At 42.4% G+C, this 57,671-nt stretch carries 43 protein-coding genes (1 of these 43 running past the window's edge); 29 read left to right on the forward strand and 14 right to left on the reverse strand.

The features are described from left to right. The 4 genes from B2727_RS16600 to B2727_RS16615 form a co-directional block, all read right to left on the reverse strand. Positions 1-127, reverse strand: a 127-nt coding sequence (locus B2727_RS16600; RefSeq protein ID WP_291349578.1) for a CoA-transferase, incomplete at its 3' end; no start/stop codon positions are given. A gap of 119 nt (positions 128-246) precedes the next feature. Continuing rightward, positions 247-1,167 (reverse strand): catechol 1,2-dioxygenase, encoded by a 921-nt coding sequence (gene catA, locus B2727_RS16605; RefSeq protein WP_033133181.1) that lies wholly within the window; start codon positions 1,165-1,167, stop codon positions 247-249. Positions 1,168-1,286: 119 nt separating this feature from the next. Beyond that, positions 1,287-1,577, reverse strand: a complete 291-nt coding sequence (catC, locus tag B2727_RS16610) for a muconolactone Delta-isomerase (protein ID WP_005190515.1) — start codon at positions 1,575-1,577, stop codon at positions 1,287-1,289. Positions 1,578-1,591: 14 nt separating this feature from the next. Beyond that, the gene (locus tag B2727_RS16615; protein ID WP_033133180.1) at positions 1,592-2,701 is read right to left on the reverse strand and encodes a muconate/chloromuconate family cycloisomerase; all 1,110 of its coding nucleotides are present in this window, start codon (positions 2,699-2,701) and stop codon (positions 1,592-1,594) included. A 104-nt stretch (positions 2,702-2,805) separates the two neighbouring features. Between B2727_RS16615 and catM the strand changes: the two genes are divergently transcribed. From catM to B2727_RS16645, 6 genes are all read left to right on the forward strand, one after another. Next, on the forward strand, positions 2,806-3,723 hold the full coding sequence (catM, locus tag B2727_RS16620; protein ID WP_004654826.1) for a cis,cis-muconate-binding transcription regulator CatM: 918 nt from the start codon (positions 2,806-2,808) through the stop codon (positions 3,721-3,723). Between the two features lie 290 nt (positions 3,724-4,013). Continuing rightward, the gene (locus B2727_RS16625; RefSeq protein ID WP_033133179.1) at positions 4,014-5,279 is read left to right on the forward strand and encodes an OprD family outer membrane porin; all 1,266 of its coding nucleotides are present in this window, start codon (positions 4,014-4,016) and stop codon (positions 5,277-5,279) included. A 320-nt stretch (positions 5,280-5,599) separates the two neighbouring features. Further along, on the forward strand, positions 5,600-8,434 hold the full coding sequence (locus B2727_RS16630; protein WP_033133178.1) for a TonB-dependent receptor domain-containing protein: 2,835 nt from the start codon (positions 5,600-5,602) through the stop codon (positions 8,432-8,434). A 60-nt stretch (positions 8,435-8,494) separates the two neighbouring features. Then, complete coding sequence (locus B2727_RS16635; RefSeq protein ID WP_033133177.1) at positions 8,495-8,842, forward strand: DUF3649 domain-containing protein; 348 nt, start codon at positions 8,495-8,497, stop codon at positions 8,840-8,842. 4 nt (positions 8,843-8,846) lie between these two features. After that, complete coding sequence (locus B2727_RS16640) at positions 8,847-10,544, forward strand: PepSY-associated TM helix domain-containing protein (RefSeq protein WP_033133176.1); 1,698 nt, start codon at positions 8,847-8,849, stop codon at positions 10,542-10,544. Further along, a complete protein-coding gene (locus tag B2727_RS16645; protein ID WP_033133175.1) occupies positions 10,544-10,879 on the forward strand; it encodes a DUF3325 domain-containing protein in 336 nt (111 codons plus the stop codon). The genes B2727_RS16640 and B2727_RS16645 overlap by 1 nt, the downstream gene beginning before the upstream one ends. Before the next feature lie 85 nt (positions 10,880-10,964). On the opposite strand, the gene B2727_RS16650 is transcribed toward B2727_RS16645, so the two are convergent. The 3 genes from B2727_RS16650 to B2727_RS16660 all read right to left on the reverse strand — a co-directional run bounded on the left by B2727_RS16650 (position 10,965) and on the right by B2727_RS16660 (position 15,051). Beyond that, a complete protein-coding gene (locus B2727_RS16650) occupies positions 10,965-13,490 on the reverse strand; it encodes a TonB-dependent siderophore receptor (protein WP_033133174.1) in 2,526 nt (841 codons plus the stop codon). Between the two features lie 66 nt (positions 13,491-13,556). Next, complete coding sequence (locus B2727_RS16655; protein ID WP_033133173.1) at positions 13,557-14,513, reverse strand: FecR family protein; 957 nt, start codon at positions 14,511-14,513, stop codon at positions 13,557-13,559. A 22-nt stretch (positions 14,514-14,535) separates the two neighbouring features. Then, entirely contained in the window at positions 14,536-15,051 is a 516-nt protein-coding gene (locus B2727_RS16660) for a sigma-70 family RNA polymerase sigma factor (RefSeq protein WP_033133172.1), read from the reverse strand. A 234-nt stretch (positions 15,052-15,285) separates the two neighbouring features. Here B2727_RS16660 and B2727_RS16665 point away from each other — a divergent pair, with 234 nt between their 5' ends. From B2727_RS16665 to B2727_RS16690, 6 genes are all read left to right on the forward strand, one after another. After that, the gene (locus B2727_RS16665; protein ID WP_033133171.1) at positions 15,286-16,497 is read left to right on the forward strand and encodes an efflux RND transporter periplasmic adaptor subunit; all 1,212 of its coding nucleotides are present in this window, start codon (positions 15,286-15,288) and stop codon (positions 16,495-16,497) included. Between the two features lie 4 nt (positions 16,498-16,501). After that, positions 16,502-19,591: a multidrug efflux RND transporter permease subunit gene (locus tag B2727_RS16670; protein ID WP_033133170.1), complete on the forward strand. Its 3,090-nt coding sequence runs from the start codon at positions 16,502-16,504 to the stop codon at positions 19,589-19,591. Beyond that, on the forward strand, positions 19,588-22,695 hold the full coding sequence (locus B2727_RS16675) for an efflux RND transporter permease subunit (protein WP_033133169.1): 3,108 nt from the start codon (positions 19,588-19,590) through the stop codon (positions 22,693-22,695). The genes B2727_RS16670 and B2727_RS16675 overlap by 4 nt, the downstream gene beginning before the upstream one ends. Positions 22,696-22,704: 9 nt before the next feature. Beyond that, positions 22,705-24,111 (forward strand): efflux transporter outer membrane subunit, encoded by a 1,407-nt coding sequence (locus tag B2727_RS16680; RefSeq protein WP_033133168.1) that lies wholly within the window; start codon positions 22,705-22,707, stop codon positions 24,109-24,111. A gap of 394 nt (positions 24,112-24,505) precedes the next feature. Then, on the forward strand, positions 24,506-26,971 hold the full coding sequence (locus tag B2727_RS16685) for an acyl-CoA dehydrogenase (protein ID WP_033133167.1): 2,466 nt from the start codon (positions 24,506-24,508) through the stop codon (positions 26,969-26,971). A gap of 215 nt (positions 26,972-27,186) precedes the next feature. Continuing rightward, a complete protein-coding gene (locus B2727_RS16690) occupies positions 27,187-27,297 on the forward strand; it encodes a hypothetical protein (protein WP_085942822.1) in 111 nt (36 codons plus the stop codon). Positions 27,298-27,382: 85 nt separating this feature from the next. On the opposite strand, the gene B2727_RS16695 is transcribed toward B2727_RS16690, so the two are convergent. Further along, positions 27,383-28,078 carry an alpha/beta hydrolase gene (locus tag B2727_RS16695; RefSeq protein WP_005205159.1) on the reverse strand — a complete coding sequence of 232 codons (696 nt, stop codon included), beginning with the start codon at positions 28,076-28,078 and terminating at the stop codon, positions 27,383-27,385. Positions 28,079-28,280: 202 nt separating this feature from the next. Between B2727_RS16695 and B2727_RS16700 the strand changes: the two genes are divergently transcribed. Next, complete coding sequence (locus B2727_RS16700) at positions 28,281-29,174, forward strand: helix-turn-helix transcriptional regulator (RefSeq protein ID WP_033133165.1); 894 nt, start codon at positions 28,281-28,283, stop codon at positions 29,172-29,174. An 82-nt stretch (positions 29,175-29,256) separates the two neighbouring features. Here the strand turns inward: B2727_RS16700 and B2727_RS16705 are convergent, their stop codons facing one another. Then, positions 29,257-29,940 carry a membrane protein gene (locus B2727_RS16705; RefSeq protein ID WP_033133164.1) on the reverse strand — a complete coding sequence of 228 codons (684 nt, stop codon included), beginning with the start codon at positions 29,938-29,940 and terminating at the stop codon, positions 29,257-29,259. Positions 29,941-29,966: 26 nt separating this feature from the next. Next, positions 29,967-32,138, reverse strand: a complete 2,172-nt coding sequence (locus B2727_RS16710; protein WP_033133163.1) for a TonB-dependent siderophore receptor — start codon at positions 32,136-32,138, stop codon at positions 29,967-29,969. Positions 32,139-32,577: 439 nt separating this feature from the next. On the opposite strand from B2727_RS16710, the gene B2727_RS16715 reads away from it, so the two are divergent. Together B2727_RS16715 and B2727_RS16720 are read left to right on the forward strand one after the other, a co-directional pair. Beyond that, positions 32,578-33,654, forward strand: coding sequence for an amidohydrolase family protein (locus B2727_RS16715; RefSeq protein WP_033133162.1), 1,077 nt, complete (start codon positions 32,578-32,580; stop codon positions 33,652-33,654). 1 nt (position 33,655) lies between these two features. Continuing rightward, positions 33,656-34,498 carry an SDR family NAD(P)-dependent oxidoreductase gene (locus B2727_RS16720; RefSeq protein ID WP_033133161.1) on the forward strand — a complete coding sequence of 281 codons (843 nt, stop codon included), beginning with the start codon at positions 33,656-33,658 and terminating at the stop codon, positions 34,496-34,498. A 210-nt stretch (positions 34,499-34,708) separates the two neighbouring features. Here B2727_RS16720 and trbK read toward each other — a convergent pair whose 3' ends face one another. Then, entirely contained in the window at positions 34,709-34,906 is a 198-nt protein-coding gene (trbK, locus tag B2727_RS16725; RefSeq protein WP_005205150.1) for an entry exclusion lipoprotein TrbK, read from the reverse strand. Positions 34,907-35,549: 643 nt separating this feature from the next. On the opposite strand from trbK, the gene B2727_RS16730 reads away from it, so the two are divergent. Next, positions 35,550-37,250: an NAD-dependent malic enzyme gene (locus tag B2727_RS16730; protein WP_033133160.1), complete on the forward strand. Its 1,701-nt coding sequence runs from the start codon at positions 35,550-35,552 to the stop codon at positions 37,248-37,250. Positions 37,251-37,292: 42 nt separating this feature from the next. Here the strand turns inward: B2727_RS16730 and B2727_RS16735 are convergent, their stop codons facing one another. Further along, the gene (locus B2727_RS16735; RefSeq protein WP_004654809.1) at positions 37,293-37,715 is read right to left on the reverse strand and encodes an Lrp/AsnC family transcriptional regulator; all 423 of its coding nucleotides are present in this window, start codon (positions 37,713-37,715) and stop codon (positions 37,293-37,295) included. Positions 37,716-37,940: 225 nt separating this feature from the next. On the opposite strand from B2727_RS16735, the gene B2727_RS16740 reads away from it, so the two are divergent. From B2727_RS16740 to posA, 12 genes are all read left to right on the forward strand, one after another. After that, positions 37,941-39,215, forward strand: a complete 1,275-nt coding sequence (locus B2727_RS16740; RefSeq protein WP_026057557.1) for a Glu/Leu/Phe/Val family dehydrogenase — start codon at positions 37,941-37,943, stop codon at positions 39,213-39,215. A gap of 78 nt (positions 39,216-39,293) precedes the next feature. Continuing rightward, entirely contained in the window at positions 39,294-40,499 is a 1,206-nt protein-coding gene (locus B2727_RS16745) for an aspartate aminotransferase family protein (protein WP_005205143.1), read from the forward strand. Between the two features lie 21 nt (positions 40,500-40,520). Then, the gene (gene astA, locus B2727_RS16750; RefSeq protein WP_033133159.1) at positions 40,521-41,564 is read left to right on the forward strand and encodes an arginine N-succinyltransferase; all 1,044 of its coding nucleotides are present in this window, start codon (positions 40,521-40,523) and stop codon (positions 41,562-41,564) included. Next, on the forward strand, positions 41,564-43,033 hold the full coding sequence (gene astD, locus B2727_RS16755) for a succinylglutamate-semialdehyde dehydrogenase (protein WP_033133158.1): 1,470 nt from the start codon (positions 41,564-41,566) through the stop codon (positions 43,031-43,033). Before astA ends, astD begins: the two co-directional genes overlap by 1 nt. A 32-nt stretch (positions 43,034-43,065) precedes the next feature. Beyond that, on the forward strand, positions 43,066-44,406 hold the full coding sequence (astB, locus tag B2727_RS16760; RefSeq protein ID WP_033133157.1) for an N-succinylarginine dihydrolase: 1,341 nt from the start codon (positions 43,066-43,068) through the stop codon (positions 44,404-44,406). 33 nt (positions 44,407-44,439) lie between these two features. Further along, entirely contained in the window at positions 44,440-45,414 is a 975-nt protein-coding gene (astE, locus tag B2727_RS16765) for a succinylglutamate desuccinylase (protein WP_033133156.1), read from the forward strand. Positions 45,415-45,586: 172 nt separating this feature from the next. Continuing rightward, complete coding sequence (locus B2727_RS16770) at positions 45,587-47,077, forward strand: amino acid permease (RefSeq protein WP_005205135.1); 1,491 nt, start codon at positions 45,587-45,589, stop codon at positions 47,075-47,077. A gap of 315 nt (positions 47,078-47,392) precedes the next feature. After that, entirely contained in the window at positions 47,393-48,043 is a 651-nt protein-coding gene (locus tag B2727_RS16775; protein ID WP_033133155.1) for a paraquat-inducible protein A, read from the forward strand. Then, positions 48,040-48,819: a paraquat-inducible protein A gene (locus B2727_RS16780; protein WP_033133154.1), complete on the forward strand. Its 780-nt coding sequence runs from the start codon at positions 48,040-48,042 to the stop codon at positions 48,817-48,819. Before B2727_RS16775 ends, B2727_RS16780 begins: the two co-directional genes overlap by 4 nt. A gap of 39 nt (positions 48,820-48,858) precedes the next feature. Then, positions 48,859-50,517: an intermembrane transport protein PqiB gene (locus B2727_RS16785; protein WP_164467921.1), complete on the forward strand. Its 1,659-nt coding sequence runs from the start codon at positions 48,859-48,861 to the stop codon at positions 50,515-50,517. Next, positions 50,514-51,215: a PqiC family protein gene (locus B2727_RS16790; RefSeq protein ID WP_033133153.1), complete on the forward strand. Its 702-nt coding sequence runs from the start codon at positions 50,514-50,516 to the stop codon at positions 51,213-51,215. Before B2727_RS16785 ends, B2727_RS16790 begins: the two co-directional genes overlap by 4 nt. Before the next feature lie 162 nt (positions 51,216-51,377). Further along, entirely contained in the window at positions 51,378-55,376 is a 3,999-nt protein-coding gene (gene posA / locus B2727_RS16795) for a delta-poly-L-ornithine synthetase PosA (protein ID WP_033133152.1), read from the forward strand. Between the two features lie 88 nt (positions 55,377-55,464). Here posA and B2727_RS16800 read toward each other — a convergent pair whose 3' ends face one another. Next, positions 55,465-56,229, reverse strand: a complete 765-nt coding sequence (locus tag B2727_RS16800) for a membrane protein (RefSeq protein WP_033133151.1) — start codon at positions 56,227-56,229, stop codon at positions 55,465-55,467. Between the two features lie 159 nt (positions 56,230-56,388). On the opposite strand from B2727_RS16800, the gene B2727_RS16805 reads away from it, so the two are divergent. Further along, a complete protein-coding gene (locus B2727_RS16805; RefSeq protein ID WP_005205123.1) occupies positions 56,389-56,949 on the forward strand; it encodes an undecaprenyl-diphosphatase in 561 nt (186 codons plus the stop codon). A gap of 121 nt (positions 56,950-57,070) precedes the next feature. Here the strand turns inward: B2727_RS16805 and B2727_RS16810 are convergent, their stop codons facing one another. Then, positions 57,071-57,671 carry the 3' portion of a M15 family metallopeptidase gene (locus B2727_RS16810; protein WP_162180569.1) on the reverse strand. The gene runs 368 nt beyond the window's last position, so 601 of the gene's 969 nt are visible here — the last part of the coding sequence; its start codon lies off the right edge, out of view — the gene reads right to left on this strand; it ends in the stop codon at positions 57,071-57,073.

Genomic DNA, 57,671 nt, shown 5'->3' on the forward strand with positions numbered 1-57,671 from the left:
GTTCGATCAATCCATCAATCAGTTCAGCGGGTTGTCCTGCGGTGCCAAAACCACCAATCATGATGGTTGCGCCATCCTTGATCTGTGACAGTGCCTCAGTCAATGTGAGCGTACTTTTATCAATCATAAGGCCAACCTTTTATTCATGTTTTCAAATTTCTATACATACGAATTGCTGTATAAACGGGTATGCATAGAAATTTAAAAACTGTGAGCTAAGGTCTAGCTCACAGTAAATTTGTGGTGTTAAGCACCGACACGACGACGGTCGACTTCAGTGCTTGGTGCACCTGTTTTTTCTGCAACCAATTCAACATTAAAGGTAATGTATTTGAATGGCTTATTCACCCCACGACGAGCAAGTTCAGCTTCATCCGTCACATCAACAGCAGTAGCGACCAAGCCTTCACGTGTTGCAAATGCAAAGTCATCCCACAGATATTGATCGCCTTCGATATTGAACTGCGTGGTTAATTTGCGATAGCCTGGCGCAGAAACAAAATAATGTACATGAGAAGGGCGGTTACCGTGACGGCCGAGCAAGTTCAGCACTGCTTGAGTAGTCCCTTCAGGTGGGCAGCCATAACCCACAGGCATAGTGGTCTGCGCCACATAGTGACCATCAGCATCCGATAAAATGGTACGGCGTAAGTTAAAGTCAGATTGTGACTTATCAAAGAATGAATAGTTACCGAGGCTGTTGGCATGCCAAACTTCGACTTTAGCACCTTCGATAATATTACCTTCAGGATCAGTGACTGTACCTTCAATGAATAAGGTATCGACTTTGTCTGATTCAGAACCGTCATCCATACGGGCAAAACCAACAGATTCAGGCGCGCCAGCCACATACAATGGACCTTCGATGGTACGTGGAGTTCCACCTGTAATGCCTGCTTTGGCATCTGCTTCATCAGCACGTAAATCTAGATAATGCTCAAGACCTAAACCTGCCGCCAATAAGCCAAGTTCATTGGCTTGGCCTGCATCGGTAAAGTATTCTAGACCTTTCCATAGCTCACTTTGTGAGATGTCCAAATCTTCAATCGCCTGAAAAAGATCACCGAGCAGACGAACCACGATTTGTTGTACACGTGGATTGACTTTACCTGTCGCAGTATCCACATTCATTTTTTTAACCAGTGCATCGATTTCTTGACGGTTCATACATATTCTCCTGAAGTATGATAGTTTTTGGTGGCTCGCGGACTTGCTGTTTTGCTGCTTGCTTGGCTTGCCACATTCCTTGTTCAAATTCTGTTGCGATCCTGATGCCACGATGGGCTTTAGCTATCGTCTTCGCGGATGGCTGATGGGTGACGATTCATCGCCATCACTTCAATATTCATGTAGGGATACAATGGCAGCCCCTGTAAAATATTGTGCAGCTCTTCATTGCTTTCCACATCAAAGATACTGATATTTGAGTATTGTCCGGTAATGCGCCAGATATGACGCCATTTACCTTGACGCTGTAAATCTTGTGAATAGGCCTTTTCAACAGCTTTAATTTGATTGGCTTGTTCAACTGGCATATCGAGCGGGATATTTACATCCATTCGTACATGAAAAAGCATCGCAACTCCTTAAATTATTGACGACGTAAGTTGTCGATTTTGTCTTCGTCCAGTTCAATACCGAGACCAGGGCCAGTTGGAATTTTGAGTTCAAAATTGCCATATTGAAGCGGTGTTTTTAAAATTTCTTCCGTGAGTAACAGTGGACCAAACAGTTCCGTACCAGCGGCTAAATTGCTAAAAGTAGAGAAGGCATGTGCGGAAGCAATGGTGCCAACTGGACCTTCCAACATGGTACCACCGTAAAGATCGATCCCTGCCAGATTGGCAATTTTCCCGACTTCACAGGCTTCAATCAGACCACCTGATTGGGCAATTTTTACTGCAAACACTGAGGCGGCATTGCTTTTTGCCAGTTGATAAGCACTTTGCGGACCGGTTAAAGATTCATCTGCCATAATGGCAATATCGAATTTACGGGTCAAACGTTGCATAGCATCAATATTATGAATCGCACACGGTTGCTCAATCAGATCAACACCGCCATCCTGCAGCATTTGAATCCCTTTAATCGCATTCAACTCAGACCATGCACGGTTGACATCGACACGGATCGAAACTTCTGCACCCAATGCTTGTTTAATTGCCAGTACATGTTCAACATCCTGTTCAACTGGGCGCGAACCGATCTTGAGCTTGAATACATTGTGACGTTTTAACGCAACCATTTTTTCTGCTTCAGCAATGTCCTTTTCAGTATTGCCTGAGGCTAAAACCCAAAGTACAGGAACGCTATCACGTAGGCGCCCACCTAACATTTCACTGAGTGGTAGACCTAAACGTTGTGCCTGAATATCCAGTAGCGCCGTTTGAATAGCACATTTAGCAAAGCGGTTCCCATTGATACTGTGTTGAATGGCCTGTAATGTCTGAGCCACATTAAAACTGTCCAAAGTTTTTAACAATGGCGAAAAGTAATGCTCAATATTGGTTTTGACACTTTCAGGACTTTCATCTCCATAACCCAAGCCACCAATAGTCGTTGCTTCACCCCAACCAATCAAACCATCTGCTGTTGTCACTTTAATGAGGACTAAGGTTTGGGTTTGCATGGTTGCAACCGCCATCTTATGTGGGCGGATGGTTGGAATCTCGACAAGTAGGGTTTCTATGGATTTATACATCTTTGGTATTTCTTTCGTCCTAAGCTATTTACATACCCTAAATTAATGTAATATCTATAACTAGGCTGAATTTGGTATTTTTAGATACTTAAAAGGTATATTAAATGGAATTAAGACATCTTCGTTATTTCGTGACGGTGGTCGAGGAACAGAGCATTACCAAAGCCGCAGAAAAGTTATGCATTGCGCAACCACCATTAAGCCGTCAGATCCAAAAGCTGGAAGAGGAACTCGGTATCCTGTTATTTGAACGTGGTTCTCGACCTGTGAAAACCACAGAAGCGGGACAGTTCTTTTATCAGCATGCGGTGCAGATTTTGACCCATACTGCTCAAGCGGCTTCCATGGCAAAACGTATTAGCACGGTAAATAAGATTGTGCGTATTGGCTATGTCAGCTCATTACTTTATGCGTTATTACCGCAAGTGATTTATTTATTCCGTCAAAATCATCCTGATATTCAGGTGGAGTTGATTGAACATGGTACCAAGGATCAGATTGAAGCATTAAAGCTGGGTAAAATTGACTTAGGTTTTGGACGTTTAAGAATTAGTGATCCTGCAATTAAACGGATTTTATTGCGCAAAGAAAAACTTAAATTAGCCATTCATAAAAACCATCATTTAACCCGCTTTATCGATCAGGGGATTTATCTGTCCCAGATTATTGATGAACCTATTTTTTCTTATCCCGCGACCCAAAAACCGAATTTTTCCACCTTGATTCAATCGATTTTTACCGACTTGGGTTTGGTACCTAAAGATATGGTCGAGGTACGTGAAATTCATATGGCGCTTGGTTTGGTGTCATCAGGTGAGGGGATTTGCCTGATTCCAGAAAGTGCCAGTGACATTGGTATGAAGAATCTGGTGTATATCCCAATCTTAGATTTAGAAGCTTATACACCGATTTCATTGGCAGTGCGCAATATGGATCAGAGTCCGTATCTACCGCAGATTTTAGAATGCATTAAGCAAGTATTTGAAGAAGAAGGCATTCCGATCCAACTAGAGGGTGATTAAGCAGCTCTAGGCACCAAGTTTATTTATCAGCGGTCATCATGATCGCTTTTTTAATTGTGGTGAAAATGATCTAAAACTAGACTTAAAAGGTATAACTATATACTTCATTATCTATGGAAAATTACATTAATAATTCAAATAATAGAGTGTGTCCAATATTTGCTCAAATATATCTTTCTGAATTTATGTCAGTTTTAAAGGTATCGGCAAGTATGGTCTCAGTTGTGAGGACGGTCTTAACTCTCAGCGTGAATGAATAAGAATTTCAAATACTCAGGAAAGGATTTCCCATGTTAAAACCAGATACGCTGTATAAAGCACAGCGCGTAGCACTGTATACACTCTTTGGCTGTCTAAATATCAATGTGGCTTATGCAGATTTTTTTGAAGACAGTGAAAAAAGCATTTACCTGCGTAATTTTTATTTAGAACGGGATTTTGAAAATACCAATAAAGATTTGGGTAGTTGGTCTCAGGCGATGACAGGACGTTTTGAATCTGGTTATACCGATACACCAATCCAAGTCGGTTTGGATTTGGGGTTTCAATATGCATTGCGTTTAACAGATCGCTACGATGAACGTCTGGATACCGTATTTAAATACGATCAGCACGAAGGTCGGCAGGAGCGTGATTATTTAAAATTAGGCGCGACTTTAAAATTTAAATATCTCAATACTGAACTGAAAGTCGGTGAGCTTTTCCCCAAAACACCGGTACTGTTTATTGATGATTCTCGGCAATTGGTCACCACTTATGCGGGTGCAATGCTAGAAAGTAAAGATATCAAAAACTTAAAAGTCTCGGCAGGGCGTTTTACCCATGTGAATGCTCGAGATGATGATGAATATCGAAAATTTACCTTAGGCAACTCGACAGACCCAAACAAAAGAAGTGATGGGCTGAATTTTCTGGGTCTCGATTATAATTTTACCCCTCAGTTGACGGGTTCTTATTGGTTTGGGCAGCTCGAAGATATTTATCAACAACAATATTTGAGTGCGGCTTTTACGGAAACGGTCAACAAGAGCAAGCTTAAAGTGGACGCCCGCTATTTTAACTATAAAGAAGATGGGGATGCCTATTTTGGCGATATTGATGTCCAGTCAATCGGTCTGCAAGCCAGTGTGCAAAATGGACCACATACCATTTTGACAGGTCTGCAAAAGCATATGGGTGAGGACAATATTCCCTTGTTGAATGGTTATGTACCACAAGCTTATTTACAGAGTTGGTCTGCAATTGCTTTCTACAAAGCCAAAGAGTTCACTTGGCATGTTTTATATAGTTATGACTTTAAAGAACAAGGTATCCCTGGGCTAAAACTGACATTACGCTATTTAAATGGTAGTGAAATCTATCGTGAAGGGTTTAAGGATAATAAAGAAACCGAGAAAAATGTGATCGTCAATTACACCGTACCTGAAGGTAAACTAAAAGGCTTGGGCTTTGAATGGCGACATATCCGAGCTGATATTAAATATGGTGCAGGCAATAACCCCGGCACAGATTTTGTCGAAAATCGAATTATGACGACGTATACACATAAGTTTTAATTGTAGATTCAATACAAGAATTGAACAGCCCATCTCATTCAAATTCGTGAATAAGATGGGCTTATTTTTTTAATCATAATCACAAAAACCTGCAAACACTTAGCTCCACATTTTTCTAAAATTGGACGTTCTATTCGTTATTAAGACTGATTGATCACCTTACCTGATCTCATAAGCTTTTGTTGTTATTGATCACTTTAAAATATGGAGGAATATGGGGCGCTAATGTTATTATTGATAATAATTATCATTATTATTGTCATTTTTGTTTGTTTTGTGTATTATTCACGAAATTTTTAATAATGAATTAAGGTTCTTACGTGTTAGAACAAAATAACTCTCTCAAATCATCTCAATTTATTAGAACAACACTCTGCACTTCAGTTTTATTGGTGTTGTCATCTCCACACGTATTTGCACAGGATGGCGCAGATAAAGCCTCGACGCTGCCGACCATTGCGGTAACTGCAAGCAAGACCGATGTTGCCTATAAATCGGGCAATATGGATATTCCGCGAAGCGAAGACGATGTCCAAGCCTATACTATGATCGAGCGGGAAGAGATTGAGCGCTCAGGTACTACCACAGTCACCGAGTTGTTGTCTAAAGTATTGCCAATGGCAACCTCAACCAACAATTCCAGTTATTTCTCAGGCACATCAAGTCAAATTAATTTACGTGGACTTGGTGCCAGTCAAACTCTAGTGTTGATTAATGGCCGCCGTAGCGCAGGAACAGGCAGTCGTGGTACTTCTGAATCCACCGATCAACCCAATTTAAATAATATTCCTTTGGCTGCAATTGAACGGATTGAAGTATTACCGACATCAGCTGCTGCGATTTATGGCAGTGGGGCGATTGGTGGTGTCATCAATGTAATTTTGCGTAAAGACTATGTTGGCACCGAAGTGAATCTGCGCTATAGCGATACCGTGGATAATCAACAACCCGCCAAATCTTTTAATTTGGTTTCAGGTTTTTCTCTGGAAGATGGCCGTACCCATGTGATGTTGACGGCTTCCAAAAAAGATCAAGATAGTTTGTTAGCGAGCGAACGTGACTGGAAAAGTAAATCACGCCAAAATATTTTAAAAAATAATCCAAATAGTCTTATTGGGGACAAGGTCAACCCGCCTGCAGGCAATTTAACTAATATTCGTAGTAAAGATGGTTCTGAATTAGTGCCAGGATGGGGCTCATCTATGGCACATCTTCCAAAAGGTTGGAATGGCGATCTGAGCAAACTGGGTCAAGGCTATGCATTGGGTTTGTCAGATGGGGTGAGTGGCTGGTCAGGTAAAGAGGGATTACTTTACGATACCAAGACCGAAGCCTTTGGTCTTTCTTTAAATCGTGATTTTACTGATCGTCTGAATGTATTTCTTGAGGCGGGCTATGAAAAAGAAGAGGGTTGGTCATTTAATACATCACCGCACGGTTATAACGTGGTAACAGTGAGCAAAGATAGTCCGCATAATCCTTTTGGCAAGGATATTCTGGTGAATTATCCAATGCGTTTGGATAGCCTAGGTGGCTTTGCCAAGGACACCTTTGAAACCACCCAGAAGAAAGTTGCGACGGGCTTTACCTTTGACCTGACACCAGAATGGATACTCTCGGCAGATTATGCATGGAGTAAATCGGATATTCGTCAACGTTATACACGTCAAGGCAGCAAAAATCCGAAAGCCAGTGCATGGAACAAAGATACCACTAATAATGCAATTGATTTTTTGCAAGATTTCACCACTACACCAACCGACCTAATTTCAAAATACTGGAACTATCCAAAAAATAATACACAGCAGACCTTAAATGATTTCTCAATTCGAGCCACAGGTCCAATTGCAAAATGGTATGCAGGCGATATTCGATTGGCAACGGGGATTGAGCATCGCCGTTATGAAAGTGAAGGCTTTGCGGATCATCAACATGTCGACAATCCTTGGGTGAAGCCGACTGAACGTAAGAGCAATGCATCCAGTGTTTACACGGAATTTAACATTCCCCTGATTTCCCCTGAGCTGAATTTGCCTTTCGCCAAATTACTGGATGTGCAATTGGCTGCACGTTATGAGGATTTCAATGTCCAAGCCAAGATACCGCAATATGACAGTAAAATTGATCCTGCTACGGGCTACCGTTCCAAGTTCTTAAATTATAGCGATTCGGGTAAATCAAAATTTGATGCGATCACGCCAACAGTAGGTTTCCGCTTCGCACCGAATGACCAATTGATGTTCCGTGCGTCTTATAGTGAAGGCTTTGTTACACCATCAGTTTCTCAAATTTCTCAAGCGACTTCGACCCAAGTGACGGGTGCGACATTAACTGATCCAGCAACGGGAAAAATTATTAGCACCTATGAAAGCATTTCTGGGGGCAATCCAGATCTGACGCCAGAAAGTTCAAAAAGTATTAATGCTGGGATTGTGTTAACCCCAGAGGCGATTCCTGATTTACGCCTATCGATTGATTATTACAACATCAAAAAAACCAATAATATCAGTTCGATCAGTGCGCAATATATTTTAGACAATCAAAGCAAATATGGTAGCCGCATTCAACGCAATCAAGCTGGCGATGTGGTTTCAATTGATATCACGCCATTCAACGCTTTAAACCTTAAAACCAGTGGGATTGATACCAATTTAAATTATCGCTTCGATAGCGTGATTGGAGAAACCACCTTTAATTTGGGCTATACGCATGTTAATGAATATCGCCAACAACATAATTTGATTGACCCAGAGAAGAATTTTGTCAGTGTGGTGGGTGGTGCGGTATCCGATGCACCGCTAAAACATCGTGCCAATGCCTCTATTTATCTACAAGCCAATGACAATTGGGGCTTTGGTTGGGCAAGCCAATATTATGGTTCTTATGACATGGTTAATGCGACTGCGATTTTGAATCAAACGGGTCGTGCCGATCAAAAATTAAAAATCGAAGATCAAATCTACCATGACATTTTTGCCAAAGTGAAATTGCCGAGCAGTAAGTTGCTAAAACACAGCTCAAGCGAACTGAGTTTCGGTATTCAAAATTTATTTAATGATTACACGGTCGACATGTCTGGAACGCAATCATACCTCAGTAAATACAGTGATGTCCGTGGTCGCCAATATTATCTAAACCTTAAGTTTTCTTTCTAATCTTCCTGAAATGCAGGTGGCGATTATTTTGCATCATCGTCGCCTGACTAGGTGTCTTTTATGAATATTGAAGCGTCTGTGCCCTTGGCCACCGCCAAAAGGGTCACGAAAAAGAAGGTGGAACAATCATCATTGATTAAATATCGATTGATGATTTTTTCACGTTTTGTCTTGGCCATTTTTGGTGGTTATTACTTTGCTGCGATTGCTGCAATGTTAATGGGGGCTCTGTTTACAGCTGAACCTTCCAAAGCCAATGCCGTGTTTGGGGCGACCATGCTGGCATTTGTGATCCATTGTGCCGTGTTCATTTGGGTATTTCTGGTCAACTCGACCTTGAAAGTCTGGTTAGGCATTATTGTTCCCAGTGTATTGATGACGTTGATCTATTGGTTTTTAAAAGGGTAAAGTCATGCGTGTTGATGGTAAAAATGAAGGCCCTCGCCAATCCATGTCATGGTTACATACATGGACAAGCCTGCTCTTGGGATGGCTGCTTTACGCCGTTTTTCTGACGGGCACGCTCAGTTTTTTCCAAAATGAAATTACGGTGTGGATGAAACCTGAATTGCATCAGTCTGTGAATAATACTTCTCAACAGCAACAATTGGGTTATGCATTACAGTATTTGCAGCAAAACGGGCAGCCTGCCGAAAGCTGGAATATTCGTTTTGCCAATAAACGTCAACCTGCCATTATGCTGAATATCCGTAAGCCAGGTGAAGGTCGCCGTCGTGGTGGTGAAATCTATTTAGATGCTCAAACGGGCCAAGAGATTAAAGCGCGTGAAACTCGGGGTGGTGGTTTCTTGTATCGCTTCCATTTTGAACTTTATGGCATGCCACGTATTTGGGGGCGTTGGATTGTTGGTATCGCAACCTTATTCATGTTTGTCGCAATTATCAGCGGTATTATCACTCATAAAAAGATTTTCAAAGATTTCTTTACTTTCCGCCCAGCCAAAGGTCAGCGTTCATGGCTCGATGCTCATAATGCAACGGCTGTGTTTGCCTTACCTTTTCATATCATGATCACCTTTAGTGGTTTGCTGTTGTTAATGTTCATGTTTATGCCTTGGGCGATGAACAGCCATTATGGAAGTGGGCAAAATTTCTATCAAATGCTGAATGAACCTGTTGCCAAAACACCTGAGCAAGCACGTTTATTGGCAGAGCAAAAACAAAAAGAAGCAGCAGAGGAAGGGCATGGCAATCGAGGGGGTGGCCGTCGTAGTGAGGCCGAACAGGCACTGCCTGTACTTGCAGCAGCACCGATGGTGAATTTGCTGACATTGAGTCATTACGTTCAACAAGGTTGGAAAGATAACCCGATTGCTTCAATTCGAGTGAATAAGCCGAATACCGTTGAAGCTGATGTTGAATTTAATGCAACCCGTACTGCCACATTGCTTGATCGAGAAAGCATTCCTTCCATGAAGTTTAATGCGGTGACAGGACAACTGCTTGATGAAGCCAAACCTGTTAACTCGGCATCAAAAGCCATTTATACCTTGGTGACATGGTTGCATATGGCACGTGGTGTGGATTCAGTGTTGCGTTGGTTGTTATTTTTATCGGGCATATTAGGCACCATGATGGTGGCTTCTGGTCTGATCTTATGGGTGGTGAAACGGATTCCAGATGTACAGAAATTGGGTTATAAGCCTTTTGGTCATCGTCTGGTTGAAGTGCTGAATATTACCGCAATCACAGGTCTACCAATTGCCTGTGCAGCCTATTTCATTGCCAATCGGTTTATCCCCGCTCAATTGGCCGAACGTTCTCCACTAGAGATTAATGTGTTCTTTATCGCATGGCTTGTGTGTTTAATTCATGCGGCTATTCGGGCGCATCGTCCCGCATGGTTGGAGCAACTGGCTTTAGCCGCTGTACTGTTCCTGTTTATGCCAATCCTAAACTTCTTAACAGGTGGGCAGGCGCTGTGGATGAGTATCTATCATGGACAATGGATGATCGCCAGTTTTGATCTGGTGTGTATTATTTTAGGTCTGATTTTTATTTATTCTTATTACAAGTTAAAGCGTTACCAAGGCTTAGCTGTGAAGCAGAAAAAACAGCCTAAGGTTCAAGCTGGACAGGAGCAAGTATAATGGCAGCATTGATGTTGTGGTGTGTTGCTGTGGTGGCTTTATCAGCACTTGCCTGTGGGATGAGTAAGCATCAGCGCGATATTTTTAGTGCTCAGATTTCAGCGCAAAATAGTCGACAGTTTGAAATCGCAGGTTGGGTAATGCTACTTATTTCTGCATTGGTCATGATTTATTTTAAAGGTGCTTCAGTTGGTTTGTCTGAATGGTTGGGTTGTATCACCTTTGCTGCTTTGGCAGTGGGATTATTATTAACCTATCAACCTAAAAAACTGTTGCAAGCCAATGTGATTGTGACTGTTGTATTTGGGCTGCTGTTTATTGTGGCCTTGATTTAAGATTTGTTTGTATTGAAGTGACATAAAAAGAGGAAACGAAAGTTTCCTCTTTTTATTGGTGAATGAAACATAAGACTAGCTTAGCTTACCAGTCATATTTTAAACCCACACGGAAATTGGTTGGCGCACCATAATAACTATTGGTGGTCGCCAAATGATATTTCTCATTGAAAAGGTTATTCAAATTGAAATTCACCATAAGTTGATCATTCACTTTATAACGTGCCATCAAATCGATTAAAGCATAGCTGTCTTGCGTAAATCGCCCCGTTTTAGAGACTGAATTATTTTCATAAATTTCACTTTGCCAACGAACACCACCACCTACTGTAATTGCTTCATCCAGATAAGGCAGGGTATAGGTGCTAAACAGTTTGACTGTATTATTTGGAATACTGGTGTCTAGGTTTTTGCCCTTATTGTCTTGAGACAGATTACGCGTAAAACTTGTTGAAATCTGCCAGGCATCGGTGATTTTGCCTGTTGCTTCAAGTTCAAAACCACGGCTTTCAGTTCCCGATTCAGCTCTATAAGCTTGAGAACCATCAGGTGCTTTTGCGCCCGTGATGGCGACAGCTTTATTATCTTCCTTAACCTGATAAATGGCTGCACCAATATTTAATTGATTGTCGAAGAATTCACCTTTAATGCCCAATTCGGTACTGTTACCGATGATGGGTTCGATATAGCTGCCCGTTATGGTTTTCTTATCTTGAGGTGAGAAAATATTGGTATAGCTGGCATAACCTGTCCAATGTTCTGTGAAATCATAGGTTAGACCGATATAAGGAATGACCTTTCCTTTTTCTTCCTGTTTGGTGTGTTCTGTAGAATTATTTTCATTGTTATGTTCACCAGTGACACGTTCCCAGTCTTCAACACGTGTCCCCAAAATAACTGCCAGATCATCACTTGCTTTTAAACGTACTGCACCAAAAATGGATTTGCTACGATCATCACCACTGTACCAACCATCGATTTGAGTGGGTGGACGACTTGGCGTACGACCATCCCATGCAAAGATATTATCGAGCTTACCTTCCCATGACATGCCATTGTTCCATCCAGAGTAGGTTGGGCGTTTGTTTTTACTTTGTGTATAGGTTGTTCCCAAAACAACTTCATGAGTTTGACTAAATAAATCAAATGAACCATTCAAGGTTAAATTAAATAGATCTTGGGTTGGGCGATAATCCCAGCGAGTGGCGTACAGCATGGCACCACTACCTGTAGCTCTATCAATTCCTGTATTTGAAAAAGTGTAGCCAACAATTTCATCTGAATCAGTAATGGTACGTGACACCACGCCTTTTAACTTCCAACGGTCATTCAATTGATGTTCAATATCTGCAAAGAAAGCAGTTGTGGCACGGTCAGAACCTGTCCAGCTTGCTGCCGCTGAATCCGAGCGTGACCAATCAATTAGAGAACCATCGGTATAAAAACTTGGTAAACCACCACGTGCCACACCAGAAAGATTCATTTGTTGGTAGCTCACACCGAGACTACCTTTGGTTTTTGCACTGAGATCTGTTTCAACTACAGCATAGGCAACTTTGCGTTCTTCATTATAACGGTCAATATAAGAGTCTGAATTTTGGTAGGCAAATAGGGTACGACCACGAACACTGCCTGAAGCATTTAAAGGGCTGGATACATCAATATCGGTACGGTAATAATCCCAAGAACCTAAATCTGCACTGATAGAAGCTTTAAAATCTTGTAAAGGCTTTTTACGAACCATGTTAATACTGGCACTGGCTGTACCTGAGCCGGTCATCAAGCCATTGGCACCACGAACCACTTCAACACGATCAAAGAGCGCCATATCTTGACTCTGGAAAATAGCCTGATAGGAACTCATGAGTTTGACGCCATCTAGAAGATAGTTATCTACTTGTTGACCGCGCGCATAAATTGGCGAGTTATCACTACCGATGTTACCACCTTGTTTAATCGAAAGACCTGCTGCCTGACTAACTACATCGGTCAGTTGGGTCAGGTTTTGATCTTTCATTTGCTGATTGGTAATTACACTGACCAGTTGCGGTGTCTCTTTGAGGGTCAGAGCCAAACCCGTTGAGGCTGTTGTTGCCTTAGCTGTATATGACCCAGAGCCTTCTGTGGTGAGGTTTTGACCTTTATCCGCACTCAAGTGAATCGTCGCTAATTGAGCTAGGCCAGTTTCGCTACTTTGATTTATATTCGCCGCATTTGCCTTAGTATGAATCGCTTCTAATTTAACGACTTTAGGTTCAACCGCTGCTACAGTTGCTTTGGCTTGAATACTGTATCCCGCATTGGCAACTTTGATGGCTTCAAATGCATGCGGTTTAAGCAAAGTCTCTAAAGCAGTTTCTACTGAATAATTTCCTTTTAGTGAAGCACTTTTTATTTTAGAGAGTGTGGTCGAGTCATAGCTGATGGTGGTGCCTGTTTGAATCGCGAGCTGTTTAAGTGCTTGATCGAGTGTGGTTGAGCTAATCGAAATCTGATAAACAGTGGCAGCATAAGCAGAGGTTGTTGCAATGCTGGCAATACTGAGTGGTATGCCCCATAAGATTGCGCGTACAGCCAACGCCAAGGTAGTTTTCGCCTGATAATCCTTCATGTGGTCTTCTCGATTGGGAGTGTATTTCTCTATAAGTCGGACAAGATCAAAAAAAGGATCATCTTTTTATCTTTTTTTTATTTTTAATAAATAAGGACTGTAATAACTCAACTCAAGTTGATGGGTATAGGCCAGTGTTTCTAGGCTTTGTTGAGGATTCTTTAATGAAAAAACGCCTGAAATACGAAGGTCTTTTAACGCTGGCTCGATGAAATAAGTGCCTTTTTTATAACGATACAGTTCACTAATGACTTTTTCGAGTGGCCATTGTTCTACCACCAGTAATTGCTGAGTCCAGTAGGGTTGCTCATTATTCAATGGTAAAGGTTTAGAGACCTGTTGACTGTTGAAATACGCACGTTGACCTTGCTGTAAAATTTGCCGTTGTCCAGAATCCTGCGGCTGTAAAGCGACCGCATGTTGATACACTTTGACCCGAGTTTGATCATGATGCTCTTGTCGTACCGTAAACTGAGTACCCAAGGCCTCAATTGCACCATCTTTGGTCTTCACCATAAAGGGGCGATGTTGCGGATCTTTGGCGGTTTGGATATAAATTTCACCTTCGATCAGTTGAATCTGTCGAGTCTGTTCGGAGAAATTCACGTTAATATAACTGTCACTGGCCAAGATCAAGATTGAACCATCTTGCAGTGCAACAGTTTTAATTTCACCAACCTCAGTATGGTCATCAGACTGCCATTTAGCCCAAGGTAACAAATACATTCCGCAGCCGATAACCAACAATCCTGAAAGGTTCAACAGCATATTTCGTTTTGCAGTCAGATTAAATTTTTGCTTGGACTGGACTAAAGAATCTGAGGGAAAGTGGTTGGATAAACCTGTTAAGCCATGGGTAAATTTATTGATTTGCTGAATGGCTAGGGCATGTTCTTGCTTTTCTGCTTGCCAATGTTCAAATTGTTGTTGCTGTAACGCAGTCATTTCACCTGAATGTAATAGCACTAGCCAGTCTGCGGCTTGGTCCAAAACATGATCAGGGATTTTAGGAGCTTGAGACATAGCAGCAAAGCAAATTCAGCAATTAATCGGTCTGATTATAAAGACTTATGCAGGCCAAGAAAGCCTGTTTCATATCTCTTTTGACCGTTGCCTCTGAAATATCCAGTTTTTCACTAATTGCACGATAGGTCAGTCCATCCAATTGCGATAATAAAAACACCTGTGCGGTACGTTGAGGTAGCTTTTCCAGCATCAAATGCACTTGATAAAGCGTTTCACAAATACAGACTTCGTATTCAGCTGAGGGATAGTATTCTTCTGGTAGCTGTGCAAGGGCATCTAAATACAGGTGTTCTACATGCTGATGCCGCCAATAATCAATAATCACATGCTTGGCGATGCCCATTAACCATGCCTGAGGTTCTTTAATCTTTTCAAAGCAATAGTCACTTTTTAAGGCACGATAGAACACTTCCTGACTCAAGTCTTCCGATTGATGGTGATGCTGTAGTTTGTGCTTAAACCAGGACAACAGTGTGCTTTGTTGCGATTGATAAACGTGGCTAAACCATAACTGTTTTTCTACATTCAGGTTCATAGCAAGGAGTCCACAAATGGGCAGGGAGATGCACAATTAAAGGCGGATGGAAAAAATATTTTCAAATAGTAATGATAATTGTTATTAATATCAATAAAATTGTATACATACTTTTACAGAAAAAATTGAGCTGATTTTGATTTTCGTTCGACTAAACCAATGTAGGGGAACATTTTTTGTTTTCTTCGTCTCCCATATTTTTAATGAATTTTGTTTGATTAAGTAGAGCATGCCATGAGTGAACAACAGATTGATTTAAAACTACAACAGCATTCTCGATCAAATAAAATCAAATGGTTGATTGCATTGACGGTGCTTTTATTGCTCGTGGCATGGAGTTGGAATTATTGGAAAAAATCCCAAGCCAATAAACAGGAATCGTTTAGCCAATGGAGTAAACCTGTGCCTGTGCGTGTGGTCGGGGTACAACGTGGCGATTTGCAATTACAAATTAAGGCCATTGGTACAGTGGTTCCAGCCAATACCGTGAATGTTCAAAGTCAGGTGTCAGGTGTATTGCAAAAATTATATTTCCAAGAAGGGCAATACATCAAGAAAGGGCAATTGTTAGCACAAATTGACCCGACCCCATTTCAGGTAGCATTGGCACAAGCACAGGGGACACAGCAACAAAATTTAGCGCAGTTGCAAAATGCACAAACTGAATTGAATCGTTATCAGCTGTTGTATAAGCAAGATTCGATTGCCAAGCAACAGGTTGATCAACAACAGGCCTTGGTCAATCAGCTCAAGGGACAGATGCAAGCCAATCAAGCACTGGTCGAAGCGGCAAAGTTACAATTGTCTTATACCAAGATATATGCGCCGATTGAGGGGCGTGTTGGTTTTCGCTTAAAAGATGCAGGTAATTTAATCCAAGCCAATGAAGCAACAGGTTTATTGAGTATTACCCAAATCCATCCTGTGTATATTCAGTTTGCGATTGCGGAAAATTATTTAGATACGGTTCGCCAAGCCACAAAAAATAAGCAAAGCATTCAAGTCAGTGCATGGGATCGTGCAGAACAGAAACAGCTGGCCACAGGTTCAGTTCAAGCACTAGATAACCAAATTGATTTGAATACTGGCACACTCAAAGTAAAAGCCGTTTTTGCCAATAATGATGATGCTTTATTTCCCAATCAATTTGTCAATGTTCGTTTAAATGCTAAGACCTTGCAAAATGCAGTGCATCTGCCAAGTGATGCCATCCAACATGGGGCAAAAGGCACTTATGTTTATATTGTGAATAAAGAAGATAAAGCCGAAGTGCGTATGTTAAAGCTAGGTGCGGTTTCACAAGGACAAACTGAGATCATTGAAGGCTTACAAGGCAATGAACGTGTTGTGTTAGAGGGCATTGATCGACTTTCCGAAGGGCAAGAAGTACAAATCGTTCAAGATGATGTTTCTAAGCCACTACCAGCAAAAACTGTCGCTGGATAAGTGTATGAATATTTCCAGATTCTTCATTTTACGACCTGTCGCCACCACATTATTAATGTTGGCACTATTTTTTAGCGGCTTGTTGGTGTGGCGTTTATTACCCGTGTCGGCATTGCCACAAGTCGATTATCCGATTATTCAGATTTACACCTTTCAGCCGGGTGCAAATCCTGACACGGTGCAACGAACCATCAGTTCACCGTTGGAAAGGGAGATGGGCAAGATTGCGGGTTTGAAGCAAATGTCTTCAAATAGCTCGGTGGGCGCATCGGTGATTACCCTGCAATTTGAGTTATCTGCCGAACTGGGCATTGTCGAGCAAGAAGTACAGTCGGCATTGAGCACAGCAAGCAGTAAATTGCCTAGTGATTTACCCACTCCACCGATCTATCGCAAAGTGAATCCTGCCGATGTGCCCGTGATTACCCTTGCAATTAGTTCTGACAGTTTGCCACTGACCACGGTCTATGACATGGTCGATACCCGAGTGGCGCAAAAACTGTCTCAGCTTTCTGGGGTGGGGATGGTTAGTCTTGCTGGCGGGCAACGTCCAGCGATTCGGGTGCAGATGAATCCAACTGCTTTGGCAGCGTTTAAGCTCAGTGCTGAAGATGTGCGTGCGGCTATTGCTGCCGCCAATGCCAATCAACCGAAAGGGAGTTTTGATGGGCCTTTTCGATCGACTATGCTGGATGCCAATGATCAGATGCGTTCGATAGCCGATTATGAAAGCCTGATTTTACGTTGGAACAATGGCGCACCGATTCGCTTAAAAGATGTCGCGCAGGTGTTCGAGGGCAGTGAAGATCGCTATATGGCAGCATGGGCAGACAGTCAATCGGCCATTTTGGTGAATATCCAGCGTCAGCCCAATGCCAATGTGATTGAGGTAGCAGATCAAATCAAAAAAATACTGCCTGAATTACAACAAAACCTACCCGACAATGTTCGTATTCGCGTCCTGACCGACCGAACGGAAAGTATTCGTAGCTCGATTAAAGATGTGCAAAAAGAACTGGTCTTCGCTGTGTGTTTGGTGGTGTTGGTCACCTTCTTATTTTTACGTAATTTTGCTGCGACCCTGATTCCGAGTATCGCCGTACCGCTGTCGATTATTGGTACGTTTGTATTGATGTATTTCCTTGGCTTCTCGGTCAATAACCTGACTTTAATGGCATTAACTATTGCCACTGGATTTGTGGTGGATGATGCGATTGTCATGCTCGAAAATATTGCGCGACACCGCGAGTCAGGTGAAAGCATGTTGCAAGCAGCACTAAAAGGATCAAAAGAAATTGGCTTTACCCTGATTTCTTTGACGATTTCTTTGATTGCTGTTTTGATTCCCTTGCTCTTTATGGGCGATGTGGTCGGACGCTTATTCCATGAGTTTGCGGTGACACTGGCAGCTGCAATTGCACTTTCATTGCTCGTTTCACTAACTTTAACTCCGATGATGTGTGCCTATTTGCTCAAAGATGCACCCAAGCATGCAGAGCAGCCGAGTCGATGGAGTCTGGATCGAGTGATTCAGCACTATGCGAAGTTGTTGCAATGGGTACTTCGACATCAACTGCTGACCTTGATGGTGATGTTGGCAACAGTGCTACTGGCAGGGCTGTTGTATTGGTCGATTCCAAAGAGTTTCTTTCCAGTACAGGATAATGGTGTGATTCAGGTGGTGACGGAAGCACCTGACCAGATTTCATTTCAAGCCATGAGTGAACGCCAACAGGCTTTGGCAGAAGTGATTTTAAAAGATCCTGCGGTTGCCAGCTTATCATCCTTTATTGGTGTCGATGCCAATAATCCGAAGTTAAGCAATGGGCGTATTTTGGTGAATTTAAAAGCACATGCCGAACGTGCACCTGCTGCGGAAGTGATGGCACGACTGAATGAAAATTTTGCACAAGTACATGGCATTAAAGGTTGGATGCAACCCGTACAAGAACTCAGTATAGAAGACAAAATTAGCCGCACCCAATATCAACTCAGCGTGACTGCACCCAAAAATCAATTGGTTGAGGAGTGGACGCCTAAATTGGTTCAGGCCTTGCGTCAGCAGGCTGCCTTTGCAGAAGTGACCAGTGAAGATGCAGGGCAGGGTTTACAAGCCTATATTGAGGTTAACCGTGATGCGGCAGCACGGTTGGGTCTAAGTGTTGAAGACATTAGTTTGGCTTTGCAAAATCTATTTGCGCAGCGCCAAATTGCAACTTTATATACGCAGTCCAATCAGTACCGCATTGTTTTAGAATTAGACCCAAAACTCACCCAAGGTATTGAGGCTTTAAACCAGACCTATATTCACAACAACCAAGGACAGCCGATTTTATTGAGCTCTGTTGCTACGATTGTCGAAAAACATGCGCCTATTCTTTTACAGCAACAGTCGCAATTTCCTGCCGTTGGGATTTCTTTTAATTTAGCCAAGGGGGTGTCTTTAGGAGAAGCGATTAAGGTGATTGAGCAGGTTAAACAAAGTCTTGAGCTACCGCCAGAGCTACAGGTTCAACTGCAAGGCGCAGCAGCAGCCTTTGAAAACTCACAGCAACATACCTTCTGGTTGGTGATTGCAGCGATTGTGACTATGTATATTGTGCTCGGCATGTTGTATGAGAGTTTTATTCATCCCGTGACTATTCTTTCAACCTTACCTTCTGCCGCGATAGGGGCATTACTGGCTTTGTTCATAGTGGGCCAGCCGTTGGACATGATTGCACTGATCGGGATTATTTTATTGATCGGTTTGGTCAAGAAAAACGGCATCATGATGGTGGATTTTGCACTTGTGGCGCAACGGAATCAGGGGTTGTCGGCTGAGCAAGCCATTTATCAGGCTGCTTTATTACGTTTCCGTCCAATTCTGATGACCACATTGGCCGCAGTAGTGGGTGCAATCCCGCTGATGCTGGCTTCGGGTTCTGGGGCTGAACTTCGTCAGCCACTTGGGTTGGTGATGGTAGGTGGCCTATTGGTCAGTCAGGTGCTCACCTTATTTACCACACCCGTGGTGTATCTGTTTTTTGATCGCCTGCAAGCCAAGCAACCCGATGCAAACCTGCTTTCAGATCAGACAGGAGCATCGCAATGACGTTGCTGTCTGTGTTTGTACAACGTCCAGTGGCCAGTGTACTGCTGGGGATTGCGATTGTTTTACTCGGTATATTGGCCTATTTGCGTTTGCCTGTTGCGGCATTACCACAAGCGGATATCCCGACCATTGTGGTGCGTGCCAATCTGCCTGGTGCCAGTCCAGAAAGTATGTCTGCAACAGTAGCAACCCCCTTAGAGCGTGCCATGATGGGGGTATCCGGGGTTAAGGCGATTAATTCATCCAGTAATCAAAGTTCGACACAGGTGGTTTTACACTTTGATTTGAATACCGATATTAATGAGGCCGCGCGTGAAGTTCAGGCTGCGATCAATGCGGCAATGTCACAGCTACCTGCAGGCATGCCGAGTCCGCCTGAATATTTCAAAATCAACCCGAGTCAAAGTCCGATTTTTTATTTGGCACTCAGCTCAAAACAACTTTCAGCGGCAAAGCTATACGAAATTGCATCCAATCAATTGCAACCGAATTTGGCGCAGATCAGTGGTGTCGGTGAAGTGTCGATTGACGGGGCTTCCATGCCTGCCGTGCGTATCACCATCAATCCAACGGCTTTAGTTTCAATGGGCATATCTCTTGAACAGGTACGACAGGCTGTTGCGAAAAGTAATGTGGTGCAGGCATTGGGCGTGGTGGAGCAACAGCAATTACGTTGGCAAGTGGCACTTTCTACAGAATTAAAGACCGCCCAAGATTTTGCCGATCTGATCATCCGACACACCGATCAAGGGGCTGTTCGCTTAAAAGATGTTGCAGAAGTGCGTGATTCGGTTGAAAACCGCTATGTCAGTGGTTTTCACAATGGGCAGCCTGCGGTGATTTTAAAAATTAGCCGACAGCCCAATGCCAATACTGTGGCGACCATTGACCTGATTAAAGCCAAATTGCCCGTTCTAAGAGAATTGATGCCACGTGATGCGCAATTGACTGTGGTGATGGATGGCTCGACTATTGTCCGTAACAGTTTAGAGGAAGCAAGGGATACCTTGTTTTTATCCATGTTGCTGGTGGTCATCGTTGTGGTGCTGATGTTGGGGCGGCTGCAAAGTGCGGTGATTCCCGCAATGGCACTACTGGTCACTTTAATTGGCGTATGCAGTCTGATTTATTTGGCTGGCTTTTCACTGAATAACCTGTCAATTATGGCGATCATCGTGGCGATTGGGTTGGTGGTGGATGATGCCATTGTGGTACTCGAAAATATTGAACGCTATATTGAACAAGGTGATTCTCCCGCACAAGCGGCGGTAAAAGGCATCCAAGAGGTTGGCTTTACCTTGATTGCCATGAATCTGGCATTGATGGTGATTTTCCTCTCGGTCTTGTTTATGGGCGGTGTGATAGAACGTTTATTCAGGGAGTTTTCGCTAACACTGGTGTTTGTGGTGGTTTTATCGGTCCTTGTTTCCTTGATCTTTACCCCAAGCTTATCAGCACGCTGTTTAAAACCTCTATCTCTTAATCACCCTCCACGACTGTATCGTTATAGCCATGATCTGATTCAGGGCTTGACTCAATCTTATATTCGCTCTCTTCATTGGGTACTCAAACATGCTTATCTGATTGTAGTGCTGTGGCTGGCAGCAATCATTGCTTCAGTTTATCTCTACAATTTATTGCCTAAACGCGTTTTGCCTGAACAAGACGCGGGGCGAGTTGGTGCTTTTATTCGTGGCGATGATGGCTTTTCTTTTCAGATTATGCAGCCGAAGATTGCCGCATTTAACCAAGCCTTACTCAAAGATCCTGCAGTACAGGATGTAGTGGGTACTTCCGGTGGCGGTGGTGGTATGACCAACTCATTTTTAATGGTCAGTCTCAAACCAAAAGCTGAACGCGATGGTTTAAGCTCCAAACAAGTGGTTGAGCGTTTAAAGAAAAATGCACCTTGGCAGGCGGGGGCAGTATTCTCCGCAGATGTCGAACAAGATTTGGAATTGGATGATCCTTTTTCCAGTGGCAATGCACAAGAATATTTGCTGTTACTGCAATCTGACAATGTGAGCTTACTGCGTGAATGGGCACCCAAAGTTGCAGAGGCCATGCGTAAACTGCCTGAGTTTGAAGAGGTGGAAACACAGGGTGATGAAGGCGCGCAGCATGTCACTTTAGACATCGACCGTGAAGCCGCAAAACGGTTGGGCATTGATATTGAAAATATTTCCAGTGTTTTAAATAACTCCTTTTCGCAACGGCAGATTTCCACAATTTATGATCGCAATGATCAGTTCTATGTGGTGATGGAAGTCGACCAACGTTTTACCGAACATCCAGAAGCCTTGGCGGATGTGAAAGTTCCGAATCAACAAGGGGCATATGTGCCTTTAAGCAATTTTGCCACGTGGAGTTACGGCATTAGCAATGATCGGGTTTATCGCCGTAATCAATTCGCTGCCATGGGTGTTGGCTACGTGGTGAAAAAAGGCTATAGCTATGAACAGGCAGATGCTGCGATCCGTCAGGTTTTGCCAAAGATCATGCTGCCAAAAGAAATCTTTGTGATGACAGATCGCGATGTCGAAACTGAAAGTCTACAGGCAGGTTTGAGTACGCCTGCTTTGATTGCGGCTGTGATCGTGCTGATTTTTATTGTCTTAGGGATTACTTATGAAAGTATTGTGCATCCTTTTACTATTTTATCCACCATTCCGACAGCAGCTCTGGGCGCTTTACTCAGCTTATGGTTGTTTCAGATTCCGTTTAGCCTGATTGCCTTGTTAGGTATCTTTTTGCTAATCGGGATTGTGGTGAAAAATGCGATCTTGCTGATTGATTTTACTTTGCAGCAACGACGTCAAGGTCACACCGATTTAGACAGCATTATCGCTGCGGCAACATTGCGTTTCAGACCGATTTTAATGACCAATACCGCAGCTTTATTGGGTGCGATTCCTTTGGCACTCGGTTGGGGCGAAGGCTCTGAAATGCGGCAACCACTGGGGATTGCCATTGTTGGTGGATTGGCGCTGGGTCAATTATTAACCTTATATACCACCCCTGTGATGTATCTCATATTTGAAAAATTCGCTCAATTACTGAATCGCTTCAAACTGCGATTGAATATCTTGCGTTGGAGTAAATAGGAAGTCGCTATGAAAAAAACAGTTTTTACACTTTCTATGGGTATCGCAGTGACGATGCTGCTCACAGCATGTCAGTCGTCCAGTACCCTTAAGCCTGCAGCCTATCAGCAGCCTGTGATTCAGAGTGCTGCACAATATAAATATGCAGATTTGCAGTGGATTGAAGCTTCCAAGATAGCAGCGACACCGCAGCAATGGTGGGAGATGTATCAGGATCCGATCTTATCCAAGCTGATACAGCAATTGGATCAGGACAACTTGAGCATCCAACAGGCCCAAGCTAAGTATCGCCATGCTATGGCATTGTTGGATGGACAACGTGCCAATGCACTTCCGAACATCACTATGGGCGGCAATGCCAATCAAACCGAAACTAAAAACGCTGGCAAGAGTCGTCAATTCGGTGCGAATGTCGCAGTGAGTTGGATTCCTGATCTTTGGGGGAGAGTTGCAAAAGCGGTGGAAGGGCAACAGGCCAACTTGCAAGCATCTGCTGCAGATTTGGCTGCCATTCAGCTGAGTCAGCAACTGCTCGCAGCAGAGGCCTATTGGAGCATACGTTTGTTCGATGCCAAGCTGGATGTGTTAAATCAGACCCAGCAAAGTGATCAACGATCTGTGCGTATTTTACAGCAGCAATACCAAGCAGGCATGATTGCACGGGCTGATGTGATTCAGGCTGAGACCCAACTTAAACAAGTCGGTCTGCAATTGTTAGAGCTACAACGTAGTCGTGATTTGCAAGAAAATGTGTTGGCGGTCTTGGTTGGACGCAATGTGGCGGACTTTAATTTAAATAAAAATCGCTATCAATTTAGCACCCCTCAAATCCCGACCCAAATTCCAAGTCGTCTTCTGGCACAACGTCCCGATGTGATTCGTAGCGAACGTGAATTGGCAATGACACATGCGCAATTAGGCCTAGCGCAAACTGCTTGGTTACCTGATTTGACCATCAGCTTGGATAGTACTGCCAATAGTCAGGTCTTTCATAGTCTATTGCAGTCACCCAATACCGCATGGTCAATGGGGGCAAAAGTCTTAGGCACATTGTTTGATGGGGGGAAACGACAGGCTGATATTCAACAGGCTCAAGCAAATTATGATGAAAAGCTTGCTGCTTATAAGCATTCAGTTTTAACAGGTTGGAAAGAAGTGGAGGATGGTTTGCTGCAAACAGGTCATTTCCAGCAGCAGATCGTAGCGCAACAGCAACTGCTTAAGCTGTCGATTGAAAATGAACGAGTTGCCAAGCAGCGTTATCAAGCAGGTTTGGTCAGTTATCTAGAAATCGCGACAGCACAGAATCTGCGTTTAAGTGCGGAAGAACGTTTATTGGAATTACAGCAATCGCATCTCAAAAATTCAGCGCAATTGGTGGCTGCATTGGGTGGTGGGATGAATTCTTCATCTTAAATTGAGTGGCATTATCAATCATTGCAGCTATTCATATTCAGTTTGAATGGCGTTTGGATCGCTGCAATTTATTTATTAAATTCGAAAGATACTGCTTGGATTATTATTTTTTTTGCTTTGTAACATTAAAAAGAATCATGATTGATGATTTTATTTTTGGATTTTTGAGGGGAAGGATTCCAATTTTTAGAGCGGTATTCTATTCAGCTCATGATTTTTATTTTTCAGTATCATCTGAATGCCTTTGTGTAAATTTTAGTAGTTAATCAAGCAAATAGCGCTTCGATATGTAGAATAAAAAATAGCCATTTTTATTAGAGAAAGACGTTCATCATAAATTAATTTAGATCTTTCTTATTTCATCTTCATCCCAATCTGAGATAACGGAGCAAATATGATTGTATTATTGATATTGCTTGGCCTATTGATTCAGTTAGTTGTGGTATGGGCTGTTTTTTATTTTGAAGCCAATCGAACTGTTGGCTGTCTTGTTTCCATTGTCGCCGCCATTCTGTGCAGTGTGTTGATCACACCGTGGAGTCTGTTACTGGGCATCCCGATTATTCTCGCGAGTGTGATTGTTTTGATTGCACCTTTACGTGATGCTTTGGTGAGTCGACCTGCGTTTAATATTCTCTCAAAAGCAATGCCGAGTATGAGTATCACCGAAAGAGAAGCCTTGGAAGCAGGGACCAGCTGGTGGGAAAAAGAACTATTTATGGGGGCGCCTGATTGGGAAAAGTTTGATCAATATCCTTATCCAACTTTATCCGCAGAAGAACAGGCATTTTTAGATCATGAAGTACAACAGCTCTGTTCCATGTTAGATGAATGGCAGATTCATCATCAAGAAAAAGACCTACCGCCAGAGGTTTGGCAATTTATTAAAGACAACGGCTTTTTAGGTTTGATTATTCCGAAATCATTTGGCGGTAAGCAATTTACACCGTTTGCACAAAGTCGAATTATGAGCAAAATTGCGTCTCGTTCCTTAACTGCTGCCGTCAGTTGTATGGTGCCGAATTCGCTTGGGCCAGGTGAGTTACTGCTGCACTATGGGACCGAAGAGCAAAAACAACGCTATTTACCCGGATTGGCAAAAGGGATAGAAGTGCCTTGTTTTGGTTTGACCAGCCCTGAAGCAGGGTCAGATGCAGGGGCGATTCCTGATACGGGTGTAGTTTGTTATGGGCAATACCAAGGTCAGGACGTTCTAGGCTTAAAAATGAACTTCTCTAAGCGCTGGATTACCCTTGCACCGATTGCGACCGTGATTGGTTTGGCGTTTAAGCTCTATGATCCAGAAGGTTTGCTTGGTGATAAAAGCAAAGTGGAATATGGCATTACCTGTGCCTTGATTCCTGCTGACCATGAAGGTATTCAGATCGGCCCTCGACATAATCCAGGCGCACCGTTTATGAATGGTACGGTTGAGGGCAGTGATGTCTTTATTCCATTGGACTGGATTATTGGTGGGCAGCAAAATGCAGGTAAAGGTTGGCGTATGCTGATGGAGTGCCTAGGCGTGGGGCGCGGTATTTCACTGCCTGCTTTGGCAACTGCCGGAGGAGAAATGAGCTATCTGTTGGTCGGTGCATTTGCCAGTGTTCGCCAACAATTCAAAATCTCGGTTGGGCATTTTGAAGGCGTACAAGAGGCGACCAGTGATATCGCCAGCGATGCCTATATGTTGGAATCATTTCGTTATCTCGTGACTTGTGGTTTAAACCAAGGTGGAACGCCTGCGGTGATGACTGCAATGGCCAAATACTATGCTACTGAAACCATGCGTAAAGTGGTCAATCACGGTATGGACGTGGTCGGTGGGCGAGCGATTCAATTAGGGCCACGTAACTTTCTTGCGCTGACTTATCAATCCATTCCTGTCGCGATTACCGTAGAAGGAGCCAATATTCTGACGCGTTCCTTGATGATTTTTGGTCAAGGTTCAATGCGTTGTCATCCTTATTTATTCGAAGAACTACAGTTATTGCAATCGGAAGATAAGGCATCTGCTTTCAAGGCATTCTCTCCTTTACTGTTTAAGCATCTGGCTTATACCTTTAATCGCGCTGCCAAGGCAGCAGCCTATTCGATTACGGGTGGTTCAAATCAAGGCTCTCAACAAGCAGACGATTTTTCCAAAGCATATTACAGTAAGATCAACCGTTTCAGCGCCGATTTTGCATTAACGGCGGATATGGCACTTGGAATTTTAGCAGGTGATTTAAAACGTAAAGAAATGCTGTCTGGTCGATTGGCCGATATCCATTCCAACTTATTTATTGCTACGGCAATTTTGAAATACTACGAGCATGGTCAAAGAACTGAAGCTGAACAAAAACATGCAGAATTGGCCCTCAATAAAGCTTTATATCAAGTGCAAGAAGCGTTCTTTGGCTTCTATGACAATTTCCCAATGAAGCTTGCTGCGTATATGGTCAAATTGCTGTGCTTCCCATTTGGTCGTCCAATTGCAGCTCCATCAGATCAGTTGAAGCAAGAGGTGGCTCAACTAATCATGCAAGAACATGCGTTCCGAGATCAGTTAAAGCAACATGTTTATTACAACACCGATGCTAACGATGTGATGGGGCGTATGGAATCAACTTTTCAGGCATTATTACCACTACAACCGTTGTGGAATAAGTTTAAAAAGGCAGAATCGAAAGATCAGTTTAGTGGTTTGACCTTTGAGGAACATATTGCTGATGCGATTGAGACAGGTTTCATTACAACAGCTGAAGCAGAGTCACTTGTACAATATAACGCTAAACGTTATGACAGTATGTTGACGGATATTTTTGATGCACATTTAGACAAGGAACTGCCACTGGATAATCCGCATCTTAAAACCTGATCGTTTTTAGCATATTGGCATTAAGATCGAACAGTTCTGAATATATTGATGATGGTATTGTCCATGTTTTAATAATATTTGGGACTGTTTTCATAACAGTTCTAATTTTTCCATGCTTATCTGTTATATTTTTTTTAGAAAATTCTGTGTCTTTTTTTTGTCTGTATCTTATTGCACTATAACAACATGAGTTGAGCAAAGCCAAAGGTGCCGATATGAGTTTTTTGAAAAAAAAGAATAATGCCAGTTTTGTATTCTTCATCATTACACTGTATGCATTCCTCGGATTTGGTCTAGGCTACATTATCTGGGAATATGTTTTATAAGCAGCAATTTCTGTGTGTTGTTGAAGCTGGGTTAAGACAGGCAAATAGGGAATAATATTATTCCCTATTTGCTAGAGCATTATATTTATTTTGCCAAAAATGTAGCAGCTTCAGTAATTAAGGCAGTCACTTCTTTCGGTTGTGAAGCCAATGAAGCATGACTTGCGTTTAAAGAAATGACTTTTTTGGCATTTAAACGATCAGACATCACGGCTTGGTTTTCTGGGCTGATCATGCGGTCTTGGGTCGAGATTTGATACCAAGAAGGTTTGGTTTTCCAAGCAGGGTTGCTAATGTTATCGCCAAAGGTACTGGCTAAAGGCGCCTTTTGAGTGACACCCATGGCAAAGCCTTCATCTTGGGTGAGATCCTGACAGAAACTTTCGTGAAATTTATCGACTTTAAGCCAAAGATAACCATCACTATCTGGTTCTAGATTCGGCGCTGCAACAGGTAAATGTTGTTGGGTAATTGCCCCTGGGCTTTCATTGCTATCTGGTGCAAAGGCGGCAATATAAACCAAACCTACGACATTTGGATGATTACCTGCTTCGGTAATGACTGCTCCGCCGTAAGAATGACCCACCAAAAGCACATCACCATCAACTTGGGCAATCATTTTTTGAGTTCGTTCAACGTCATCTGCGAGAGAGGTTAATGGAAGTTCCACGGCACGTAAGGCCTTATAACCTTGATGGGACAATTCAGTAATCACTTTGGTCCAATGGGCTGCACCGCCCCAAAAACCGTGTACGAGAATAATGGTCGGTTGAGTACTCATATTTATCTCCTAGATAAATGCTATTGTATTGAATTTTCAGTATTTAATAGTGGAAGCTTTACGGTATAAAGAGATATGAAGTGGTGGGTGTTTTTTATACTAACGAAATCTTCTCAAAAGATTATTGGTGTTTTGTTATGCTTTCACAATAACTGAAACGCCAATGTTTTTGCAGAAACACTTTTAAGGACAAAAGCATAAAATGAGTGATGAGTATGATCCGCAGGTGTTAACCGATATCTTCTTTGATATTTATCGCTTCGCCGATATCTCGGGTGAAATCTATGGCGTAGAAAATCTCTTAGCAGACAACAAACTGTGCTTTCCTGCCCGATATGCTTATATCCATATTATTCAAAATGCGAGTTGCAGAATTAAAATTAAGCGACTTAATCTTGAGCTGATCTTAAAAGCTGGAGACATTGTTGTCTTGCCAACGAAGCTTGAGCATTCGATTGAAATCGTAAGTGGACAAACAACGGAAGCATCTGTGATTAGCTGCACTTTTGAATTGAACGGTATTTATGGCGAGGCGATTGCAGAAGGATTGCCGAGTTACATTCATGTACCGTCACATCATAATGCTGAAAAAGTCGCGGAATGGGTACCCATGACCGTTGCTGCAATCAAGCTTGAGCTTGAACACCCAGCACTTGGCAGTCGAGTCATGCTGTCTCGAATCATTGATTTATTGTTGGTCTGGTCGATACGTTTTTGGTTGGCTAAAGAGCAGATTGAGCATAAAGGCTGGATTTCTGCATTACGTGATCCGATGATGAGTAAGGTATTGTCGTTGATGCATGCACAACCAGCATATGAATGGGATGTTGCGTCGCTTGCCCAACTGACCAAACAATCTCGCTCCAGTTTTTCCAAAAAATTTGTTGAGTTGGTTGGCGTACCCCCGATGCTGTATTTAAAAAATTGGCGGATGAAATTAGCCAGCCAATTGCTTAAAGAAACCGATAAAAATATTGCACAAGTTGCTGAATGCATCGGCTATTCTTCTCAAGCCGCCTTTAGCCGTGCTTTTGCACAGCGCTTTGGTTACGCACCTAAAAACTTTAGGGCTGCGATAAGTCAGGAAGTATTTTAAAGTATTCGAGCAAATGCAAAAATGGGAATTTGCACTGATGCAGACCGAACTGCATCAGTGCATTGAAATCCAAGCTTGGATTTTATTTGTTCAATGACCACTGAATTGCAGCATCAAACAGTTTCAAGCCGTCCTCAGACAGATTCGTAAAGGTCTCATTATTGAGAAAAAACATCAGTCGTTTTGCCGGTGCTAGCGACTCATAATCCATGGTCGCACCTTTTTCATAGCCCCAGATTGCGACTTTTTCAGGTTGCCCATAGATAGTCGCAATGATGGTGGCACCGAGTCCTGGTTTACCCCAACTCATTGGTGCTTGTGATTTATAGACGTTACGTGTTCCCGCGGAAAGATGCGCAGATAGGGGATGTGGTGCATTGACCAGCCACAAATAACGTTCTTTCTCGACTTCACCAAAATCTGTATTGATGCGTTTACCTGTCATGGCTAAATCATCCAGATAATCATTTTCCCATGTCATCAGTGGAATCGGCAGCTGTCGCCAACCCGATTGAAGATTTTTGGATGCCACCGTTGAAGAGATAATCACTAGATCGGTGTTTGTTAAACTGTTGGGGGAAACAGATTGATCAATGACTTCAACTTGATAGCCCTTGCGTTGCAAGTAATTTTGAATCGCAACATCGGTGGCAAAGGAAGAACCTTTGAGCTGTGAAATCAGGGCAATCCGTGTTTGGGCGTAAACAGAGGATGTCCATGTACTAAAGGCAAGGATCATCATCATGATCGTAAGAATTTTTTTCATAATGAACTTACTGCGCTGATCCTCTATTAGAATTTAAAAGTGGCACGTAATACCGCTTGACGAGAATCCCCTTGAGACACCGCCAGATTATTAACGCTGGCCGTATAGTAGGTTTTATCAAAGATATTATTTAAATTAAATTGAAAATTAACCGCTTGTTTGGCAATGGTGGTGTCATAACTGACAAAGGCATTGGCCAGTGCATACTCAGGCAGGTCAAAGCTATTTTCCGAGTCTCCGGCACGTTTACCGACATAATTGCCACTGAGACCTAAACGTAATTTGCCATTATAAAGTTCACCATAATTATAGGCTAAGGCCAGAGATGCTGTATCTCGTGCGACATTACTCAAGCGATTGCCTTGCAGACCAAGCTCATCTTCAGTGACTTTGGCATCGGTATAGGCGTAGGTCAGGGTTGCATCAAGTTGATCAGTCAGACGGCCTGTCAGGTCGAGTTCAGCGCCTTTGGAACGGACGGCACCTGTGGTATGTAGTTCAATTTCATTGCTCGATGGGTTGGTGACTTTGGCTAAAACATTACGTTTTTTAATATCATAGACAGCAAAGTTGGCTTTAATACGCTCATTGAACTCGTATTTTGCACCGACTTCATAAGATTTGGCTTGCTCAGGTTTGACATCAGCATCAATGACTGCATTGCCGCCTAAAGGTGCAATTGAAGACGAGGGTTTGAGGGATTCGGTATAGCTGCCATAGAAAGACAGCTGATCATTCCATTGATAGACTAAGCCCGCATGCGGGAGCCAAGCATCGTCTTTGGTATTGGTATTTTCCTTAAATGGTCGTCCACGTCCAGCGGTCTGTTGATAATTCAGATAACGGCCACCGAGTACGGCAATCCAGTTTTCATTTAAGTGAATCGCATCTTGCAGATAAAAACCATAGGTATGCAATTTATCGGTTTGGTCGCTATCGGATGCAACGATATTTTTAGATGCTTCAACAGTTCCAAACTTGGGATTTAAATAATCTAAGGTTGAGCTATCACCACGAACCATATCTGGACGGAAATATTTACGGTATTCGATATCTGAACCAATTTGAATATCATGCTTTAACCCCAGTAAATTGACCGAACCATTGAGATAGGCTTGAGCATTACTGTCTATACTTTCTGCGTTTAAGGTGGCATCGGTACGGCGTGTCACCGTATGGTTGGCCGTATTTAGCTTGGTCACACGGAGTTGATTGGCATCATAGGTTTCATAGTTATAGCTATAACCTAAGTGAGCTGACCAGTTATCATTAAGCTGATGATCAACCAATAATTGTGCCAAATGAGCTTCACCTTTCATTTGGTTAAAGGCTTCATCTAGGCGTTGATATTTTGAGATCGGTAAGGCTTGTTTCGTTTTAGGATCAAAAATAGTGGAACGATCAAAAGGGACGTCAAAGTCACGATATTGATAACTTAAATTGACTTTGGTGTGACCATTATCCCAACCCAATGATGGTGCAATTAAAGTCTGTTTAAGATTCCCGAAATTACGCCAGTAGTCTGTATCGGAATGATCGGCAATAAAACGATAGGCAAAGTTACTGTCACTGATTGCACCCGTAGTATCCAGACTTGCACCTAAACCATTTTTACCTGCGGCGAAGCTTGAACCATACACTGAAAATTCAGTTTTTTGCGTCGTTTCAGGTTTTTTTGTAATGACATTGACCACACCACCTGGGTCCATAATGCCGTAAAGTAAAGATGCAGGACCTTTTAATACTTCAACCTGCTCAACTGCAGCATTCATGGTGCGACCTTGCACAATTGGCATGCCATTCACGGTAATCGAGCCATCACGATTATCCCCAAAACCCCGTTTCATGACGGTATCTTGAGTACCCCCCAAAGTATTGCCTTGCGTAATGCCGCTGACTTGGGTCAGTGCATTGTCCAAATTTGCTGGCAAATAATCTTTCATATATTGTTTAGACACCACATTTACGGTTTGTGGGCTTTCTAGATTGTTTTGATTGCCGCGTAATGTTGATGCTGTTTGTTCAGCAATATAACTGGAGGATTGCTCAGCTTGCACATTAATGGTTGCGAGTTGTGTGGGGTGTTCTGAGGTCGTTTCTGCCCACGACAGCACAGGTATTAAAGATAAGAGGAATGGGCTGCTTTGTTTTAAAATTTCAACAGTAATAAGATTTTTGCGTGGGGAGAAAGCAGACATATAGATACCTGATGAGTGCTGTTGGAGCATGAGAGAGGTAGTTTTAACTAACCTGAAGGGAGGCTAGGACGGCAATAAGGGTGTAAAGTATATTTAAATGAGAATTATTTACAAGAAGTTGGTCGATGAGAAAAGATCAATAAAAATTAAGCAGTTGATAATGCATTTATTATTTTTTAAAAAATGCACATTATTTTTATAAGTTGAGAACGATAGTTTCTTGTAAGTTTTTAATAAAGCTATGAAATTAATAGTTATTGTACGAATATGGGTCAGCCATTTCTGACATGGAATGAATCATATTCATATCTGAATATTTAAATAAATCATTTTATTCATAATGATTTGTTCAGTAGGCTAAAACAACAAAGCTATTTAGAACAATTAGAGATCGCTATGGATGAGCAGTATTTAACACTTTATGTCTTTGAGTATAACAATGACAAGATTAGATTTTTCAATTATTGATCCGCATATCCATCAATGGGATCCTTATCACACACCGCATTCAGCAGCCTTATTGGTCAAAGCTTTGGGGAAATATCCGAGGGTGATGGATCGAGTGGTCAGGTTGGTCAAGCCTAAGCCGTTATTGGATAGTTTAGGCTTAACAGAATACGCATTGCGTCCTTATTTACCTGAGCATTATCAGGCAGACATTTCGCCATTCTCAGTCGAGAGTGTGGTTCATGTCGAAGCCAACTGGCATCACCACAAAGGCTTTGGTGTGGTTGAAGAAACGGATTGGCTTCAGCAATTAGATTTTAATGCACAGGGTCTAAAACTAGGTGCAATTGTCGCAACAGCTGATCCAAGAGATCGAAAGTTCAAAGATATTCTTCAAGCCCATCAGCAGGCCAGTCCACGCTTTCGCGGTATCCGTAAAATGGCGGCTTGGCATCAAGACAAGGGGATTTATCGCTGGTGTGACCAAGCTCACTTATATCAGGACAAGAAGTTTTTAAAAGGTTTTGAGCAGCTGGCAAAATTGAATTTATCTTTTGATGCTTGGGGCTATTCTACTCAATTAAATGAAATTACAACTCTCGCTCAGCATTTTCCTGAAACACCTATTGTGATTGATCATCTGGCGACACCTGTCGGTTTATTTGGAGCCGTGGGCAAGAAAACGGGAATGACACAATCGCAGCGTGATGCCATTTTTAAACAATGGCAGCAAGATATTGCGGTTTTGGCTGAACAGAAAAATGTCCATGCCAAAATCTCGGGCTTGATGATGCCAGTACTTGGACACACATTCTATAAACTGGGTCGAACAGCAAGTATTGTTGAGATGGTGAGTTTATTGACACCTATGATTCAGCACGCAATCTCAGTATTTGGTACAGAGCGGATCATGTTTGCATCCAATTTTCCGATGGACAAGCCGAACACCCGTTTAAATGACCTAATCCATGCCTATATTCAAATGTTGAGTCCTTATGGTGATCAGGCTTTGCATGCCATGTTTAGACAAAACGCTGCCAATTTTTATCAACTTCAAATAGAGTCATGATATGAAAAATTTTAATCAAAAAGTCGCTGCAATTACGGGCGCGGGATCTGGTATCGGGCAACAACTGGCGGTTTTATTGGCACAGCAAGGCGCACATTTAGCGCTGAGTGATGTCAATGAAAAAGGCTTGGCTGAAACACAGACATTGTTACAACGGTATCCAGTTAAAGTCACTTTGACGAAACTGGATGTCTCTGATCAACAAGCCGTTCGTGACTGGGCTGAAGACAGTTTTAAGGCACATGGCAAGATCAACCTGATTTTTAATAATGCTGGTGTTGCGCTCGCCAGCACAGTTGAAGGTATGAGCTATGAAGAATTGGAATGGATTTTCAAAATCAACTTCTGGGGTGTGGTCTATGGCTGCAAAGAGTTCTTGCCTTATCTTAAGCAAAGTGGCGAAGGGCATGTTATTAATATTTCCAGTCTGTTTGGCTTAACCGCACAACCGACGCAAAGTGCCTACAACGCGACTAAATTTGCAGTTCGTGGTTTTACCGAAGCCTTAAGACAAGAATTAAAACTTCAAAATGATGGCGTGAGTGCAACCTGTGTACATCCGGGAGGAATCCGTACCAATATCGCCAATAGCGCACGGATGAGTGACAGTATTCGGAGCCTAGGTATGAATCCAGCCAAAGCCAGTCAGGCATTTAATAAGGTTTTAAAAACACCACCAGAGCAGGCGGCCAAAGTCATTCTAGATGCGGTGAAAGCGGATAAAGCGCGGATCTTGATTGGCAATGATGCCAAAGTCCTGGATCTGATTCAGCGCATTACACCGACGCATTATTCACATGCCTTAAGTTTTTTTAGCAAGAAATCCAAGAAAAATAAGGCTTAAAGTATTCGGGCGGGTATTGAAATCATTGAGATTAGATTCAGTTTTAATAAGACAACTGAATGATTTAAACGGGCATAAAAGAAGGTTTAACTGAACTTTCTTTTATGCATATTGCGTTTAATCCAGACTTTCTACAATACGAATCATTACATCAGCATCATATTAAATTTTTGATTTTAGAAAGTTCTTATATGGACTTATAAAACCCAATTAATATTCTTTATTAGAGCCAGTATCTTGCACTGTACCGCGACTAAAACACTTATCGCTGAAATTTGCTCGGGCGAAATCATCCTTGATCTTTGCAATGTTTTCACGTTTACAGTTTTCATCATTAACCTCAGGCATCTTTTCTGAACAAGCTGACACAAAGAACGTAAAAAGAAGAATAAGGCCTAATTTTTTCATATAAACAACCTTTATATTTTAACTGTCTATTCGTTTCCGGGGTGGGTGAAATTGATTTTGGGGGTATCACCATCTTGGTTTAATTTTTATGGATGAAGGCATTGCTCATGATCAAACAAGGAGCGTTATAGGGTGAGCAATGCTTTCACTTAGATCTTATAAAACTGACGATCATTTGCAAGAGATAGGGCAAAATTGTCCCATCTTGTCGGTTTTAAAGGGTTTAGTCGTAGTGTGGTGAACGATAAGAAGAAAAAAGATTTGAAAACTAAACTCAGATGATCGGGCGTCATGCGATTTTAAAAAAGTAAATCTTCACTGCTTAAGATAGATTGTTATAACTTGCAGTAGCCGCTCCTTATTTGAGATAGATGTCTATTGCAAAGCTTGTAAAACGATATCACTACAATTCTAAAGCGATGTTGGTGCAAAAATAATTCAAAATGTTGCAAGAAGATTAAAAAGTGATCCAAAATAGGGTTTACTATTTATTTACTAAATGTTGAATTGGTTTACATACCGCCAGTTTATTCGGTTTTGTGCTCTGATTGGTGTAAATTATTGCCCATGCCAAAGTACTTTTTTAAAGTACGTCAGCAAATCCATTTTTTGTACATTCGAGAGAGAGTCTAAAGAGTAAAGTATGTCTGTGAACCTTAGTAAAATCAAAAAACCTTTATATATTCACTATGCTGGAAACGCTCTTTTAGAACTCCCTTTGTTAAATAAAGGCTCTGCTTTTTCGGAAGAAGAACGAGAGAATTTTAACTTGCATGGTCTAGTTCCGTACAATATTGAGAATATTGAAGAGCAGACTCAGCGTTCGTATCAGCAGTACCTTTCCTTCGATAGTGACTTGAATAAGCATATTTATTTGCGAAATATTCAAGACACCAATGAAACCCTGTTCTATAACCTATTGAGTCAGCATTTAGATGAAATGCTGCCGATCATTTATACCCCAACAGTTGGTGAAGCCTGTCAGCGCTTTTCGGATATCTACCGCCGTCACCGTGGTATTTTTATCTCTTATCCAGAGCGCCAATACATCGATCAAATTATCCATAACGTCAACAAGAAAAACGTGAAAGTGATTGTGATTACTGACGGTGAACGTATCTTAGGTCTTGGCGATCAGGGTATTGGTGGCATGGGGATTCCAATTGGCAAATTGTCACTCTATACCGCATGTGGTGGGATTAGTCCTGCTTATACTTTGCCGATCACCATTGATGTCGGTACCAATAACCAAGAATTGCTTGATGATCCAATTTATATGGGTTGGAAACAGCCGCGTATCCGTGGTGAGCAATATTATGAATTTGTTGAGCAGATTATTAAGGCAGTGCGTCAGCGTTGGCCAGATGTGCTGATTCAATTTGAAGATTTTGCGCAAACCAATGCCATGCCTTTATTGACTCAGTATCGCGATAAAATTTGCTGTTTCAATGATGATATTCAAGGCACAGCAGCAGTCACTGTTGCGACCCTCATTGCTGCCTCAAGAGCACAAGGTAAACAGCTAAAAGATCAAACGGTTACTTTTGTTGGTGCGGGTTCTGCGGGTTGTGGTATTGCTGAACAGATCGTTAGACAGATGATGGACGAAGGTCTGAGTGACCATGAAGCGCGTTCACGCATCTTTATGGTGGATCGTTTCGGCTTGATGACCGATCAACAACCGAACTTACTCGATTTTCAGCAAAAACTTGCCACACCCGTCAATGCAATTAGCACTTGGGAATATACAGGTGACAACGTTGCTTTGTTGGATGTAGTCAAGAATGCCAAACCAAGTATCTTGATTGGGGTTTCTGGGCAGGCAGGTTTGTTTAGTGAAGAAGTCATCAAAACCTTAGCTAAATATTATAAGCATCCGATTGTATTGCCGTTGTCGAACCCAACTTCACAAGTTGAAGCACAACCAAAAGATATTATTGAGTGGACGCAGGGTGCTGCAATTGTGGCAACAGGTAGTCCTTTTGCACCGATTTATTATCAAGGCAAGGTCTACGCCATTGCTCAGTGCAATAATTCCTATATTTTCCCTGGGATTGGTTTAGGTGTGATCGCATGTGGCGCAACCCATATTAGTGACTCGATGTTAATGGCTGCAAGTACTGCTTTGGCAGACTGTTCACCACGTTTGAAAAATGCCGCAGCGGATTTATTGCCAAATATCAATGATATTCAACAGGTGTCTAAGTTTATTGCCTTTAAAGTAGCAAAAGCTGCTATGGCGGATGGCTTGGCCGTACCGTTGAGTAATGATGTGTTGAAACAAGCGATTGAAGATAATTTCTGGACGCCAGAATATCGTAACTATCGCCGTGTTAGTTATTAAGCCATTTCATTTAAAAAGGGACTCTAGCTAGAGTCCCTTTTTTTAGGTCTTATAGGTGGAGAGCAAAATACTGGTTTCACTATTGTAAATCCCTGAAATATTTCGGATTCGCTCTAGCGCTTTATCAAAGTTTTCCAAACTATCAGATTGCAACTCAACCAGAATATCCCATTTACCATTGGTGGTATGCAGTCGCTCAACGGCTGATTCTAAGCGCAATTCTCGAATTACCGCCTGTGCTCGCGTACCTTCTACCATGATATTCATCCATGCCCGAATGATATTTTTTTCTGCATTGGGACGGAAACGCACGGTATAGCCTGTGATGATCCCCGTTGATTCCATATATTCAATTCGTTTCTGCACGGTGGCACGTGACACCCGTGTTTTTGCTGCCAAGTCGGTAATCGACATCCGGGCATTGTCTTTGAGTAAGCCTAATATAATATGATCGATATTGTTCATTTTGATTCTTTCTATTAGCAAATTGATAAAAAATAATTCATTTTAATCATTATAACGAATTTTGTGAATCAATTTGATTCTTAATAATAATAACTATACAACACCCCAAGCATTTTCACTTCGGCACGAAAGAAGCTGAATGCGCATCAGGGAGGATGGGGGTAGGACGCCCTTAAACAAAGGGAATCTGTGAATAACAGGGACAATTGATTAATTAAGGAATAGATGATGTCTTTATCATATGCGGCTCAAAATGGCAGTGCTTGGCAAACTTTTCTCACTCAAGTAGATCGAGTGGCACCTTATTTGGATGCGGACCTCAGTAACTTTGTCAACACACTAAAAACCCCAAAGCGTACGCTTATCGTTGATGTTCCAATCGTGATGGACGATGGTTCAATTCGCCATTTTGAAGGTTACCGTGTACAGCACAATTTATCACGTGGTCCAGGTAAAGGCGGTATCCGCTATCACCAAGATGTTGAACTTAATGAAGTCATGGCCTTATCTGCATGGATGACCATTAAAACTGCAGTACTGAACCTGCCATTTGGTGGTGCCAAAGGCGGTATTCGCGTGAATCCAAAAGAACTTTCAGCGCGTGAATTAGAACGTTTAACCCGTCGTTTCACCAGTGAAATCAGTCCAATCATTGGCCCTCAAATTGATATTCCTGCACCAGATGTCGGTACCAACGCCAATATTATGGGCTGGATGATGGATACCTATTCAAGTATCAAAGGTCATACCGTAACAGGTGTGGTCACAGGCAAACCTGTACATCTAGGCGGTTCATTGGGTCGTGTTCGTGCAACAGGCCGCGGTGTATTCGTAACGGGTATGCAGGTTGCTGAGCGCATTAAATTACCGATTGAGGGCAGCAAAGTTGCTGTGCAAGGCTTTGGTAATGTTGGTAATGAAGCGGCTTATTTGTTTAGTCATGCAGGCGCAAAAATCGTTGCTGTACAAGACCATACCGGTACCATTTTCAATGCAGAAGGCTTAGATGTTAAAGCATTGCAAAAGCATGTGGTTGAAACTGGTGGCGTGATGGGCTTTGTTGATTCAACTGTGATCTCAGACGAAGAATTCTGGACGGTTGATATGGACATTCTGATTCCAGCAGCATTGGAAGGTCAGATTACGGTTGAACGTGCACAAAAGCTGAAAGCGAAAATCGTACTTGAAGGTGCGAATGGTCCAACCTATCCAGAAGCAGATGATGTATTTGTCAGTCGCGACATTACTGTTGTGCCTGACGTGATTTGTAACGCGGGTGGTGTAACTGTCAGTTATTTTGAATGGGTTCAAGATATGGCGAGTTACTTCTGGACCGAGGATGAAATCAATGAACGTCTTGATAAGTTGATGATCCAAGCCATTGCAGATGTTTGGAACACGGCAGCACAGAAGGAATGTAGCTTACGCACCGCAGCTTATATTTTGGCATGTGAACGTATTCTGAAAGCGCGTAAAGAACGCGGTATTTTCCCAGGTTAAGTCATTTATAAAATTAAAGTGAAGGGCTTGTTGAGCATTTAACAAGCCTGAAGATTAAACAGGAAGTGAGTAAATAAAATGAGCGAAGTCGCAATTACACGTAGCAATTTTAATGATTGGATGGTTCCCGTTTTTGCCCCAGCAAATTTCATTTTAGTGCGCGGCGAAGGGTCACGTCTTTGGGATCAAAACGATAAAGAATATATTGATTTTGCAGGTGGGATCGCGGTAAATGCCTTGGGTCATGCACATCCTGTTGCAGTAAAAGCCTTAACTGAACAAGCACAAAAGCTATGGCACATTGGGAATGGTTATACCAACGAGCCTGTATTACGCCTTGCGAAACAATTGGTGGATAGCACCTTTGCAGACAAAGTATTTTTCTGTAACTCGGGTGCAGAAGCCAACGAAGCAGCATTAAAACTGGCGCGTAAAGTCGGTTTGCTGAGTGGTAATGCAAATAAGAACCAGATTGTTGCTTTTAAAAATGCTTTCCACGGTCGTACTTTGTTTACCGTAACAGCAGGTGGTCAGCCAAAGTATTCTCAAGACTTTGCACCATTACCAGGCGGTATTGAACACACTGCATTTAATGACCTTGAAGCAGCAAAAGCAGCGATCACTGAAAATACTTGTGCAGTCATTGTCGAACCGATTCAAGGCGAAGGTGGCGTTCTGCCAGCAGATATCGAATTCTTAAAAGGCTTGCGTGCACTGTGTGATGAAAAAGGTGCGGTGCTGATTTTTGATGAAGTACAAACGGGTGTGGGTCGTACAGGTTCATTGTATGCCTATATGAATACAGGGGTAACACCTGACATTTTGACCACAGCAAAAGCATTGGGTGGTGGTTTCCCGATTGGTGCAATGATCACTACAGATCATTATGCCAACATGTATGCAGTTGGCGATCACGGTACCACTTATGGCGGGAACCCATTGGCTTGTGCAGTTGCTGGCGCAGTGTTTGAATTTATCAATACACCAGAAGTGTTAGACGGCGTTAAACAACGTCACCAATATTTCATTGATGCCTTAAACAAAATCAATGCTGAGTATGGATTGTTCAAAGAAATCCGTGGTCAAGGTTTGTTAATCGGTTGTGTATTGAAAGATGAACATGCTGGCAAAGCGAAGAATATCGTGACCTTAGCGGGTGAAGAAGGGCTATTGGCCTTAGTAGCGGGTGCAGATGTGGTGCGCTTTACCCCTTCATTGATCATTCCTCAACACGATATTGATGAAGGTCTAAGCCGTTTTGTTCGTGCATTAGCACGCCTCTAAGTCTGCTGTGAGCATCTACCCATGATGATTGTTCGACATGCAGCGCATCGGGACTTAGATGATATTTATCGTTTAGCGCAACGAGCGGGGGAGTCTGGCATTGGCCTGACTTCCTTACCACAAAATAAAGAAATCTTGGCTGAACGTATTACACGTACCACTCGCACTTTAGACGGCTTATCCGAAAAGTGCGAGGCAAGTTATCTATTTGTATTGGAAGACACCAGCATTCACAAAATTGTGGGTGTGAGTGCAATTGAAGTTGCGGTCGGGTTGAATGAACCGTTCTACAACTTTCGTGTGGCAAAACAGGTGCACGCCTCTAAAGCCTTAAATGTGTATAAGACATTAGACACCCTGTTTTTAAGTAATGACCATACTGGGTGTAGTGAACTCTGTACCTTGTTCCTTGATCCTGAATATCGCAAAAACCAAAACGGTAAATTTTTATCCAAAGTTCGTTTTCTGTTTATTGCTGCATTCCGCTCGTTTTTCGAAGAAAGATTGATTGCTGAAATGCGTGGTTTCTCGGATCAAAACGGACAGTCACCTTTTTGGGATTCCTTGGGCTATTTATTCTTCAATATGGATTTTGCTGCCGCAGATTATCTCAGTGGTGTGGGGCAAAAAGCCTTTATTGCAGAGCTAATGCCGAGATTTCCAGTCTACGTTGACTTACTGAGTTCAGAGGCACGTGAGGTGATTGCAGAAGTACACCCACATACGCTGCCTGCGGCAAAAGTGTTGATGTCAGAAGGTCTTAAATATCAAGGTTATGTTGATATTTTCGATGCTGGGCCAACACTTGAAGCCAATACTGCTGAGTTACGGGCGGTGAAAGAGAGCCGCTTGCTCAAAGTTAAACTTACTGAGCAAGTCGAAAGTACTGAGACACATTTTTTGGTTGCCAATGACCAATACCAAGATTACGCCGTGTTGCTGGTCAATAACAAAGTTGATGAAAGTGAGACTTTGTATATGACGGCAACACAAGCACAGGCACTGAATATTGCTGAACACGATCAAGTCCGTGTCTTAGCATTAGAAAAAATGGAGAATAACTAATGTCACAAGGTGCATTATTAATTGATGGTGCTTGGGTCCAGGGACAAGGAAGCGCATTCGAAAAAACCAATCCGGTGAGCAATCAGCAAATTTGGGCGGGGCATGAAGCAAGCCCAGCCGATGTTGCACTGGCTTGCGATGCAGCGCGTCAGGCATTTCCTGCATGGGCACGTTTGCCACTAGAACAGCGTATCGCGACAATTGAACGTTTTGCTGGATTATTAGAACAGCATAAAACCCAATTGGCCGAAGTGATTAGCCAAGAAACCAGTAAACCACTTTGGGAAACTTTGACCGAAGTGCAATCGATGATTGGCAAAGTGGCGATTTCGATTCGTGCTTATCATCAACGGACAGGTTTTAGCGAAACTGAAATGCCAGATGGCGTGGCTTCACTACGTCATCGTCCACATGGTGTTCTCGCCGTATTTGGCCCGTATAACTTCCCGGGTCATTTGCCAAATGGTCATATTGTGCCTGCATTGATTGCGGGTAATACCGTGGTGTTTAAACCAAGTGAACTCACGCCTTGGACGGCTGAAGAAACTGCAAAATTATGGCAGCAAGCAGGTCTACCAAAGGGGGTGCTGAATATCGTACAAGGTGGACGCAGCACGGGTGAAGCACTTGCAGCAGCAGAACAAATTGACGGTTTACTGTTTACGGGCAGTGCCAATACAGGCTATCACTTGCATAAACAAATGGCAGGTGCACCTGAAAAAATTCTTGCTTTGGAAATGGGCGGCAATAATGCCCTGATCATTGATGAAGCCAGCGATGTTGATGCGGTGGTGAATTTAGCGATTCAATCCGCTTTCGTTTCTGCGGGGCAACGTTGTACTTGTGCACGTCGTATTATTGTTAAACATGGTGCCAATGGTGATGCTTTCATTCAACGTTTTGTTGAAGTAGCGAAGAACTTAGTCGTAGGAAGCTGGAATGCTGAACCGCAACCCTTTATGGGCGGGGTGATTTCTGCACATGCAGCAGAACAAATGTTAGCGGCGCAAAGCAAACTGATTGCTTTGGGTGCAAAACCTCTTTTAGAAATGACTCGTCCACAAGCCGATAGTTCATTGCTGACCGCAGGTATTTTAGATGTTACTCAGGTGACCGATATCCCTGATGATGAATACTTTGGTCCACTCACCACGATTTATCGCTATAACAGTTTCGATGAGGCCTTAAACATTGCCAATAACACTCGTTTTGGTTTGGCGGTGGGTTTGGTTTCACCTGAGCGTGATTTATTTGATCGTGTACTGATTGAAGCGCGTGCAGGCATTGTGAACTGGAATAAACCATTAACAGGTGCTTCAAGTGCCGCACCATTTGGTGGTGTTGGGGCGTCTGGGAACCATCGTGCCAGTGCCTTCTATGCAGCAGACTATAGTGCATGGCCTATGGCTTCACTGGAAAGTGACAGCGTTACTTTACCTTCAAAATTATCACCGGGCATTGTGCTGTAATTCGGCTCGTATCGGGACACAGGGAGAATAAAATGTCAGGTTATGAAATTAATTTTGATGGTTTAGTGGGGCCGACCCATCATTATGCGGGTTTGTCGTTTGGGAATGTCGCATCAACCAAGAACCGTAATAACGCGTCAAATCCTAAGCTGGCTGCAAAACAAGGCTTGAAGAAAATGAAAGCCCTTGCGGATTTAGGACTCAAGCAGGGTGTGTTTGCCCCACAAGAGCGTCCGCATGTACCAACGTTACGCCGTTTGGGTTTTACTGGCAGTGATATTGATGTCATTACCCAAGCGATGCGTACTGCACCGGCCTTGTTATCGTCATTGAGTTCAGCCTCATCGATGTGGACGGCCAACTCGTGTACGGTGTCACCATCGGCAGATAGTGCTGACAAACGCATGCATTTTACCGCTGCAAACTTAAATAATAAGTTCCATCGATCAATTGAGCACCATACGACCACGCGTATTCTTCAAGCGATGTTCAATAATGATATATATTTCGCGCATCATGAAGCACTGCCTGAAGCCGCCTTATTTGGTGATGAAGGGGCAGCCAATCATAACCGCCTTGGTGGTGGATATGATCAGGCGGGTGTACAGGTTTTTGTTTATGGACAGCAACAACTGGGTGGAACGGTTGCACCGCAGAAATTCCCTGCGCGTCAAACCCGTGAAGCAAGTGAGGCAATTGCTCGTTTACATCGTTTAGATGCGAAACGAACCGTGTTCATTCAGCAAAATCCAGATGTGATTGATCAAGGTGTATTTCATAACGATGTGATTGCGGTGAGTAATCAACAGGTCTTGTTCCATCATCAGCAAGCCTTTTTAAATCAAGCTGGTGCATTGAATGAAATTCGTCACAAGATGGCGGGGATCGAACAAGATTTTATCTCGATTGAAGTCCCTGACAATCGTGTCAGCGTTGAAGATGCAGTCTCGACTTATTTGTTCAACAGCCAGATTTTGACCCGTGCAGATGGTGGCATGAGCATTGTGGTACCAGAGGAATCACGTCACAACAAGGCGGTATGGAGCTACTTGAATGACATGATTCAAATGGGTACGCCAATTGATGACATTAAGGTGTTTGATCTACGTGAAAGTATGCGTAATGGCGGTGGACCTGCATGTTTGAGATTACGTGTTGCCGTGAATGAAGCGGAACTGAATGCGGTGAATCCAAACCTGTTTATGAATGATGCATTATTCAAAACGCTGAATCAGTGGGTGGATCAGCATTATCGTGATGAGTTAACACAAGACGATTTGGCCGATCCAAGTTTATTGATCGAGAGCCGTACCGCATTAGATGAGTTAACCAAAATTTTAGCTTTAGGTTCGGTTTATCACTTCCAAAGATAAACAGTAAACAACGGCTTTTAAGGATGAAAGTACATGGTTGATCTATTAACGTTGACTTTAACGCAACGAATGCCTGTGCAGATGCAAGGTGAGACGACGGGATTTACATGGCAGTGGTTGGGTGAAGGGCTATTGCAATGTACACCGAAGACAAACTATGGAAAGACCATGCTGCTTTCTGCTGGGATTCATGGCAATGAAACTGCACCGATCGAGCTATTGGACCAAATTATTCATGACCTATTTGCCGAGCGTTTAACGCTTGCAGTACGGGTACTGTTTGTGTTGGGTAATCCTGAAGCGATTCGACATGGGATGCGCTATCTTGAAAATGATATGAACCGCATGTTTTGTGGTGCCTATCAGCACTTAGCCCAAGATCAGGAAACCGAACGGGCTGCTCACTTAGAGCAAGTAACAGCACAGTTTTTTGAACAAAGTCAGCCGCAAGCACAGCGCTATCATTATGATCTGCATACGGCAATTCGTGCCTCATTGCTGCCTGTTTTTGCCCTATTTCCATATCAAAGCAAGCCTTATGATGAGTTCCTTATTCAAAGTCTAGAGGCTGCTGATTTGGATGCTTTGGTCTATCACAATGCCGCAGGCAAAACCTTTACTCATTTTACGGCTGAAAAATTTCAAGCAGCGAGTAGTACTTTGGAGCTAGGCAAGGCCAAACCTTTTGGGGCCAATGATTTAGCCCAGTTTGCCAGTACTGACCAGATGCTGCGCGCAGTTCTTGCAGATCAAGCATTGCCGATCAGACAGAAATCCGACATTCGACAGTTTAAGGTGGTGGATTCAATCTTAAAACAAAGTGAAGATTTTCAACTCAAATTGAGTGCTGACGCACCAAACTTTTCTACTTTTCAGAAAGACGAGTTGATTGCAACACAACAGGCTGGGGATTATGTTGCGCATGATCAACAAGTCTGGATTTTATTTCCAAACCCTAAGGTAAAAACAGGGCTTCGAGCAGGGCTGATTTTAAAAGAAATTGAATAAACAGTCGCCGTTTTAACAGTTTAACTGTCGGCAAGGAATAAATGAAATGGAGTTTGAATATGGATGTTCAATAGAACAAAGCGTGTCAAAGAATATCGTTTAGATATTCGTTTTTATGAAAGTGAAACAGCAAGGACAGGTTGTCATAAGAATACAGTTGGAGTGACCGTGTATGAGTAACAATAACGAAAAGACATTTCCCTCAGGCCAAGCCCTGAGTGGACAATATGTACCGCAGCAGGATGTTGCCAGTTTATCGGAAACTTCGAGCGCAGAGATTGAAGTGGGTAAACCATTGAAACGTGCCATGACCAAACGTCATTTGGTGATGATTTCTTTAGGTGGTGCAATTGGAACAGGGCTGTTTTTAGGCTCTGGCGATGTCATTTCTCAGGCTGGTCCAGTCGGTGCGATTCTCTCTTACCTATTGGGTGGTGTAATTGCATACATGGTGATGTTGTGTTTAGGTGAACTCGCTGTACAAATGCCAGTTTCAGGTTCTTTTGGTGAATATGCCAGAACTTATATTGGCCCAGGCACAGGCTATATGATCACGTGGTTGTATTGGCTAACGTGGACTGCAACTTTGGGGACTGAATTTACCGCTGCGGCTCTACTGATGCAGGAATGGTTTCCGTCTATTTCCATGTGGACGTGGACCTTATTATTTGCAGGGCTGGTGTTTAGCTTGAATGTCAGTTCGACACGGCTATTTGCTGAGTCAGAGTTCTGGCTGTCTTTGGTTAAAGTTCTGACTATTATCTGTTTTATTGGGTTGGGTTTAGCCGCTATCTTTGGCTTTATTTCTTATCATGGGCATGAGTCTGCACCGCTGTTCAGTAAGTTGACGGAACATGGCTGGTTTCCAAATGGTATTTTCCCAATTTTCGCGACCATGTTGATCGTGAACTTTGCATTCTCTGGCACAGAGTTGATTGGTGTCGCTGCAGGTGAAGCAGAAGAACCTGCGAAAACAGTACCTAAAGCCATCAATGCCGCGATCTGGCGTTTATTGATTTTCTTTGTGGGTACCATTGTGGTGATTTGTGCATTACTGCCTTATGAAATGGCAGGTATAAATGCCAACAGTGTCAGTAATAGTCCATTCGTTACCGTATTTAATTATATTGGGATTCCATATGCGGAAGACATTATTCGTTTTGTGATTATTACGGCACTTTTATCTGCTGCAAACTCAGGTTTATTTGCAGCATCGCGGATGATGTGGTCATTGTCTGCAAAGAATCAGTTGCCGAAGGTGTTTTCAAAATTAACCCGTTCAGGCACACCGATTATCGCGATTATTGTGACCATGTTTGGCGCGATTCCAGGTTTGCTATCGGAACATTTTGCACCTGAAACGATTTTCAAAAATTTATTGGGTGTTGCCGCTTTTACCATGGTAGTGGTATGGATTTCGATTTGTGTTTCCCAATTTAACTTCCGCAGACAATGGATCAAATCGGGTAAAACAGTCAAAGACTTAAAATTTGCTGCACCATTATTCCCACTCACCCCGATTTTAGGTGGTGTATTCTGTGTGATCACCTGTATTAGTATGGTGACCGATCCATCGATGCAAGTGGGCTTCGTCTGTTGTGTCCTGTTTATTATTGCCTGCTATGCAAGCTACAATATTTTTTATAAAAATAAAGCCGTTTAAGTAAAACTTTTATTTAAAATAAATATATAGACGAATAGGTTGTAGGCGTGATCTGCAACCTATTCGTCTTTTTTATGTAGGATAATAGGGCTGCTGTGCGCTTGGTGATAGACTAACCCGTACTTGAGCTTTGTTCTTTCTGATAAAGATTAAATAAGCCATCAACTAATAGGATTGAGAATGCTTTTAGATGATGATTTGTTTACATATTGTGTAAGAAATACAGTCCGTGGTTGTGATTGCAAAAATAAAAGGTATAAATGGGTTAAGTCGATTTCTTAAACAACAAAGAATCTGTGTGATGAGTTTGACTTTATGGCGAATAAAAATAATCCATCCGTAGTGATTGGTCAGCAAGTCAGACTCACTGAACTGGCGGGTTGTGAAGAATGCGATGCAATATATCGCAGGGTTGAGCTTGCATCGGGTGAACGGGCATATTGCACCTGTTGTGGTGCGGAGTTATATCGTCGAAGTCGATCTTTTTCTTCTTTGCTTGCCTTGGTCATTACTGCTTTGATTGTTTTTGTGATTGCCAATAGTTTTCCCATCGTCATTGTTGAGCTACAGGGCAATACCTCTCAGACCACTTTAATCGGTGCTGCATGGACCATGTTTCATATTGATCGTGCCTTGGTTGGTGTTTTGATTCTGATTACAACTTTTGTTGTGCCTTTGGTTGAGCTGTTATTGCTGAGCTATGTGCTTTTTTTTATTAGTGTGTTGAAGGTCAGGCCTCAATTTTTGACTTTGGCACTGAGAGCCTTATTTCTGTTTCGGACATGGGGTATGGTTGAGGTTTTTTTAATTGGTGTACTGGTAACCTTGGTCAAACTTGTGGGCATGGTCACCGTTATTCCTGGTGTTGCACTCTGGGCATTTACATTATTGAGCGTGCTTTTGGTCTATATTGCTTCGGTCAAGATTAAAGATATCTGGGATGAAGTTGATCGGAGTCTTGGATGAAGCAAAAACACGACCATGACACCGAGATTGGTTCAATTGTAGAACAGCTTTCCGATGTTGATTTACAGATCAAAAACTATGTCAGGGCAAAACAGGTTGGGCTCATTCAATGTCATTGCTGTGGATTACTGAATGCTGTAGCAAGTCACGCAGATCAGCAAAATCATGCTCAATGTTCAAGATGCAAAAGTACCTTGCACTCACGTAAACCACAAAGTTTAAATCGTACTTTTGCTTTGGTGGTCGCTGCAGCAATTTTATATATACCTGCCAATGTACTCCCCATGACGGTAACAGATTCTTTGTTGGGGCGTCAGCAAGATACCATTATTAGTGGTGTGATCTATTTCTGGCAAAATAGTGATTATCTGGTGTCTGTGGTTATTTTTATGGCCAGTATTTTTATCCCGATTTTAAAATTATTGATTCTGATTTTTTTATTAATTTCAGTCTATATGCAATCTTCCTCAAGATGGCATTTTACCCCTGAACAATGTGCGCTGATGTATCGCATTGTTGAATTTATTGGGCGTTGGTCCATGATTGATGTCTTTGTGGTTGCATTGCTGACTGCATTGATTCAAATTCAGTCATTGGCAACTATTTTGGCAGGGCCTGGCGCAGTTGCTTTTGGTGCTGTAGTGGTTTTGACCATGTTTGCTTCACTCAGTTTCGACCCCAGAATTATTTGGGACAATTATTTCAAGGCGCGTCACGCGAATGCTCAACAATCAAATCATTTGAAAGGAACGGCGATTCATCAATTAAAAAGTTAAGATTGACGATGAGCCTTATTTTTGACCTATAAAAGAAAGATCACTATGTCAGAAAATACCCCGAATAGCCAAGATTCTGAAGAAAACACTACGGTGGTAACGCAGAACGATGCAATCTTCGACGAGCCTGAAAAAAAGAAGGGACGTTGGAGACCTGCGTTGATTTGGCTGGTTCCATTTGTTGCGCTTTTAATCGCACTTTCGCTTGCAGCAAAAGCGGTTTTGGATACAGGTCCAACCATTGAAGTGTCTTTCCGAACAGCAGAAGGCTTGGTTGCAGGGAAAACCACGGTACGTTATAAGCAGGTCGATATTGGTTTGGTTCGACAAATTGATCTTTCGGATGACCGATCTCATGTCATTGCCAAAATCGAATTACGTAAAGATGCCAGTAATTTTGCTGCCAAAGATTCGCGTTTTTGGGTGGTGAGACCGCGAGTAGGAACGGGTGGTATTTCGGGTATTGATACCTTACTCTCAGGGGCATACATTGAAGTCGATGGTGGGAAGGCTGAACAGAAGCAAGAGAATTTTACTGGGCTTGAAGTTCCACCTGTAGTGTCATCGGATATACCAGGCAAGGTCTTTTTCTTAAAAGCACAGGACTTGGGGTCACTTGATGTTGGCGTGCCGATTTACTATCGCAGAATTAATGTCGGGCAGATTACAGCGTATAAATTAGCAGCTGATGGGAAAAGTGTTGAACTACAAACCTTTATCCAATCTCCTTACGATAAGTTCGTAACCACAGATGCGCGTTTTTGGCAGGCCAGTGGGGTTGATGTGACCTTAAATGCATCAGGATTTAATCTGGATACGCAATCACTGGCCAGTATTATTGCGGGTGGTATTGCCTTTGGTTATCCAGAAAATTCTGCTGGAGCAATTGCACCAGACAATAGTTATTTTACTTTATCAGACTCTCGCAAAGAGGCGATGAAGGAGCCTGATGGTAAGCCGCGTCCAATTATTATGTACTTTGATCATTCACTTCGTGGTTTAACCGCGGGTGCACCAATTGACTTTATGGGCATTGAGATTGGTAATGTCAAAGCAATCAACGTCGAATTTGATCAGTCTTATACGCATTTAAGAATGCGCGTGGATGCAGTGATTTATCCATCGCGTTTAGCGCATGGCAAAGAACTTGATCCAGATGGCGAAATTTTTAAATACTTTATCGAGAGAGGTTGGCGTGCGCAGATGCGGACAGGTAATTTATTAACAGGTCAGAACTATATTGCCTTTGATAAGTTTCCAAAAGCCAAAGCCGCGTCTTTAATCACGAGACCAGATGGACGTGTTGAAGTACCAACCACGGCAACAGAGTTGAGTGGCTTACAGGCACAAGTTTCACAAATCGCGGATAAAGTGAGTAAGTTCCCACTCGAAGAAATTGGACAAGATGTTCGTAAGACGCTTAATAATATGAACACCACCATTGAGTCGACTGACAAACTGGTAAAACAGTTGGATGGCAAAGTCGCACCTGGTTTACAAGCGACGCTGAATGATGTGCGTAAAACCATGCAATCGAGTGAATCCATTTTATCCAGTGATGCACCGATGCAGCAGGATGTCCGTAAAGCATTGCAGCAAATGACTCGAGCTGCGGCATCTTTACAATTAATGGCTGATTATATTGAACAGCATCCTGAATCATTGATTCGGGGTAAAAAAGCAGAGGCAAACAAATGATAAGAACAATCATCGCTAAACATTCATCTGCTGTAGCAGGAGTGCTCAGCAGCGTGAGCATCTTATCTGCTGCGGTGTTGCTCACAGCTTGTTCGGGTTCTCCCACACCGAACTATTACACCTTGGCAAGCAAAGTTTCTCCATTGCCAAGTTCAAAGGTCAGAGTCATTGAAGTATTGCCTGTTGGATTGCCAGATCGTATCAATCGTGCGCCTATCGTGATACAGGATGCAGCGGGTAAATCTAAAATTATGGAAAACGAGCGTTGGACGTCTACGCTTGGGGCTGAATTAAGAGATAACCTGTCTGCAGGTTTACAGCAAAAACTTGGTGCGGTTGATCGTTATAACAGCGGTATGGTGGGCGGCAAGGTGTCTTATCGGGTTGCAACTGATTTTTCACATTTTGATATTATTAATACATCCGATATCGCCAACAAAAATGTTGAAGTTTCTGTTGCCTGGATCATTAAACGTAATGATCCGAATATCACCTTAGATCAGAACTCAACCCAAAATCAGCAGTTGGCATGCCGTATGACGTTTACTCAGCCAGTATCAGGTAAGAACAATCAGATACAAGATATTGTGAGTGGTGCGAGTAGTTCATTGAGTCGAGTTATTGATGCAATGGCGCTGTCAATTGTGTCCTTAGATGCAAAAACCTCACCTAACATAAATGGGGTAATTTGTTCATAATTTGAATAAAAAGTGGTCAGATTGATCACTTTTGTTCTGTTCAGGTTTTATTGTTTATTCAGACATCACAGTTTAATGTTGTTTTAAGTTGCTCTCTTTAATTTACCAACGAATACCTCATTTCGTCTTTGGCTAAATCAAAACATTAAAGAGAGCATAAAAATGAATCAATGTGTGATGAGCGCAAAAAATATTATTCGTGGTAAGCACCACCCAGAATTTTTACAGCATGAAGTCCTTGCTGATATTTTTATTGAAACAGCACAAACATTTCCTGAAAAAGTCGCCCTGATTGAAGCTGAACGAACGTTGAGCTATGGCGAGTTATATCAACAAGCTTTATTGATGGCACAGCATCTGACCCTGGAAGGAATTAAAGCGGGTGATATTGTTGGTTTATGGCTACCTCGTGGTATTGAATTATTAAAATCACAGTTAGCCATTTGTTTAAGTGGTGCGGCTTGGCTACCATTTGATATGGATACACCTGCAGACCGAATTGCCGTCTGTCTTGAAGATGCTACTGCAGTGGGGATGATTACCAGTGATGAATGGTATGAACACTTACAAGAAGTCCCACAAACGAAATGGACCAATACTGAATTGCAGCGACCACTGCATGAGACTGTGGAATTAGCCAAAACCTCACCTGAACAGCCTGCCTATATTATTTATACCTCGGGTTCGACAGGAAAGCCGAAAGGGATTGTAATTACCCAGAAGAATATCTGTCATTTCCTACGTAGTGAAAACAGTATTTTAGGGATTCAAGAGCAGGATAAGGTCTATCAAGGTTTCTCGGTTGCTTTTGATATGTCCTTTGAAGAAATCTGGTTGTCTTACCTCGTCGGCGCAAGCTTGTGGATTGCACCAAAATCCTTAGTCAGTGATCCAGAGCGACTCTGCCAAACATTGAAACAGCAACAGATTACCGTATTACATGCTGTGCCGACTTTACTGGCTTTATTTCCTGAAGATGTTCCGAATTTACGCATCATCAATCTGGGCGGGGAGATGTGCCCTGATTCATTGGTGGAACGTTGGGCCTTACCACACCATCAAATGTTTAATACCTATGGACCAACCGAAACCACAGTCACTGCCAGTCTGGAACTGTTGCAGCGTGGCAAACCGGTCACCATCGGCAAGCCCTTACCCAACTATGGCATGTTGGTCATTAATGCGGAACGGGAACTTCTGGCACAAGGTGAAACAGGGGAACTGTGTATCTTTGGCCCCAGTGTAGCTCCAGGCTATCTCGGACGCCCTGATCTGACTACAGATAAATTTATTGAGAATCCTTGGGCAAATAATGAGGATGAAATCAGCTTGTACCGCACTGGAGACTTGGCCAAAATTGATGAATTTGGTCAGGTGCATTGTTTAGGTCGTGCCGATGATCAGGTTAAAATCCGAGGCTTCCGAGTTGAACTCGGTGAAATTGAAGCAGCGCTATGCGATCTTGATGGAATTGGTACGGCAGCAGTCATCCTAAGAGCGGAAGATGGTATTGATCAGTTGATTGCCTTCATTGCACCTGAGTTGGAGGCAAAACAAAGCATTGAGATTAAACAGCTTCGACATCATTTGAGCCAACGCTTACCGCCATATATGGTGCCTAATCGTTTTGAAATTATTGAGGAAGTGCCACGGTTGTTGTCTGGGAAAATTGACCGTAAGGCATTGAAAGCTCGCCCATTAACCAGTGTGATTGATCGGAGTGAATCTGACCAGCCACAGAATGAAGCTGAACAGATTTTATTTGAGATTCTAGGTCGTTTATTTCCGAATATCCCAATGAAGTTAGACTCAGATTTCTTTGATGATCTCGGAGGCCATTCCTTACTCGCTGCGGTATTGATCTCGAATTTACGTGAACACCCTCAATATAGCCATCTGACCATTCAAAGCTTATATCAGGCCAGAAAAGTCGGCGCGATTGCAGCTTTAATGTTAGAACAACCTGAACCCTCCTTATTTGATCGGCAGATTGGACAAGATAATCCACGTAATCAGGCTTATAAATGGCTGTGTGGGATTGCACAGGCGGTGACGATCCCTGTATTGATCTCGATCAATATTCTGCAATGGTTGGCACCATTCTTTACTTATCACTATTTCACAGGCGGCACACGAGATAGTATTCCTTATGCGATCGCGTTGTCTTTGCTGGTGTATATCAGTGTGATTATTGCCAGTTTTGCAGTTTCAATTACAGTAAAACGGTTACTGATGTTAGGGGTTGGCGCAGGTCGTTATCCATTATGGGGAATGACCTATTTCCGTTGGTGGTTAGCTGATCGGATCACCAGTATTTCACCTGTATATCTACTCTCTGGTTCAACCTTACTGAATTTATATCTCAAAGCACTTGGGGCAAAAATTGGGCATGATGTCACGATTAGCTCAGTGCATATCCGGATGCCATCGTTGTTACAGATTGAAGATGGGGTCAGTATTGGTTCCAATGTAAATCTGGAAAATGCCAAGGTTGAGCACGGACATCTCGTATTGGGTTCAATCCAACTCAAAAAAGACAGTTATGTGGGCTCTTATGCAGTATTGGAAGAAAATACCGTGTTAGAACCGCAAGCGCATGTCAATGCTTTAACCTCAATTGAATATGGCACTACGGTACCCGCAGGTGAAATTTGGGAAGGAACACCAGCGAAAAAAATAGGCCATATTGATGAGTTGGAATCATTAGCTGCACGACCAAAATTATCTTTAGTGCGCAAATTTTCTGAATATGGCTATTACAGTGTCAGTGCTTTAATCATTGCCTGTTTGTTCTTTATTCCGATTTTCCCAAGTTTCTTGTTAGTGGATTGGTTAGATGTCAATGTGTTTAATATTGATCCGAATAACCATATTCAAACCGCACTGTATTATTTCATCCTTGCCATTCCTGCCAGTGCCATGATGATGGTCATTACCGCATTGATTTCATCGGCTATACGTAAGATTGTATTACCACGTTTAGAGACAGGCACTTATGCCATACATGGTGGTACTTATTATCGTAAATGGTTCGCAGCTCAGATTTTAGAGACCAGTTTACAGACTTTACATGGTTTGTTCGCCACCATATATGCTCCGACATGGTTTCGTATGTTGGGCGCAAAGGTAGGTAAAAATACAGAAATTTCGACTGCCACAGGTGTAATTCCTGAAATGCTGACTCTAGGTGAAGAAAGTTTTATTGCAGATGCGGTGATGCTCGGTGATGAAGAAATTAAAGGCGGCTGGATGTCGTTGAAATCGACTCAAATTGGCAATCGTAGCTTTGTTGGGAATAGTGCCTATATCGCGGATGGTACGGTATTACCGGATAATGTTTTGATTGGTGTGCAATCAAAAACGCCAGATAACCGAGAAATGTATTCAGGTCAGACATGGTTCGGTTCGCCACCTTTATTGTTGCCAGCGCGTGAAGCAGCAGCGCAATATCCAGATCATCTTACCTTTAAACCAAGTATCAAACGCCGTTTTATGCGAAGCTTGATTGAGGGTTTACGTATTGTATTACCGACAGCACTCGCCATTGGTGTAGGTTATATGATTGTTTTAGAAGTGATTGATGTCATTAATGACTATAGTATTGCGATGGGGCTATTGGCTTTAACTATGGCTGGATTGTTATACGGCGTGGGTTGTTTTGTCATCGTGACCGTATTGAAATGGGCTTTAATTGGACGTTATCAACCACGTTCAGCACCGATGTGGACCATGTTCGTTTGGCTCACTGAAGGCATTACCAGTCTCTATGAATCTGTTGCGATTCCGAACTTCTTGAATTATTTAAGAGGGACACCGATGTTGCCTTTCTTCTTGCGTCTTTTAGGTGTTGGGATTGGTAAGGATGTATATCTAGATACCGCCGATATCACTGAATTTGACTGTGTGAAGATTGGAGACCGTGCAGAATTTAACAGCTTCTCTGGGCCACAAACGCATTTATTTGAAGACCGCATCATGAAAATTGGTCAAGTCAATATCGGCAGTGATGTGGTAGTGAATTCGCGTAGTATCATTTTATACAATGCCAATGTGGCTGACCATGCGGTATTGGGTCCACTGACATTGGTAATGAAAGGAGAGAATATTCCTGCAAAATCAGCATGGATTGGCTCACCTGCAGTACCTTGGAAACATAGCTAATCATTTATAAGTGATCACTAAAAGGGATAAGAAAATAGTTTTTCTTGTCCCTTTTCTATATGTGTAACGAAGAGGATTAGCGAAAGATTTAATGTGTTGTTGAAGCCGGTTTGGATTTAAAAAACACTAAACAAACAAGGATAAAAGCCAATAATACAAAAGAAGCACCGAATCGGCTTAAATCCAATCCGCCGTGATCAAGGGGTTTATCTAAGAAGTCACCTAAGACCGCACCGAGAGGTCTGGTTAAAACAAAAGCTGACCAGAATAAAAATGTTCTAGAGATCTTGGTCCAATAATACAAGACAATCAAGATAAGCAGTAATGAACCAAAGATCAGGGCAGCCCCTGTATAACCTAGTCCTTGGGTATCTGCTGTCCAGTCACCAAGCGCTGTTCCTAGGGTTTGAGAGAACATAATGGTGACCCAGTAAAAGGCTTCGGTCTTTGCAGACTGCACACTGTTCACCGCAATATTGCCACAGCTCCAATACCAGATCGCAAGCGAGCTAAGCAGTAGGGTGAGTAAAATAATACTCCCTCCGAGATAGCCTATGTCTAGAGAGCGATCGACATAATCAGCAATGGTGGTTCCCAGTGTTGTGGTTGAGATAATAGTTGCCCAATATAAGAAGGGTTTGTACTCTTTGGCTTTCATTTGCAGTGAAACAAAGCCAATAAAAATAATAGAAAAAATACATGTACTTAAGATATAGCCCAGATTGAGCGACATTGATAAAGCATCACCAGCCGTTTCACCGAGTGTTGTTGCTGCAATTTTTATAATCCAGAACAGCAATGTCACTTCAGGCACTTTGCTTAATACTTCGGGTAGCCTATTTTTGTTATCCATAATTCATTCCAATTGAAGGGTAGATCAAATTTAGGATTTTTTTATTAATAGCGACTTAAAACTAAATTGTAATTTTGTTTGGTTTTTAAGCGTATTTAATTTTATTTTAAGCTGATATTTTTATATTCACATCGTCAAATAATCATGGAACGATTGACGATGTCAATTGAAACGATCGATATCAGCTTATTTAATTGGATTAACTCAGCTGCAACTCAAAATCCTATTTTAGATAAAGCTGCATTATTCGCATCTCATAATTTAATTGCAGTATTATTTGTATTTTTAATTGCTTCATTGTTTTTTAAGGATAAAAAATACCGAGTACAGTTTATCAAGATGCTTATCACCATCGTTGTTTCATTACTCGTGACTCAGATCATTCATTCGGTCTACTACCATCCACGTCCTTTTGACATGGGAATCGGACACATCCTGACAGGACATGGTTCATCTTCTTCATTTCCAAGCCAGCATACCTTGACAGTAGCAACGATTGCATTTGCATATCTACTGTCTGGTTATCGAAAAATTGGAAGTGCAGCATTGCTATTGGCTTTAATTGTAGGTTGGTCCAGAATTTATATTGGTGTCCATTTCCCTTTCGATGTACTTGGATCATTTGTGATTGCTTTTATGCTGGTATTAGGAATGAATATAATATTTAAGGAGTTTATTTTTAAAGTTAAAAAAACAGTTCCCATATCTGTTGTGGATTAAGATTTTTTTAATTTTAGTGTGAATTATATTTTATTGAAATATTCTAATTTGATATTAAAATAAAGCCTATCCATTTATAAAGATAGGCTTTATTTAATTTAATTGTACTTTAGATCTGTTTTTAAGACTCATCTGATCGGGCGGTTAATTGTCCTTCTGCAGTGAGTTGTTCAGCCATTTCTTTGGTTTTTCTTAAGCCTGGCATACGGTATTCGGTATGACCATAATCTTGAATAGATTTCCAACGACCACCCCAAGTTAAACCAACGGATTCAGCAACTTGCCCATAGAGTTGATAACCACGCATTGCCCAAGGGTCACGTTCTGAGATAACGACTTTACCGTTGCGTTTAAAAGCAACATCGGCAGCTAAACCAAATTGGTGATAGCTTTGATAACCTTTGGCACGGGTTGTATTTGGATTCCCTGCAAGCATATTTTGGCGGCTTGGGCTGCGGTAACCTTCAAGTAACACCAACTCATAACCGTGCTGTTCTTTCATGATTTTGAATACCATCAGTAGGCGTTGCTTATAGCGAGGATTAATTTTGTCCCATTTACGATCTACCATGGATACATCAAAACTACCATGTGAATGTGTAAGTGGAATCTCAATTTGAGATGCATTAATACTCGGATCTGTTGGATGCTGGGCTTGATAGGCCTGTTCAAGCCGAGTTGCTTCGACAATAGCATCTTCAATCAAGTTGGCATCGACTTCT

The sequence above is a fragment of the Acinetobacter sp. UBA991 genome (assembly GCF_002292065.1).
GTDB lineage: Bacteria > Pseudomonadota > Gammaproteobacteria > Pseudomonadales > Moraxellaceae > Acinetobacter > Acinetobacter higginsii.

Coding starts and splice junctions, on each gene's coding strand:
- B2727_RS16645 (WP_033133175.1), top strand. CDS start 10,544: ATGGCAGCATTGATGTTGTGGTGTGTTGCTGTGGTGGCTTTATCAGCA.
- B2727_RS16745 (WP_005205143.1), top strand. CDS start 39,294: ATGAGCGAAGTCGCAATTACACGTAGCAATTTTAATGATTGGATGGTT.
- trbK (WP_005205150.1), bottom strand. CDS start 34,906: ATGAAAAAATTAGGCCTTATTCTTCTTTTTACGTTCTTTGTGTCAGCT.
- B2727_RS16670 (WP_033133170.1), top strand. CDS start 16,502: ATGAATATTTCCAGATTCTTCATTTTACGACCTGTCGCCACCACATTA.
- B2727_RS16635 (WP_033133177.1), top strand. CDS start 8,495: ATGAATATTGAAGCGTCTGTGCCCTTGGCCACCGCCAAAAGGGTCACG.
- B2727_RS16665 (WP_033133171.1), top strand. CDS start 15,286: ATGAGTGAACAACAGATTGATTTAAAACTACAACAGCATTCTCGATCA.
- B2727_RS16800 (WP_033133151.1), bottom strand. CDS start 56,229: ATGGATAACAAAAATAGGCTACCCGAAGTATTAAGCAAAGTGCCTGAA.
- catM (WP_004654826.1), top strand. CDS start 2,806: ATGGAATTAAGACATCTTCGTTATTTCGTGACGGTGGTCGAGGAACAG.
- B2727_RS16740 (WP_026057557.1), top strand. CDS start 37,941: ATGATGTCTTTATCATATGCGGCTCAAAATGGCAGTGCTTGGCAAACT.
- B2727_RS16720 (WP_033133161.1), top strand. CDS start 33,656: ATGAAAAATTTTAATCAAAAAGTCGCTGCAATTACGGGCGCGGGATCT.
- B2727_RS16625 (WP_033133179.1), top strand. CDS start 4,014: ATGTTAAAACCAGATACGCTGTATAAAGCACAGCGCGTAGCACTGTAT.
- B2727_RS16690 (WP_085942822.1), top strand. CDS start 27,187: ATGAGTTTTTTGAAAAAAAAGAATAATGCCAGTTTTGTATTCTTCATC.
- B2727_RS16700 (WP_033133165.1), top strand. CDS start 28,281: ATGAGTGATGAGTATGATCCGCAGGTGTTAACCGATATCTTCTTTGAT.
- B2727_RS16715 (WP_033133162.1), top strand. CDS start 32,578: ATGACAAGATTAGATTTTTCAATTATTGATCCGCATATCCATCAATGG.
- B2727_RS16675 (WP_033133169.1), top strand. CDS start 19,588: ATGACGTTGCTGTCTGTGTTTGTACAACGTCCAGTGGCCAGTGTACTG.
- B2727_RS16710 (WP_033133163.1), bottom strand. CDS start 32,138: ATGTCTGCTTTCTCCCCACGCAAAAATCTTATTACTGTTGAAATTTTA.
- B2727_RS16705 (WP_033133164.1), bottom strand. CDS start 29,940: ATGAAAAAAATTCTTACGATCATGATGATGATCCTTGCCTTTAGTACA.
- B2727_RS16640 (WP_033133176.1), top strand. CDS start 8,847: ATGCGTGTTGATGGTAAAAATGAAGGCCCTCGCCAATCCATGTCATGG.
- astE (WP_033133156.1), top strand. CDS start 44,440: ATGGTTGATCTATTAACGTTGACTTTAACGCAACGAATGCCTGTGCAG.
- B2727_RS16680 (WP_033133168.1), top strand. CDS start 22,705: ATGAAAAAAACAGTTTTTACACTTTCTATGGGTATCGCAGTGACGATG.
- B2727_RS16695 (WP_005205159.1), bottom strand. CDS start 28,078: ATGAGTACTCAACCGACCATTATTCTCGTACACGGTTTTTGGGGCGGT.
- B2727_RS16805 (WP_005205123.1), top strand. CDS start 56,389: ATGTCAATTGAAACGATCGATATCAGCTTATTTAATTGGATTAACTCA.
- B2727_RS16770 (WP_005205135.1), top strand. CDS start 45,587: ATGAGTAACAATAACGAAAAGACATTTCCCTCAGGCCAAGCCCTGAGT.
- B2727_RS16735 (WP_004654809.1), bottom strand. CDS start 37,715: ATGAACAATATCGATCATATTATATTAGGCTTACTCAAAGACAATGCC.
- catC (WP_005190515.1), bottom strand. CDS start 1,577: ATGCTTTTTCATGTACGAATGGATGTAAATATCCCGCTCGATATGCCA.
- B2727_RS16775 (WP_033133155.1), top strand. CDS start 47,393: ATGGCGAATAAAAATAATCCATCCGTAGTGATTGGTCAGCAAGTCAGA.
- astB (WP_033133157.1), top strand. CDS start 43,066: ATGTCAGGTTATGAAATTAATTTTGATGGTTTAGTGGGGCCGACCCAT.
- B2727_RS16655 (WP_033133173.1), bottom strand. CDS start 14,513: ATGTCTCAAGCTCCTAAAATCCCTGATCATGTTTTGGACCAAGCCGCA.
- B2727_RS16650 (WP_033133174.1), bottom strand. CDS start 13,490: ATGAAGGATTATCAGGCGAAAACTACCTTGGCGTTGGCTGTACGCGCA.
- astD (WP_033133158.1), top strand. CDS start 41,564: ATGTCACAAGGTGCATTATTAATTGATGGTGCTTGGGTCCAGGGACAA.
- B2727_RS16685 (WP_033133167.1), top strand. CDS start 24,506: ATGATTGTATTATTGATATTGCTTGGCCTATTGATTCAGTTAGTTGTG.
- B2727_RS16790 (WP_033133153.1), top strand. CDS start 50,514: ATGATAAGAACAATCATCGCTAAACATTCATCTGCTGTAGCAGGAGTG.
- astA (WP_033133159.1), top strand. CDS start 40,521: ATGATGATTGTTCGACATGCAGCGCATCGGGACTTAGATGATATTTAT.
- B2727_RS16615 (WP_033133180.1), bottom strand. CDS start 2,701: ATGTATAAATCCATAGAAACCCTACTTGTCGAGATTCCAACCATCCGC.
- B2727_RS16780 (WP_033133154.1), top strand. CDS start 48,040: ATGAAGCAAAAACACGACCATGACACCGAGATTGGTTCAATTGTAGAA.
- posA (WP_033133152.1), top strand. CDS start 51,378: ATGAATCAATGTGTGATGAGCGCAAAAAATATTATTCGTGGTAAGCAC.
- catA (WP_033133181.1), bottom strand. CDS start 1,167: ATGAACCGTCAAGAAATCGATGCACTGGTTAAAAAAATGAATGTGGAT.
- B2727_RS16660 (WP_033133172.1), bottom strand. CDS start 15,051: ATGAACCTGAATGTAGAAAAACAGTTATGGTTTAGCCACGTTTATCAA.
- B2727_RS16730 (WP_033133160.1), top strand. CDS start 35,550: ATGTCTGTGAACCTTAGTAAAATCAAAAAACCTTTATATATTCACTAT.